Genomic DNA, 42,252 nt, shown 5'->3' on the forward strand with positions numbered 1-42,252 from the left:
GAATGCCAATAAGGAACGCCAATGCGCAACAAACCGCGTTGATCAGCCCCCATCGAAAATACAAACGAGTCTGCCCCGATGCGACCAGCACTAGTCCGCGCAAACTCGCCACGGGTTGAATGAATCCGGCAATCGCCATCCACTGAAAGATGGTCGCTGTTTCACTCCAATTCGGCCCAAGAAGAACATTCACCACATGCTCTGAGGAAACAGCCAGAAGCGCAACCAGCGGCATTGTCACCATGGCCAGCACAGCCGAAATCCTGCGATAATACTGCCGAAAAGGTTCCGGCTGTCCCTGCAGCCGACTCAACCCCGGCATGGCCGCTGCATTCAGCGGATCGCGAATTCGCGAGATCGGAAGCATCAGCAACTGGTATGCCCTGCTATAGAGACCCAATGCGTGCGATCCATAGAACTTGCCGATGAGAAGGCTGTCCAGATTGCGTGCAAAATAGTTCACGACATTGAATCCCGCGAGATGTGCACCGAATTTCATCAAGTCTCGCACATTCACCCAAGGGAAGGGGTGTCCAGGCATCCATCCACTTCCAAGAATAAGCAAGGTACTACTGATCATGTTATTGACCAGGGTTCCAATAACGAGGCTCCAAAAACCTGCTCCCATCAGGGCGCTTCCGATCGCAGAGGCAACCGCCACGACATTGGCGGTGATGTTGATCCAGGTTAACCGGAAGAACAGCATCTGCCGTCGCAAGAGTGCTCGATGCTGACTCGACATTCCGGCTAGCAGGAATGTCAGCGATAACGTCAAGAGAATCGGCTGCAGCTCTGAACGATGGTAGAACCACGCAACCGGGAAGCCGGCAAGTGCTGTCAGGACACTCACCCCCAGCCCAATTCCAGAGTTCACCCAAAACAGCGAAGTTACCTGCCCATGGGTGATGTGCTCTCTTTGAATGATGGCGGCAGACAACCCGAAATCGGAAAACGTGCCGGCAAACGCCGTAATGGCAGTCGCTATCGCCACAAGACCAAAATCCCCTGGTGTCAAAAGCCTCGCCAACACAATGGTTTGTACTGTGCTGAGACCTAGTGCAACCATGCTGTCCAGAAACGTCAAGGTGCCTCCACGCACAGACTGCACCTTGATATCCTTCAAGCCGATCTTCGGAGCGACTTCGTCGCTTGGAGCCAGGCTAGCCATCAGCTAGTGATTGATCCCCGGGCCATGACTGAGCTCGTACTACCGTGAACATGCATCGGTTAGTGCGCTCCCTCCCACCGGAAGAAAGTCATGAGCATGATTTGGAAATCGAGAATGGGGCTCCAGTTCTCGATATAATAGATATCGCACCGGATGCGTTCGTTGAGATCGGTGTCTCCGCGGAAGCCATTCACCGCCGCCCAGCCCGTCATTCCCGGGACGATGTTGTGCCGGGCATTGTAAAAGGGGATTGTCTCTCGGAACTGCTTGATCAACTCCGGGCGCTCCGGACGGGGCCCCACGAGGCTCAGATCGCCCTTGAGGACGTTCCAAAACTGCGGCAACTCATCGACGTTCCATTTGCGCATGAATGTGCCGACCCTGAGTCGGCGATCATCCACCTTGGAAGCCCAGCGTGCTCCGGATTCCTTCTCGGCATCCAGCTTCATGCTGCGGATCTTGATGATTTCAAAATTACGTCCCCGTCGGCCGACCCGCACCTGTCGATAGAAGACAGGACCGGGCGACTCCAGATACACCAGCGCACAAAAGACGGCGATGACAGGCAGGCTGATCGCGCATCCGACCAGCGCGCCGCAGATGTCGACAATGCGCTTCATCGTCGCATTCACCGGATGGTCGAGCGGCAACTTCGTCACCCCGAGGAGAGGCACACTGCTGACCGTGGTAAGCTCAAGGCCGGAGAGCAAAATCTGGAACCCTGAGGGCACCACCATGAACTGCACCATGCTCTTTTCACATTGCCTCGCCAAAGCGAGCACATCCTGCTCGCTGCGCTTTCCGTCCCCGAGAATCACGATGTCAACGACGCCCACCTCCGAAAGCACATTAACCTCGGCGTAACTGCCGAGAGTCTGAACATGTGGCGGTGGCATGAGCGTAAACTTGTTCGTCGGCGGCGGCGCGCACCCTACGACATCGTAGGGATGCCAGGCATCCTTCGCGATAGCGCCTGCGAGATGGGCAACATTCTCCGTCCAGTCGACAAACAGCAGCCTCTGACGGAATGCGGCCGTATATCCCAGGGAACTCAGGAGCCGTTGGACAACAAAGCGCCCGAGGAGCGTGGTAACCATGAGGCTGAGGAAGGAAACCACCACGAAGACGCGGCTTAGGCGTTCGTCAAACTCCAGTACCAAGGCGACCCCAGGATAGGCGATCAGCCAGACCAAAAGCGCTTTTACAACGATGGGAAAGGAACGCCGAAACCGTAGCAATGTCTCTCCCTGGTATGCGCCAAGCGCCAGCAGCAGCGCCAGCAACATCGCCCCGCCAAAGATCATGCTATGTTGGTATCGATGGATGTCGATTTCCTGCTCCGGCACGAAACTGGCAGCAAAAGGGATCTGATCCCAAGGCAGTGAGAATCGGATGAAGAAGGCTCCCACCAAGCCGCCGAGGATGGCCAACACATCCGTCGCGACCAGCCAGAAGCGACAGATTTCCTCAAAGCGATGCCGTTTCTCCTTCGGCACGAATCGGGAGTCGGGACTTCCCTTTTCCTCCCGCGAAGCTGGCTGCAGCACGGTTGTCGTTTCTCCTCCGTTCATTTCCCTCCAGGCACCCTCCTATGCCGAGTTCCGTTGGGCTTTCAGTCTGTCAGCTGCTCGTGTCCGGCCTACGCTGCCGCCCATGGCCGAGGGACTTTCGTCCAGACCAGTTGCAGGAGCTTTCGTCGCGATGACACGCATAGTATTCTCGAGGTTCCAAGGGCGCTCGCTAACGACTAGACACTCTTCTCGCCGTAGACGCTGTTCTTCGAGTACTCGCCTCCGTAGTAGTAATAGTAGTAGCCAGCGCTGCGCCCGCCCACGGGCAAGCGGTTGAAAATGAATCCCGCCAGCTTTGCGCCGGACTTTTGCAACTGCTTGACGGCTCGCAAGGATGCTTTTTTGGGCGTCTTGCCGGCTCTCACGACGAGACAGGCAGTGTCAACACAGGAAGCTATCAGCAAGGCATCGCTCACCGCGTTCACCGGCGCACTATCGACGACCACACGATCGTAAGTCAGGAGAAGTTTTGCGAGCATCTCCCGAAACTCGCTGCCTCCCAGCAATTCCGACGGATTGGGCGCCCTATGGCCGGCGGGAAGGAGAAAGAGATTGTCCTGGTCGGTCTTCCTCACCACCTGGTCGAGAGGTGCTCCGCCACTCAGATAGTCTGTCAGCCCGTCGATATCGCCCGCATCAGGCAGGAGGTCATCCTTCAGCCTCGGACGCCGCAAGTCGGCATCGATGACGACGGTACGAAGCCCCTTCTGAGCTAGAGCATGCGCGAAGTTCAGCGAGGTGAAGCTCTTCCCTTCCTGCGGGATGGCGCTGGCGAAAAGGAACGTCTTCCGATCGTCCTGCTTCCCAAGCAAGGAAATCGACGTACGCAAAGTGCGAATGGCTTCCGCCTGCATCGATGAGGGATCTTCGACAAAGATCAAGGGATGCTTCTTGAGTTGAGCCTCGCGCTCTTTCCGATTCAGGCTGCGCCGCAAGGGCTCCAGCACCTGCTTTTGGGCCAGGTCTTTCGGCAGGGATCCCAAGGTCTTGTCATTCCACGCTTCCGCAACCTGCTCTCCCACCGATTTCGACCGCTGCTCAGGCACAGCAGTAAGTGCAGGGAGTCCCAAATAACTCTCCGCTTCGTCCACCGTGCGCAAGGAGGCGTCCAGCAAATCGATCACGACGACCAATGCGACTCCCAGCCCCAGACCCGCCACAAGCGACACGAGGAGAATGAGCTTGATCCTTGGCTTGGATGGAACGTTGGGCACCATCGGCTCCTCGATCACACGATACGGGGCCTGCTCGATCCCCTGCGTGATGGCAGTTTCCTTCAAGCGTTTCGTTACAGACTCGTACAACGCTCGATCCGACTCGACGTCGCGCTGCAACACATTGTACGGGATCGCGACTTTATTCAGTTCCAGCGCCTTTGCCTCCTGTTCCTGAAGGGCAGCTTCCAGTTTGACCTCAGAGTCCTTCGCCGCCTCATACAGTCGGCTCAACGTCTCGCTCGCCTGTGTCGCCTCGGTCGCGAGCGATTGCCGGAGATTCGCTATTCGCATGGAGGCCGCGATGTACTTCGGATGTTTGGGAAGATAGCGCTCCTTTAGGCCGGCCAGATCACCCTCCGCGTTCAGCAGCTGCTCTCGGATCAAAGCCACTTGCGGCAGGTTGCTGACGCTATTGATCGCGAGCAACGCATCGAGGTTTCCCTTTTCTACCCGCTTGAGTTGATCGATATCTGCCTCCAGTTGCAGTCTCTTGCTCTTGGCCTCGGTAACCTTGCTGTTCAGTTCCCGGAGCTTCTCCACGATGATGTTCTGCCGTTCCTCCAGGGACACGGCCTTGTTGTCCTCCCTATAGGCTTGCAGCTTCCTTTCAGAAGCCTCGAGCTTGACCTTCAGTTTGTCGGCTTCGTCCTGCAGGAATTCATTGGCGACCCGGGACAGAGCCAGCTTTTGGTCAAAGTTCTCACGGAAAAACTCCTTAACAAACGTCGCCGCAATCTTTTGCGCCTTCTCAGGATTCTTGTCCTCCACGACAATCTGGACCAGCCTCGTTCCGCGAATCAACTGGACATCGATTTTTTGCGCCAGCTTATCCACCAGCTCGATTTCCGAATAAGGTGAGCCGTCCTTCCGCGGAGGAGCAAAATCGGGATCTTTGTCGAGTCCCTCCGCCTTTACGACCCGGGCGAGCAGCTTGCGGCTTTTCAAAGCCTCCACCACGGTTTTCAAAAAGTCCGTGGACTGAGGATTTTCCTGAGATACATCCGCGATGTCGACCACCTTTTGGGCAAGCTGTTCCACCTGCAAAAGGGCCCTGGACTCATAGATCTTCGGAAGCCGGAAGGCATAAGCCGCTGCGCCGATCACCACTACCACGGCAACCGCAGCAATCAGCCATGCCTTCGAGCGGAGCAAATTGAACCACCGTTCCGAATCAAAGAGATCGCCATGGGTATCGTCGCGAAACGACAGGTTCACGGCGGGCTTGCTCGTCAGATTCTCGCCATCATCTTTCGGCATACAAAAAGGCCTTTCTTCGGTTTTCGGATTTCAGGCATCCCAGCGTCCTGCTCAAAAGAGGGACTCTCCCACGGTGACCACGTCTCCAGCTTTGAGCATGAAGGAAGCATCATCACCTCCTCGCGCCATGCGTTTGGCATTGAACCGGATCACCCGTTCCTTGCCATCGCTTTCACGGCGTTTCACGGTGATGTTCGCGGGATCGGCAATACGGGTGTACCCTCCTGCCAGCCCGATAGCCTGGAGCAGGCTGACCGATTCGGTTCCCTGCATCTCATACGCCCCAGGTTTCTGCACCTGTCCAAGCACGGTAAACCGCTGCTTCGCATAGGCTCGCACCGTGAGGTTTACCTGGGGACTGACAAGATATCCGTCCTTATAGCGGCTCTTGAGAATGTCGATTGCCTCGCTGATCGTCTTTCCACCGATGGTCACATTTCCTACCAAGGGAAACGTCGCAGTCCCATCGCCAGAGATACGGACAACCGCATCGAGCTCGGGTTCCTGAAATACTCGAAAGTCGAGCAAGTCGTTGGCCGTCAGTTTGTAATTGGACGATTCTTCATTCGTCGCTTGCGCGGAAACCTGTGTCCCCGAGCCCATCACCAAGGCTCCTGCTATCAGTAAACCGATGAGACTTTTCATGGGATGTCTTTACTACTTAACGGTTACAAATACTGCCCACTGCCAAAGCAGCTCTAGAACGCCAGGTTCATCTCCACTCCAACGCGATTGTCGTAAAAGCTGTTGGAGCTGATATTCGAGTCGTTATTGCGATACTCGTAGAAGACACCGGTCTTGACCCAGTCAGCCACATTGTAACTGATCGAAGGACGGGCGAAGATGTAGTTGTCCACGCGATCGGAATCGATATTCGACTCGGTCGCAAAGTAGGTGTCGTTTTCGTATCCGAAGGCGACACCGAGGAAGAACTTCTGAAGCACGCGCTGCTGGATCGAGATCTGCACACCCGTGGCGACGTAGTTCTGACCCTCGAGCGAGTTGGACCCGATCACATCACGATACCCGGTGAGACTGATCAACGTCCCGTCAAACGGTGCGTACTCGAGCCCCAAGGAGAACACCGGCTCGACCTTGAAGTCGGACTCGCCTTCAAATTGACGAAACTCGATACCGGCGCTTGTCTTGAAGGTCAGCTTGCCAGTCGCCTCATAGCGGAGACGGCCACGGAGCTGCTGATAGTACTGCAGCGGACCCTCAGCCACGTCAAGAATGCCGGCCACTCCCTCACCTCCAAGCTTCACCTTGGGCAGGATGCGGTAATCACCTCCCAGCTTCAGTCGATAATCGTACTGGTTGAGGTAGGATTTGAAGATCTGCGTATTCTGCAGGAACTCGGCGTCAAACGTGGTCTTGTCGCTGTAATCGTAATTGAAGCGAATCGCGTTCACGAACAACTGGCGATCCGTAAATGCTCCGACTTCGCGATCCGGGCCAGTCAGGTACTGGTACCGGCTTTCGACCTGACCGGTCAGCTTGTTCCAGCGATACTGCCCGAGAAGAGCCGCCGCCTGGTTAAAGGCATTCTGCTGCGGATTCTGGGTGTAGAAATAACCCGTCCCGTACCACTCCGCGATGAGGAAGTTCTCCTTCAGATTGCGATAGTCGCCCATCTCGAAAGCCAGTCCAGCCGTGACGCTCCAAATCACATCGGCAACACGATTCGTGTTGGAGATGAAGATGTTGTCGTCATAGACCATGGCGGCCCCGGCCTTGGGCCGGATGCGCCAGAGACGTCGCTGGGCCTCGGCCACGGCCTTCCCGTCGATTTCCACCGGCGGGGCGGAAGCGTCAATATCGGCGCCGACTCCGGTCTCGGAATCAGGCACCGCCTCAGGCGTCGGCTGCAAAGGGGCTACAGCCGCAGCTGCCGCCTCACTCCCCAGGTTTTCCCCGGGAATCGTTGGTGCCAACGGATGATAAAGATCCCGCGTCTGGGTGCTCGGGTTGGGATTCATGACAGCACTGGGCTGGGTCGGATTGATCGTTTGTGCAAACGACAGGCTGACAGTACCCGTGACAGCGGCGATCAGCCCGAGGGCCAATCCCGTCGTCAGGATCTGCCCGCGCATGCCCGAGCCGATTCCAGATGCTTTCTCCACCGCAGGCAGAGCCGGGAGAGCGGGATCGCCCTCCGTACGATTGATATGGTTCATCGCTTATTCCCTCGTTTCAACATGTACGCCCTAGAAGGAGGGCGAAGCAGGCGTCGGCGTGGGGGTGGGCGTCGGTACCGGAGTTGGAGTTGCGGACGGCCGAGGAGTCGGCGTCGGTGAAGAATTGGAAGTGAAATTGGACGGGTTGGACGTGATGGAGCCTGATCCAGGCAAGCCTCCCGGCCCCCCTCCGTTGCCACCGGAAACAGCACCTGCGATTGCCGAAGCAATCGCGGATGCGGCGGATGGAACAGCTGCCGCCACGGCAGACTGCACAGCTGTTGCCGCTGATGGCACCGCTGCCGCTACCGATCCGGCAACAGCCGCAGCAGCAGACGGTACTGCCGTCGCCACAGCGCTCGCGATCGAGGCTGCCGCTGAAGGTACAGCCGTCGCCACGGCTCCGGCAACGGACGCAGCAGCTGATGGGACCGCTGTAGCCACGCTGGATGCGATGGACGCAGCCGCCGAAGGATAGGCAGCCGCCAGCGCTGCAGCAATCGCCGCAGCCTGCGAGGGATTCGCCTTTGCCGCCGCAGCCGCAATGGCCGCAGCCTGCGAGGGATTCGCCTTCGCCTGAGCCAAGGCGGCAGTCACCGCCGGACTCTGATTCTGCGCCTGAACGGCGGTCACATTCGCGACCACCAAGATCAAACTCGCCGTTAAAACCTTTATCAATTTGCCCTTTTTCATTCCGTATTTGGTCAAGTTCGCACTCGCTTCTAGTCGCCGTTCCCACGGCGACAAGAGCTCGTATATTACAATTTGGTTACAGTCCCTTTGTCCCTGCGGTGCCCCGTTGTCGTAATAAGCCCTAACAACGTTGCACCAACCAGAAATCTGCGAAATGACTAGCAGCAGATGTGCCAGTGCCAAGAAAAAGTTTTCAAAAAAAAACGCCCGCTCAGGTTTTCAGGCCTGGCGGGCGTGGGTATTGACGAGTGCTCCGCGCTAGACAGCAAGAGCGTCTTTGACGGTGGGAGCCGGGTGCTCCTTACCCTTGCGGCTCTTGCTGCGATCTGTGGCGATAAGACTGTAGATCACCGGGACCACGAAGAGGGTGAACGCCGTTCCGATCAGCATCCCGGTCACCAGTACGATACCGATGCTATTGCGTGCAGCTGCACCCGGGCCGCTGGCGAAAACCAGCGGTGTATGACCTACCACCGTGGCAGCGGTTGTCATCAGGATGGCGCGAAGCCGCGTGACCGAGGCCTGCACGGCCGCGTCGACTCGAGACAACCCGCTCTGTTGCAGGTGATTGGCAAACTCCACGATAAGAATGCCGTTTTTCGCGACGAGACCGACGAGAGTGATCAATCCCACCTGGCTGTAGATGTTGAGCGAGGTGAATCCCAGGAAGGAAAAAACCAGCGCGCCCGACAGCGCGAGCGGGACCGACCCGAAAAGAATAATAAACGGATCGCGGAAGCTCTCAAATTGCGCTGCCAGCACGAGAAAGATGAGGACAAACGACAGCACCATCGTGGTGACGAGTGTATTGCCTTCCTTGCGGAGTTGTCGGGACTCTCCGGCGTAGTCGATGACAAATCCTGCCGGCAGCAGCTTTGCCGCCTCCTCCTCCAGCACGCGGAGGGCCTGGTCCTTCGAAACGCCGGGAGGCAGCGCACCATGGACAGTGGCTGAATTGAGCTGCTGGAACCGCTTGAGCTCGCGTGGCTCCACCGAGTTTTTCAAGGTGGCAAAGGTCGAGAGTTGAACGAGTTTGCCGCCTGGTCCGCTGACATAAATCTCCTTGAGCTGATCGGCAGAAAGTCGTTCGGTGCGTTTGATTTGCGGGATCACCTTGTAGCTGCGGCCCTGCACCTGGAAGCGGTTGACATAGTTGCCGCCGATGAGAGCGGATAAGTCAGCACCGACCTGCTGGAGGTTGAGGCCAAGCGCCGCCACCTTGTCGCGATCGAAGACGATCTCGGTCTGCGGCTGGTCGTATTTCAGATCCGTGTCCGCAAACATGAAGAGGCCGCTCTGAAATGCCTTGGCCACCAGCTTGTTGGCTATATCCAGGAGTTCCTTGGGCTCCGCCGTCGACGCAATGACGATCTCGATCGGAAAGTTGCTTCCGCCCGGCAGCGGCGGCGGCGTCACCGGGATAACCTGCAGCCCTGCGATCGCCCCTGTCTTGGGAAACAACTCCGCCGCGATCTGCTCGGTAGAGCGCTCCCGTTGATTCCATGGCTTTGTCACGAGACCGCCAAATCCCCCGGTCGGCATGTTGATTTGGAACGTATTGGAAACCTCTGGCGCAGACATGAACGCCTTGTTGATCTCGTCGGAGAATAGGGTCACCTGGTCGAGCGTGGCATTGGCCGGCGCGTTAATGATGCCGAAAATGAACCCCTGATCCTCGTTGGGAGCCAGCTCATTGGTCGAGAACATCGCCAGCGGGATGATAAGCAATCCGATAAAGGCGCTGAAAACGATCACGGCCGCACGATAGCCCATCGTCCTTGCCAGGACGGACGAGTACCATTTGCGAATCGCCTCGAAGCGGCGATTCACCCAGCCGGCGTATCCTCGCTCCGCATCGCCCTCGCGAAGCATGCGCGACGACATCATCGGGGAGAGAGTCAATGCCACGATACCCGAGACAATGACCGCGCCCGCCAGGGTAAAGGCAAACTCCCGGAAGAGCGCGCCCGTGAGTCCGCCCTGGATGCCGATCGGCGTATAGACTGCGGCCAGCGTGATGGTCATGGCGATGACCGGGCCGATCAACTCGCGGGCGCCGTTGATGGCTGCCTGAAAGGGAGTCTCGCCCTCCTGAAGGCGTCGCTCGACATTTTCCACCACGACGATGGCGTCGTCGACGACGATACCCACCGCCAGCACGATGGCCAGCAGCGTGAGGAGATTGATCGTAAAGCCAGCAATCATCATCAGGAATACCGCACCGATCAGCGAAATCGGGATGGCGATTACCGGGATGACCACCGAACGCACGGAACCCATGAAAAGGAAGATCACCGCGATGACGATGAGCAGCGTCTCGATGAGCGTCTTGATCACGTCATGGATCGCGCTGTCGATGTAGATCGTCGAGTCGTAGGCCACGTCGGCATGCATGCCGGCAGGAAGGCGGGACTGGATGTCGGGCAGGGCCTCGCGCACGAGGCGCACCACGTCGAGCGTATTGGCCTGGGGTAGCGGCCACACTCCCATGAAGGTTGCCTTTTGACCGGAGAAGCGCACATCCTCCTCGTAGGATTCCGCACCGAGTGAGACGTCAGCCACGTCGCCCAGGCGCACGATGGAGCCGTTTTTCTCACTGATCACGAGATTGCGAAATTCCTCCTCCGAGCGCAGGTCCGTGTTTGCCACGAGATTGACGGCGATCATGCTGCCCTTGGTTTTTCCCACGGCAGAGAGGTAGTTGTTCGCCTGGAGGGCCTGCTGCACTTGCGTACCCGTGATATTGAGGGCGGCAAGCTTGTCGGGCTTGAGCCAGATACGCATGGCAAATGTGCGCGCTCCCAGGATGTCCGCCTTTTGCACGCCCGGGATGGCCGAGAGCTTCGGCTGTACGACTCGGGTGAGGTAGTCAGTGATCTGGTTCTGGTCGAGATCCTTCGAGTAAAAGCTCAGGTAGACTGCGGCAAACTCCGAGTCCTTGGACTCGACCTCGATCACAGGCGCCTCCGCCTCGGGCGGCAGGTCATTGCGCACCTGGGCCACCTTGGCCTGGATCTGCGTGAGCGCGGCATTGGTGTCATAGTTCAGCTTCAGGTGCACGGTGATCGTGCTCACTCCCTGCGCGCTGGAGCTTTCCATGTAGTCGATGCCGTCCGCGCTCGCGATCACACGCTCGAGGGGAGTCGTGATGTAACCGCGGACGAGATCGGCATTTGCGCCGATAAAAGCGGTGGTCACCGTGACGACAGCGATGTCGCTACGCGGGTATTGACGCACGCTCAACGTATTGATCGAGACCAAACCTGCGATCAGGATCAGCAGGTTCACCACGATCGCGAGGATCGGGCGCTTGATAAAGATGTCCGTAAATTTCATAGCCTGTTGGCTGTCGAGATAAGCCGATGGATCAGGAATCCTCGGGCTTGGGCTTTTCGTTGTTGGCGGGCTCGATCGTATTGTTGATCTGGACGTGGGAACCCTGCCGCAGCTTGAAGACACCCGAGGTGACCACCTGCTCGCCCGGCTTCACGCCGCTGAGGATCGACACGCGGTCGCCCTTGGACTCACCCACTTTTACTACCTGCTGGCGCACCCCGGTGTACGACTCGCCCTTTTGATCCTTCATCTGCTCCACGACATAGACCGTGTCGCCGTAGGGAGCGAACTGGACCGCCGTCGCAGGGATCAAAACCCGCTTTTCCATGTTGGGCAGCGGCACCTCGGCGCCGACAAACATGCCGGGACGGAGCAGCCCCTCCGGATTAGCCAACGTCGCTTGCACCAGCACGTTGCGGGTGGCCTCATCGACGACGGAATCGACCGCATTGATCTTGCCGTGGAAGATCTTGTCCTCCAGACCGTCTGCCTTCACGAGCACCTCCTGCCCGGCCTTGATCGAGCCGATTGTCTGCTGGGGGAGGTAGAAGTTTACGTAGATCGGGTCCAGCGACTGCAGGGGAGCCACCTGCGCCCCGCTCTGGAGATACTGGCCGAGATTCACCAGGCGAATACCCAACACACCAGTAAAGGGCGCCCGGATCGTCTTTTTATTGATCAGCGAGGAAACCTCCTGCACTCGCGCCTCGGCCTGGTCGTATTGGGCCTGGGCCGCATCGAAATCCGCCTGCGAACTCACGCGGTTCTGCAGCAGGTTCTTCTGCCGTTGAAGACTCGTCTCTGCCAGTTTCAACTGGGCCTGGGCCGAGCGCAGTTGCGCCTGTTCCTGGCTGACATCGAGCTGCACGAGCAGGTCGCCCTGCTTGACATTCTGACCCGACTCAAAGGCGATTTTCTCCACGATGCCCGGCTGGTCTGTACTCACGACGACACCCTGCACCGCGGAAGTCGAGCCGACCGCGCGAATGGCTGGCACCCACTCCTCCTCTGGCGCCTCGATGGCGGTCACCGCCTCCGGCGGCATTTTCATGTTGGCGTACTTTGCCATCATCCCCTTGATCTGGAGAGCTTTGACCCCTCCCAGCAAGACCCAGACGCCGATACCCGCCGCAACGGCGAGCAAAATCACTATTCCTCTTTTAATCATGGCAGCCATTCCTTGATGCCGACCCACTAGATGGTTCCTCGAACGATTGCCGGGTCTTGCGAAGCAATTCGATGAGTTGTTTACGTTCCTGGGAGGATAAAGTTCCGACTGTTCCAGCCGACCAGCGCATAAATTCCGGCCGCACCTTGGCAAGTAGCTTTTCGCCTGCGGAAGTGATCTTCACATTGGAGGCGCGTCGGTCATTCGGGTCCGACGCTCGCGCTACAAGGCCCGCCTTTTCCAAAGTATCGAGGATGCCCGTGATCGTCGCTCGACTCACGCTCGACTTTTCCGCAATCTCCGATGACCTCATGCTCCCCGTCGGCGAAGCATCAAGGATAAAAAGCAACACCATCCGCGCCTGATTCAGTCCAAACCGCGCGAGAAACGCCGCTTCTGCACGGGCGATCACCTCTCCCGTGTGCAACAGGTTCATATACAACTCGCAAATGGAGGCATCTACACCGGGAATGTCCGCCGCAGCTTCCTGCAGGCATTCATACCGGGGAAGTTCCTTGAGTAGGAAGAGCGACATGGTGGGGAGATTTAATACGATTGATGGTTAAGTCAATGAATAATTAGGCGGCTTATTACTTGGCCCCTAAGATTATTCGAGACACCTGATAGAAGAGAATCGCCCACTCTGAGGTCCGACTGCGACGAGGGAAAAAAGGCAGGACCAGCCTACCCGGAAATGATGCAGGCCACCGCGACGAATGCCACGGTGGCCTGCTGTTCCCCCCAGAACAATTTCCACTATGCCGGGAATTTTCCGGTTCGCAAGAGAAATTTCACAAGAAAATGAAATTTTTGATCAGTGGGCACTACAGCTTGCGGTCCCTGGCCGAGCCTTCCGGATTCTCGGCCCGGCCATGTTCTCTAGCTCGTCGCCATATGATGCCCGGAGCGGCCTCGGCGAACTCAGGTCGCTCGTGGGTCCTCTGTTGCTAAACCGGCGGCATTCCGGATTGAAAACCGGCGCTGAAGCAGGTTCTCACCCAGGCATGGATCGATCTCGGCTACCAGCCGCAGCGCAGCAAGGGTATGACCCGGGCGGTTCACACCCAGGCCATTGTCATTCCCAATCGGGTAATCGGAGAGCCGTAGGGCTTTAGTACAGCTCGACCGGGGAGCGCTTGCCGTCCTCGGCACTACGCTGTCCGGCCTGCTCTTCGCCGAGTGTGGCCACGCGGAGATCCCAGATTTCGGAATCCACGCTACGGAAAGCTGCTTCCGTAAAGGGCGTGGGCGGAGCAAGTCTGGCCTTGAAGGCCGCCATGCGGCCCAGCGCTGCCTCGGTCTCGGAGGCGGGTAGCTCGGCGAGCACTTTCTTCGCCTGAGCAGCCAGCTCGACGCGATGGCAGATCATGAGCATGTCATTTCCGGCGACAATGCCGCGTCGCATTGTCTCGTCAAAGCCGTAGTGATTCAGGATCGCACCCATGTCGAGATCGTCGGTCATGACAAGGCCATTGAAGCCCATATCCTCGCGCAGCAGGCCATTGATCATGGCGGAGGACAGCGAGGCGGGCGGGCCGCCCGCCTCGAGGCCGGAGATCGTGATATGGCCGATCATCATGCTGTCGACCTTATCGGCAAAGGCGCGGAAGACGGCGAGTTCGTACTCCTCCATGAGCTCCCGGGAGCGATCGAGCGAGGGAAGCTCGTGGTGCGGATCGAGCCCGGCTGAGGAATAGCCGGGGAAGTGTTTGCCACAGCTCAAAATGCCCGCCGCACGGAGAGCCTCATTGAAAGCGCCCGCCTTTTCGATCACCTCGGCCACCGTGCGGCCATAGCAGCGACCGCGCAGCGAGTTATCCGCCTCATCGTCGAAGGAGATGTCGAGCACGGGACAGAGATCGAGATTGAAGCCAAAGAGGCGCAGGAGCCGCCCCGTGATGTCGCCGTGCTTGCGTATCAAACCGAGATCGTTGCGATCCCGGAGCTGCTGGGCATTCGGCGGCTCGTTGCCGATGAGCTTGAGACGCGACACCCGGCCACCCTCCTGGTCGATGGTCACGACCGGCTCGACATCGCTGAGGTCACGCAGGTCGTCGATGAGCTTGCGAAGCTGGGTCGGCGTCTGGATGTTGCGCCCGAAGAGAATATATCCCCCGGGCTGGAGGTCCTTGTAAAATCTGGCCGTCTCGGCATCGAGTTCGGTTCCGGGGACTCCGACGAGAAGCAACTGGCCCACATCTTGGGATGGCATATTGCTTTCAAAGATCATAAACTGGCCTCACCTGTCGAATGAATCCCTCCCCGCTCAAGATCGGCCTTTACGGCGGAACGTTTGATCCCATCCACAACGGCCATCTGCTCCTGGCGCGTGATGCCCTGGAGCGCCTGAAGCTGTCGAAGATCGTCTTCATCCCCGCCAACCTCTCCCCGCACAAACTCCGCAAGCCGCCCGCCCCGGCAGATATTCGTTGCGAAATGATCCAGGCCGCCATCGAGGGAGAAAAATACTTCGAGATCGATCGCTGCGAGGTTGAGCGTGAGGGCCCCTCCTATGCGGTCGATACCGCCCGCCTCTACCGGGAGCGCTATCCGGAAGCCAAGCTGCACTACCTCGTCGGTGACGACAATCTGGAGGAGTTGAATACATGGCGCGAAGTCGACCAGCTCAAGGAACTCGTTCAATTCGTGGTCCTTACCCGTGCAGGCGTCCCGTTTCTCTCTGGACTGCCTATCATCTCGCGAAATATCGAACTTTCCTCCACCGAGATTCGTAATCGCGTTGCCCGAGGCAATTCCATCAGGTATATGGTCCCCGTGGCCACCTGTGACGTAATCAAGAAATACCGACTCTACCGCAATGACTGACGGCGAAAAGCTGGCTCGCGCCTGCGCCGCCGCTGCGGCAGACAAGAAGGCCGAGGACATCACCGTCCTCGATATGCAGGGAATCTCGACTTTCACGGACTACTTCGTGATCTGCTCCGGCTCCTCCGAGCCGCAGCTCAAGGCCATCGCCTCGTCGATCCGCGAGCAGTGCCGCGAGAAACTCGACCGCAAACCGGCCTCCGAGGACGGTTTTCCGATCAGCCAGTGGATCGTCCTCGATTACGGCGACGTGATCGTCCACCTCTTCCACAACGACAAGCGCGAGTTTTACGGCCTGGAAAATCTCTGGAGCGACGCCAAGCGCCTGGAGATCGAGGGCATTTAATCAATCCGGCACCTCAATGCAGGTGCCAAGCCTCTTCCCGGCTTCAAACGAAACCGGGAAGACGCGGAAGGGATTTCCTCGCGGATTAAGCGGGGATGCTCAGGGCGATTTTCACGCCACTGAGGACGGCGGCGATGCGGATCGAGTCATTGACTCCCGCCTCGGAAATGCCGTGCTGGACCAGGGTGGCTTCATGCGCCTGGAGGCACATGCCACAGCCAGCGAGCGCGGCGCAGGACATCGACATGAGCTCAAACGTGGCCTTGTCGGTCTTGAGCTGGCTCATTCGCATCATGCGCAGGCGGGGCGGGATGGAATTGTACGACTCCTTTTCCACCAGGTGGCGGAAGCGGTAGTAGACCGTATTCATTCCCATGATCGACGCCGCGGCGCGCGCGTCATCGATGAGTTCCTCGGTCACGGCGTTGGCGCGGCCTTCCTCGACCAAAGCGAGGGTGAGGGCTTCATCACCGAGGAAAAAGGCGGAGGCGAGCACGCAGCCCCAGACCTGGTCCTGGGTGAGATTTTCCGGCCGGAGGATGGCCTGGAGGTTGAGTTTGAGGTCCTTGGCGGCCTCGGGAAGTTTATCGCGGAGCGATTCGAGAGCGGACATGAAAAGAATTGCGCCCGGTCGTTGCCAACCGGGCGCTGTAAAAAATCTCGTTAAACCTTGAGAGTGGCGTCGCCCTTCTTCCAGTTACACGGGCAAAGCTCGTCGGACTGAACGGCGTCGACGACGCGGAGGGCTTCCTCCACGCTGCGGCCCACGGAAAGGTTGTTCACCGTCGCCCACTGGATCACGCCATGCTGGTCGACGAGGAAGCTCGCGCGCAGGCAGACGTTCTCCTTCGGATCGAGGATGCCGAGGTCACCGGCCAACTTCTGGGCGGCGATGAGCGGATACGGCAGGCTCTTCAGGTCGGCATGCGACTGACGCCACGCGAGGTGGGAAAATTCGTTGTCGGTGGAACCGCCGATCAACTGCACGTCGCGGTCCTTGAAGTCGCCATTACGTTTGCCGAACTCCACGAGCTCGGTCGGGCAGACGAAGGTGAAGTCCTTCGGGTAAAACAAAAAGAAGGTCCACTTGCCCTTGTAGGTGGAGTTGTCGATTTCGATGATGTCGTCACTGGTGAGCCCGTTGCATGCCTTGGAATGAAAGGCCGGGAATAGATCTCCTACTGTCAGCATATTGTCTCTGGTCTCTGATTGTTGTGGTTTGGGCCGTTTCCGGCGGCTTGGAATCTAGAATGTTTTGAGGAATTGCAAAGCGATTGTTCGAAAACACCCTCCGCCGCCTTTTGCGATCCACTCTCTATTCCAGCATGGAGGCAAATCGGGTTGCGCGACACGCCGGGTGGGCGTACGCTTTTCGCCGGGAAAGGAGGTATACGACGTATGAACCTCATCGAAGACACTACGATAGTGTGTCCCTTCTGTGGCGAGAGCTTCGCCATCGAAGTTGATACCGAGGAGGGTTCCTATACCACGATCGAAGACTGCGCAGTGTGCTGCCGGCCGCTGGCTCTCACCATCCGGTGTCACCCGGGTGAAGTCGAAACGATCGACGTGGAACCCGGCTAGGCAGATCTTTATTCGCACCAGCGCCGAGTGAATGCCGGGCGGGAATTATCGTCCGGCAGGAAAGTTCCGTGTCGCGATGATGCGGATGCCCTCAAGAGTCAGTTGGGGTTCCACTGCGGCAAAAAGCCCGGTTTGCCCGGCGATCAACCGAGCGTCGCCGCCAGTCGCGATGAGACGCAACCCGCGCTTCACCCCGATCTCTTTCTCGATCTCCACGACGATCTCCTTGATCAATCCCCGGTAACCATAAACCGCACCGGATTGCATCGCCTCCCTGGTGCTGCGGCCAATAGCCCTTCGCGGCTCGCGCAGCTTCACCTTTGGCAGCAACGCCGTGCGACTATGCAGATAGTCGGTCATGGCATTCAACCCCGGGGCGATCACACCTCCGGCGTAGTTTCCCGCCTTGGTCAGGACGTCAAATGTCACCGCGGTGCCGAAATCAACCACGATGGCGGGAGCTCCATGGAGGTACTTGGCCCCCACCGCATTGGCGAGGCGGTCAGCGCCTATGGATTTGGGCTGCGGATAATCGATGCCGATCCCGAGATCAACTCCCGCTCCGACCCAGCAAATCCCATCACCCAGGGCCTTGGCGATCTCGGGATTTTTGGCGGGGACGACGGATGCCACTGCTGCGTGAGAGAACCTCCGATCGCCAATCGCCTCGCGCAAAGTCTCCGCCGTAAGGTCAGGCGTCGGGATCCGCTCGATGCGCCCGATGCGCTCTCGGGTGGAAAAGGCGAGCTTGGTGAAGCTGTTGCTGATGTCGACGAGCAGGAAGTCCCTCTTGCTCATATCACGGGCATGGAGGTCGCCTGCTCTTCATCGACTACTTGCGCCGTCCCTTGTCGCCTCCGCGATTGGAAGCGTCATCCCCGGCTCCAGCGGAATTCGCCAGGTCGGCTTCGTCGTCGGGAAGGAAGGCGCGGAAGCGCTGCTTGTCGATGGCCTTCATGTAGGCTTCGTGCGGCGAAACTGCACCGCTCACGAGTTGCTCCCAGATGGCGTCGTCCATGAACTGCATGCCCTCGCCTTTGCCGCCGACGATGACGTCCTGCAGCTTCTGCGTGGCGCCCTCACGGACAATGGCCGAAACAGCACTGTTGCCCACGAGGATTTCATTCACGGCCACACGACCGCCGCCGTCCTGCTTCTTGAGCAGGAGCTGGGCGACCACGCCGCGTAGCGAGGAGGCAAGCATCGTACGGACCTGCGACTGCTGGTCGGCCGGAAAGACGTCGATCATACGGTCGACAGTCTTGCGGGCGTTGTTCGTGTGCAGCGTGCCAAAGACGAGCAGGCCGGTTTCAGCCGCCGTCAGAGCCAGCGAAATGGTCTCCAGGTCTCGCATTTCACCCACGAGCACGATGTCGGCATCTTCTCGCAGAGCAGCTTTCAATCCCGCCGGGAAGGTAATGGCATGCTCAGGCACCTCGCGCTGGGTGATGATGCTCTTCTTGTTGCGGTGAACGAACTCGATCGGCTCCTCGATCGTCACGACATGGCGCGAGAAGCTGGAGTTGATGTAATCGATCAGCGCTGCCAGCGTGGTGCTCTTGCCGGAGCCTGTCGGCCCCGTGACCAGCACGATGCCGCCGCGCATCTCACCAAAGGTCTTGATGACCTGAGGCACGCCAAGCTCCTCCAGCGACTTGATCTTGGTCGGAATGATACGGAAAACCGCGCCGTAGCCGTTCGTCTGCTTCAGATAGTTGCAGCGGAAACGGCTTTCCTCATCCATCTCGTACGCAAAGTCGAGGTCGCCGGTTTCCTCATAGCGCTGCCAGCGGGCCGGCGAGCAGATCTCGCTCAACATGAAGGCCATTTCCTCGCGCGTAAGCACCTCCTCGCGAATCGGGAGGATTTCGCCATGTCGGCGGATCTTTGGCGGTTCGCCCTCGCCCAGGTGCAAGTCGGAGCCGCCCGCCTGAATGAGAACCTGAAAGAATTGATCGATGTATGCCATGGCTCAGTGAATCCCCAGGACCTGCCGCATGACCTGCTTGTTCTCTGCCCGGTAGTACGCCTCCTCAGAGGTGATGAGCCCCTGCTGGAAGAGCGTGACGATCGCATCGTCCATGAGCTGCATGCCCTGCTTGCGCCCGGTCTGGATCACACCGGGAAGCATGAAGGTCTTGCCCTCGCGGATGAGGTTGCCCACGGCGGGGTTGTTCATCAGGATCTCCATCGCAAGGCAGCGGCCGCGACCGTCGGCGCGGGGCACGAGCTGCTGGCTGATGATGCCGCGCAGCGATTCGCTGACCATGATGCGGATCTGATCCCGCTGGTCTGTAGGGAAAACGTCGAGCACACGGTCCAGCGTACGAGCCGCGTTGCTGGTGTGCAAGGTGCCGAGCACGAGGTGACCGGTCTCGGAGGCGGTGATCGCCAGCGAGATCGTCTCGAGGTCGCGCATTTCACCGACCATGATGACGTCCGGGTCTTCACGGAGGGCGCCGCGCAGGGCGGCGGCAAAGGACTTGGTGTGCGTATGCACTTCACGCTGGGTGACATGACAGCCCTTGGAGCGAATCACATACTCGATCGGGTCCTCCAGAGTGATGATGTGATCATGACGCGCGCCGTTGATTTCTTCCACGAGGGCGGCGAGCGTGGTGCTCTTGCCGGAGCCGACCGACCCGGTGACCAGGACAAGGCCATTCTGGTACTGCGTCAGCAGCTTGAGCTGCTGCGGCAGGCCGAGTTCGTCCATCGAGCGGACGCGGCTGCTGATGATACGAAACGTGAGATCATACCCGAGACGCTGCCGGACGACGCAGGCACGGAACCGGCCAAAGCTGTTGGCGTAGGCAAAATCGACATCGCCGCGCTCGGCGATAATCTGCTTCTGGGCATCCGTGAGAAAGCCCATCGTCAGCCGCTCGGTATCCGCAGCGGTCAATACGGGCGCCTGCTGCCAGATCGCCTCAAGCTGGCCGAAACGTCGCCAGATCGGCTTGGAGTTCACGCTCAGGTGAATATCCGAGGCGTCGGATTCCTTGCCGACCGTCAAATACTGGTCGACGTGGTCCAAGGTGCGGATCTCGTTCACGACTTCAATATGGGAGGAAGACGCGTCTGTTGGGGTGGTCACTTGCGGAATAATGCTTACACCGGTCCCCGAAAAAAGCAGAAAAAGACGATTTTCAAATTTCGTCTGGTTGCGTGCTACTTCACGTATCGCTGGGCCAGCTCACCTGCAAATCTACCTGCGTACTGGAGGATGACAGGTCGGAGATACGGGAAGGCAAATTTGGCCACGGTGATAGCGATCCCCAGCGCACCAGCGCGCCCGGCAGCTTTCTTCGCCTCCGCCGCGACCGGCTCGCCCTTGGACCCGACGAGCTTCGTTACCACACGGGTCTTTTTCTTGGGTCCCGCGATCATCCAGCCGATGGCAGCGGCGGAGCCGAGCCAGGCAAAGGAATGCTTGCGGACGCTCTGTTTGACCTTGGCCTCAAAATCGAGCTCCCGCCGGAGCACGGCAGTATCGCGGCTCAGTTCCTCACGGGAACGTCGCAGTTCGTTCAAAAGGAGCTCCTTGCTCATAGACGGAAAGATTTCAGCGAGGCGAAGTCCTTGCGAAGCTCCTCCTGGGTAGTGGCAAAAACGGGTTTACTGACCTGCCCGCGTATGAACACGTAACACGCAGCCACCCCGCCAACGTGCAGGAGCCCGAGTCCCAAGGTGATCCACAGCCAGCTCACGCCCAGCAGGGCGAGAAGAAAGGCGATGGACAAGAGGAGTAGCAGATAGGCAAAGAGCCCGAGCAAAAGACCGGCTGCCACCGCGATGGCTACCCGCAGATAAACACCTGCCGCCTCCTTGGCCTCGACTCCAGCGAGGGAGGACAAGGCATGAACGTGCCGACCGAGCGACCCGCACAAATGCGTGATCGCGTCGATCAGACCATGGGATTCCCCCCGCCCCTCAGGGGGCGGTACGGCGGCTGTGCTCATCGTGGAGAATGATGCCGATTAACGGCGGAAAAGTACGCCGAGGACAAAGCCAACGCCGAGCGCGATCGCCACCGCGCGAAGCGGGTTCTCACGCACATAGGTCTCCGCGTCACCCTGGAAGCTCTGGGCTTTCGCCTGGGCATCGGACAATGCGGACTGGGCGCGAGACTTGTACTGGCCGGCGATATTCGTGGCCTGGCCGCGGAGTTCGTCGTACTTCGCCTTTCCAGCCTCGGAAATATCGCGGGCGGCGGCGGAGAGATGCTCACGGCCAGTCTCGTAGACCGAGTGGGCGTGTTGTTTGACGGTTTCCGAAACCGCTTTGCTGGCATCCGCCGCGGCGTTCAGTGCAGCCTTGGCATGCTCGGCGCTGCTCTCAAGCTTCTGGTTTGCGACATTCGTCGCTCCTTCTGGCAGGTTGGTCTCAGACATAGTGCGCAATGTTGGGTTACAATTCTCAGTCTCGCACAGTTGCATACCTTGGCAAGCTCACGATGTTGCGGCGCGCCCTGAGTTTCTGCTACGGATTATATCGATGTTGTCCGCAAAATCTTTCGCGCCCGGCCGAGTGGAACTTCTCGGCAATCATACTGACTACAATGGAGGCGTTGTGCTCTCCGCCGCCACTCACCTGGGAATCTCCGCCGACGGGAAAACACGAGACGACGGCAAGGTCGTCCTCACCTCCGACGGCATCGAGGGAGTAAGCTGCGCCGACCTTGCCAGTCTCAAACCCGCCGACAGTTGGTCAGACTATCCCCTCGGTGTCACCAAGGTGCTCAAGGACGCGGGTTACCCCATCCAGGGCTACGAGGCCGACTTTTCCAGTACGCTCCCATTGGGTGCCGGGCTGTCGAGTTCGGCCGCTCTCGAGGTTTGCACCGCACTCCTGCTCTCCCGACTGTTCAAGTTCGAGGTCGACGCGCTTCCCCTCGCCAAGCTCGCACGCAAGGCGGAGAACGAGTTCGTCGGCGTGAGCTGCGGCCTCCTTGATCAGGTGTCCTCGGTCTTTGGAAAAAAAGAGCATGCGATCTTCCTCGATTGTCGCGCAGAATCCGTCGAAACGATCCCATTTCCGCATGGGGTCGGTCTCATCATCATCAACTCTGGCGTGAAACACGCATTGACCGGCGGCGAGTACAATGAGCGCCGAGACCAGTGCTTTGAGGCCGCGCGCATCATGGGCGTGCCTGCCCTGCGCGACGTGACCAGCGAGCAACTCGAGGCTGCCAAGATGCCCGATATCGTAAAACGCCGCGCCCGCCACATCGTCGGAGAAAACGAGCGCGTCTTTGCCGCCCTTGAGTTCCTCCGGGCCGGAGATGCCACCGGCTTTGGCAAGCTCATGAGCGCCTCGCACCAGAGTTCAATCGAGAACTTTGAAAACAGCACCCCGGAGCTGGACGCGATCGTGTCGATCGCCAAGGCCCAGAAGGGCATCTACGGCGCACGCCTCACCGGCGGAGGTTTCGGCGGAGCAGTCGTTGCGCTTGCGGACAACGACGTCTACGACACCGTGGCGCCCATCATCGCCGAGGAGTACAAAAAGGCCACCGGCCATACCGCCGCAACATACCGCTGCGAGATCGGCGACGGCGCCATCCTGCATATCTAGACGCCTCTAGTTCTTGGGCGCACAGCCGACCGCAGGCCGGAGTCTCTTGTGCGCCCAGGGAATCGGGCGATCGTGCAAGGCGATCTTTCCCGAGATAAAGGCCAGATCATCCGCTGACGGTCCCTTGGCCGGGATCGTCAGGAAGGAGGAGCGGTCGGTAAACACGAGCCACACACGGTCGCCTCGCCAGAGACCGAAAATCGCATTCCACGAAATCGTCAGGCGCCGGGCAGGCCCCACCACGGTCAGCGAGTCATCGGTCAATTCATACCTCAGGTCCTGGGAACCGAATGTCTTCAGCCAGGCCATGGTCTCGGCACGGCGGCGCAGGTAATCCACCCAAAACACCCCGGCCAGCGCGGCTACCAGGACGATGATACCAACGCCCGTCCAGTCGTAGGGCGTCCTCACGATCAGGTACCCCGCGGTACCCAGGGCGATCGCCAGCATCAACAGGCCGCTCACCCGGACCTGACGCCACAGGAAAATGCGGATGGCATGGACCGCAAGCGCGGGGGTGAAGGCGGCGTCAAAGCTTCGGGTCATAGTCAAAATGAGAGGCTAATTGTAATCAGCCTTCTGCCAAAGCTTCTTGGCAAAAGAATTTTTCCCGAGGGAGGAAACGATTTTTTCACATTGGACGACTGTTCTTTCTTACTCTTTTCGAGATTTCGTGGCGAAATAGACAATCGCGCTCCAGCGCATCCAAAGATGGGTCTGATATTCGTCGTCAATTGTGGGAGTTCGTCTCTCAAGTTCACCTTGATCAATCCCGAAGACGGGAAAACGGTGGCTAACGGGCTGGCCGAAAGGCTTGGCACGCCCGAGGCTGTCGTCAATATCCGTCAACCGGTAAGGCTGGAGTTTCAAGTGCCGAATGCGACACACGGAGACGCCCTGGACAAGATCCTGAGCCACATCGATGGCGATATCGTGGGCGTCGGTCATCGCATCGTGCATGGCGGGGAGTACTTTACGGAAAGTGTGCTGGTGGATGACAAGGTGGTCGAGTTGATCGGGTCCGCATCCGACCTCGCCCCATTGCACAATCCCGCCCACGTCATGGGCATCGAGGCCGCACGCAAGAAATTTCCCGATCTCCCGCACGTCGTCGTCTTTGACACGGCGTTCCATCAGTCGATGCCCAAGCGGGCCTATCTGTATGCATTGCCTTACGCGATGTATACCAATGAAAAGGTGCGGAAATACGGCTTTCATGGCACCAGTCATCGTTATGTGGCTGGCGAAGCGGCAAAGCTCATGGGTAAACCGCTGGAGGACCTGCACCTCATCACGATGCATCTCGGCAACGGCTCCAGCACCTGCGCCATCCGGGAGGGCAAGAGCTACGACACCTCGATGGGCCTCACCCCGCTGGAGGGGCTGATCATGGGTACGCGCTCGGGAGACGTCGACGCCAACCTCCACGAGTACCTCACCCGCCGCACGGGCTGTACGCTTTCCGAGGTCACGGCGATGGTGAACCGCGAAAGCGGCCTGCTCGGTATCTCCGGCCTCAGCAACGACATGCGAACCCTGGCAGAGGCTGCCGCCAGCGGACACCAACGCGCCGCCCTCGCTATTGACATGTTCTGTTTCCGTCTCGCCAAGCACATCCTCGGTATGAGCGCCTCGCTCGACCGGATCGATGCCCTCATCTTCACGGGCGGCATCGGTGAAAACTCCGCCATCGTACGCGAGAAGACCCTTTCGTATTTGTCCCTGCTCCGTCCGCAGGTCGACAGCGAACTCAACAACCAGCACGGCCGCCCGGCCAATGGACGCATCACCACCGGAGATTCCCCCGTTCTCGCCCTGGTGGTGCCGACGAACGAAGAACTCGTGATCGCCCGGGAGACGGCGCGGTTCGTGCCTGCCCTAGCCTCATAACCCAACCATGCCTCATACCCTCTATCTCGCCCCATGCAGCACCGGCGCGGGAATCACCTCCATCGCTCTCGGGCTCGTTAGCGCGCTCGACAAACGCGGAATCCGAGTTGCCTTCTGCAAGCCCATCGGACAACCCACCAGGGAGGATGAGGGACCTGAGCGCTCCACCCATTTCATCCGGGAAACCACGAATCTCAACCCGGTCGAGCCCATCGCTCTCGAGGATGCCGAGCGCCTGATCTCCGCCGGTCGCATCGACGAGTTGATGGAAAAAGTGGTCGGCAATTTCCACCGGTCCGCCGGAGATGCCGATGTCGTCGTGGTCGAGGGTCTGGTGTATTCGCCAGAGCTTCCCGGTGGCGCGGAGCTCAATCTGCAGCTCGTTCGTACACTTTCGGCCGACGTGATCCTCGTCGGCTCTCTCGCAGGCCTTTCCATGGAGGAATTTGAAGACCGCCTGGAATTCACCGCCAAACAGTACGGCGGCGTGGAATCCGGACCGGTCATCGGCTGCATCCTGAACCGCGTCCCCGAGGCGAAGGCCAAGACCTTCCAGGACGTCGCCTCCTATGTCTCCTCCCGCAGCCGCCGCGTGGGTCGCAGCGAATTTCCCCTCATCGGCGCCGTGCCGGAGAATCCGACGCTCACTCATGTGCGCGCCGTCGACATCGCACGCCACCTCAATGCCGAGGTGCTCTACGCCGGGGAGATCGAGACCCGCCGCGTAAAGAACATCTCGCTCCTGGCCCGTACCGTTCCCAACATGATCCATACGTTCCAGGCCGGAGCGATGCTGATCACGCCGAGCGACCGCTACGATGTCATCACCGCCATCGCCCTGGCCTCCCTCAAGGCCCCCATTGGCGGCCTGATCCTCACCGGCGACCTGGACCTCAATGACGACATGATGAAGTTCTGCGAACCCGGCTGGGAAACGGGTCTGCCGGTCCTGCATGTCCGCAGCAATAGCTACAAGACAGCCACCGAACTCGGCCAGATGAGCAGCGAGGTGCCGCTCGACGACCTCGAGCGCGTCCAGCTCGTGATGGACCACGTGTCGCACTTCGTCGACGCCGACTGGCTCGCCGCCCATGCCGCCCTCCCCGTCGAGTCGCGCATGTCCCCGGCCGCCTTTTGCTACCGCATCACGGAGCGCGCCCGCGAATTCGAGAAGCGCATCGTCCTGCCGGAAGGCACCGAGCCGCGCACGATCCTGGCCGCATCGCTTTGCGCCCAACGGGGCATCGCCAAGTGCGTCCTCCTCGGCCCGCCGGATGAAATCCGCCGCATTGCCGACGCGCAGGAAATCCAGCTTCCCTCGAGCCTCGAACTCGTCGACCCGGCCACGATCCGCGGCAATTACGTCGCGCCGCTGGTCGAGATGCGCAAACACAAGGGCCTCACGCCCAAGGATGCCGCTGAGCTTCTGGAAGACACCGTCTGGCTCGGTACCGTCATGCTCGCCCTCGGCGAGGTGGACGGTCTCGTTTCGGGCGCGGTTCACTCCTCGGCCAACACGATCCGCCCCGCGCTTCAGATCATCAAGACCAAGCCCGAGGCGAAGGCCGTTTCCTCGATCTTCTTCATGTGCCTGCCCGAGCAGGTGCTCGTTTACGGTGACTGCGCGGTGAATCCCGACCCGGACGCCGAGACGCTGGCCGACATCGCGCTCCAGAGCGCCGACTCCGCCGAGCGCTTTGGCATCCCGGCCCGCGTGGCCATGATCAGCTACTCGACTGGACAATCCGGCTCCGGCGTGGATGTCGACAAGGTCCGCGAGGCCACCCGCATCGCGAAGGAAAAGCGTCCCGACCTCCTGCTTGACGGCCCGCTCCAGTACGACGCCGCCGCCATCGAGGACGTCGCTGCCACCAAGGCGCCGAACAGCCCCGTCGCCGGCAAGGCCACCGTGTACGTCTTTCCGGATCTCAACACCGGCAACACCACGTACAAGGCCGTGCAGCGCAGCGCCAATGTCATCAGCATCGGCCCCATGCTCCAGGGCCTCAAGCGCCCGGTCAACGACCTCTCGCGCGGCGCGCTGGTGGAAGACATCGTCTACACCATCGCCATCACCGCCATCCAGGCCGGCCAAAACTAACGAGATTGTCTCCCGCGAGGGACGGCTGGCCAGGCGCCGGTCGTCCCTCGTTTTTTACATAAACTCCAGCTTCGCGAGCTGCTTTTCGGCGAACCATTCTCCCGCGATCGCCACTGCGATCGATGCGATCACGATGGTCGGCAAATGGGCCAAGCCAAACACGAGACACGGTTCCATCGCCTCTCCTATCTTGATCGTGAGCGTAGGAAAGAGACCGACTCCCACCGCAAAGAGTCCCCAGTAGATTCCCTTGCGATGCGGCAGACGAGCGATCAGCGGCAGGACAATCACCCAGACGCTGGCCACGAGTATCATTACCATGGCCATCAAGACCTTGATCTGAATGTTCCCCATCGGTGCGTTGATCGTGACGTTCCCGTTTGGAGCAGTCTTTTCCACGAAGCTGCCCGGGATGTGATCAAGGTAGTATGCCGCCTTCTTGGTCTCACTGTCCCGAGAACTCAGCTGGAGGGAGATCTCCGGCCGGAACGAAGCTGCTGCAACCCACACGACCACGGCCATCAAGATCGTGCTCCAGAATAAAAGTCCCCTGCACCGGAATATGCTGACCCGATCCACCGCACGTGTCAGCAGGAAGTCTGCTCCGAAGGTCGCCCCCTGCTGCTGGGTCCGAGAAATCATCCATCCCCCGCCCATAAAAAACTCCGGCAGGAAAATCATGGCTGCGACTACGAGCGGCATCCAGAGCGCTTGATTGAAGAATATAAATACCGACCAGATGCTTCCGTAGAAATGATTCACTCCGAAGATGGCCTGAGCGCTAAGCGCCAATGGAAGGATCCACATCCAGGGGTTCGCAAAAGCGTGAAGCCGAAACAACGTCCAGAGGTGAGAAGCAGCCTTCATCGCATCGCCCTCACATAAACTCCACCGACCGGAGTAGCCGTTCGGCCAGGAACTGGCCGAACACAGTCGCGACGAGGGCTGCCACGATAACAATCGGAAGATTTGCAAGACCCAGTACCGCAGCGGGTTCCAGCGGCGAGCGAAGTGCGATTGAGAAAAACGGCATGATCGCAACTCCAGCAATAAACACGCCCCAATAAATCCATCGCCTCTGGGGCAACCGGGAAATCAACGGGAGCACGACCAGCCACAATGCCGATACCGCCAGAGTCACCGCTCCCATCAGCGCCTTGAGCTGAAGATTACCCATCGGGGCCTTGATCGTGACATCTCCATTCTGAGCCGTCTTTTCAATGAAACTACCCGGCAGATGCTTAAGATAGTAGTCGGCGTTCTGGACGGCACCTGATCGGCTTGAAAGTTCCAGCGTGAAGCCGGGATGAAAGGCTGCCGCGATGATCCAACTCACGACCGCAAGGCCAATGATGCACCAGAAAAGCGTGCCTCGCGTTCGGAAAACGCAGGAACGATCCACGGCCCGCGTGAGCATGAAATCCGCCCCGAAGGTCTGCACCTGCTGCTGGGTCTGCGCCGTCGTCCATGCCCCCCCGAGGAAGAATTCAGGCAGAAACACCATGGCTGCGAGGATCAAGGGAATCCACGAGAGCTGATTAAAGAAAATCAATGCCGAGTCGAGATCACCGTAGAAGCGATTCATCCCGATGAACCCCTGAAATCCCAAAGCCAGCGGCATCACCCAGATCCACGGATTTGCGAAAGCGTGAAAGCGAAACAACGTCCAGAATTGCGATGGTGTTTTCATAAGATTGCTTCCGCTTGATTACATGAACTCCAGCGAGGCAAGACGCCTCTCAACAAACCATTCCGCGCCCAAGGCGCACAGCAAGGCAACTCCAAGACAAAGGGGCAGATGCCCCAGGCCAAACAGCAAAAAGGGTTCAAACAAGTCCCCGCGGAGGATGCCAAAAAACATCATCGCCATCATACCTCCGAAAGAGAATCCCCAGATAATCCAAAGCCGGAACGGCACCGTCGCCATGAGGGAAACCACCACCAGCCAGAGAGCACCAAAGCCTATTGTCAACGCGACCATGACCGTCTTGATCTGCAAGTTCCCCAACACCGCCTCGATCGTCACATCTCCATCCCGACTGGTTTTCTGGACGAAACTGCCCGGGATATGCTCCAGATAATATTGGCTCTTGGACGAGAAACCCGCGTTAGCGGGAAGCTCAAGGGTGAAGGATGGTCTAAAAGCTGCCACCGAAAGCCAGCTTATCGCTACGCTCAGGATCATTGCCCAATAAAGGAGGCCCCTGCAGCGGAAAACCATCCCGCGATCCACCGCTCGGGTAAAAAGAAAATCCGCACAGTAAAGCATCCTTTGGGTCGAAGCATTTGCCTGAGACCCTGCGTAAAACTCGGGACGAACAACCACAACAGCCAAAGCCACCGGTATCCACAGAGCGAAATTCAAGCCGCTTAACGCCAGATCCAGGTTTCGGTAGAACCAGCTCATTCCAAAAAATCCTTGGAGACCAAGCACAATCGCCATGCCCCAGATCCACGGGCTGGCCATGACGTGAAAGCGAAACAACGTCCAGAATTGCGATGGTGTTTTCATGGGGTCAGTTGCGGGCGATGTCGACGAAGATGTCCTCCAGGGACAGGTCGATGATTTCGTATTGGCACTTCCACGTCGCAGCCAAGGCGGCGGGTTCGCCGGGATGGGCGAGCTTCAGCGTTCCGAGCGCTTCGCCATCGCGCACCCGCCAGCCGAAGGCCTGGGGCGGACGCTCGGGCGCATTGCCAGGAAAACCGAAGAACCGTACCCGCTTCACGGTCTCCTTCAGGGTGTCGAGCGATTCGCTCACCCGCAGCTTTCCCTGGGCAAGGATGCCCACCTCGTCAGCCACACGCTCGACATCGCTCAGGATGTGGGTGGAGAAAAAGACCGTACGACCGCCATCGCGGATCAGGTCGAGGATTTCATCCAGAAACTCACGGCGCGCCACCGGGTCGAGATTGGCGGCAGGTTCGTCAAGGAGTACCAAGGCGGGCCTTGGCGCAAGGGCAAGGATGATGCCGACCAGCCGCTGGTTACCCATGGAAAGCGCGCTGACGCGTTTGTTCACCGGCACCTGAAACCGCGCAATGAGCCCCTCGCAAAGCTCCCGATCCCATTGCGGATACAGCCGGGAGCAAAAGGCCAGAAGGCTCCGCACCTTCATGAGCGGCGGAAGGTTTTGCTTCTCCGAGAGATAGCCGACTCCCTGCCGGTCCTCGGCGGTAAATGCCCAGGGGTCCCTGCCCAGCACGGAAATCTCGCCGGTCTCCGGACGCCCGAGGCCGGCCAGCAGCTTGATCGTCGTGGTCTTGCCTGATCCGTTGCGGCCCAGGAAGCCGTAGATGCTCCCGGCCTTCACAGTGAGATCGAGACGGTCCAGTACGGGAGTCTTCCCGTACGATCGCGTCACGTCGCGGATGGAGATGGCGGTGTCGTTCATGGTTCGTTTGAGGAATTGCGGGGATTGAGCTGCTGAAAATGACGGGCGATAAGCTCCACCACCTCGGCCTCACTGAGGCGCAGGTGGATGGCTTCGGCCACGAGCTGGCGCACAGCGGGATCAAGCGCCTGTCGGCGAGCCGCGAGAGGAAGCGTGTCGACCTTCTGCGCGACAAACGTCCCCATACCACGGCGCGTCTCGACCAGTCCTTCGCGCTCGAGGATCTGGTAGACCTTGGCGACCGTGAGCGGGTTGATCTTCAGATCGGCGGAGAGCTCGCGCACCGAGGGCAACTGCTCGCCCGGCTTCACCTGCCCGCTCGCAATGCGCTCCTTCAGCTGATTGAGCAGCTGAAGATAAAGTGGCACCCCGCTGGAGGGATGGAGCGCGATGAACATGATTTAGTGTTATATATGTGTAATACACTATGGCAAGAGAAATGTGCCGGGAGATTTCCGGATTCCTCTTGTTGAGCCGCTTGCGAAACACGCCGTCGTGGCGTAGATAGAGGGTAGCCATGTTCGCGCAAAAGAACGCGATTGTCCGACTCCTCCAGGACGATGACCCCGAGACTGTACGAATGGTAAAGGAATCCCTCGCCCTTCGCGGTGAGGAAATCCTCGGCGATCTCAGGGACCTCGCTTCTGTCGACAATGCCCGCGTTTCCCGCCATATCCAGGATGTCCTGGAGGAGATCACCAGCCACGGTGCCGATGAGGATTTTTCCCTTCTCTGCCATTTCTTCCAGAATGACAACGATCTGGAGCGAGCCTGCTGGATGCTGGCCAACGCGCTGGAGCCAAACATCGACACCCGCCCCTACGAAACTCGCATCAATAATTGGGGCCGCCAGTTCCTCGTGCGCATCTCGGGTATCGTGAGCAACCGCCAGCGCGTGCAGGCGCTCGCGGAGTTCATGGCTGGCGAACTCTGCTTTCGCGGCAACACGGATCAATACTATTGCGAGCGGAATTCCCTGCTCCCCTGTGTGATCGACTCTCGCATGGGCATACCGATCACGCTCACGATCCTGTACCGCATGGTCGGCGCGCGCGCGGGCATGAAAGTCGAGGGTATCAACCTGCCCGGCCACTTCATCGCTCGACATGGCGAGGTGTATTTTGACCCCTTCCATCGGGGTCGCATCTTGACGAAGGCCGACTGCGAGGAAATTCTGGCCAGGCAAAACCTGAAGCTGCGCCCATCGCATCTGGAACCCGCGACGCCGCGCCAGATCCTGCTCCGGGTTCTCGCCAATCTTCTCTATGTTTACGATCTCCAGGAAGCCACCGACAAACACGCCCGCACGGACGCCTGGATCAAGGCGCTGGCCCGCGAACGATAGCTTCCTGCCTGCCAGGAGGACCACCCGATGAAGGTCGAGGTCCTCAATACCGGCTCCGAACTCCTCCTCGGCAACGTCGTCAACACGCACCTGGCCTACTTTGGCCAGCAGCTCTTCCCGCTCGGCCTTCGTATCGAGCGACAGACGACCGTGCCGGATGGCGATGCCATTCGCGGTGCGCTCGTCGAGTCCTTTCCCCGTTGTGATGTGCTCCTCGTCACGGGCGGCCTTGGCCCCACCACCGACGACATCACGAGGGAGATCACCGCGGAATTGCTCGGTCTTCCACTCACGGAGAGACCGGAAGTCATGGCGGCCATCCATCGCCGACTGGAGCGACGCGGCATCCCCTTCCGAGAACGCATGGGGCGGCAGGCCATGGCTCCGGAGGGAGCGGTCGTCCTGCCCAATGAAAACGGCACCGCCCCAGGTCTTTATCTGCCCGCACGGCAAACCGGCGCGACGACCACTCCGCACCTTTTTCTCCTGCCCGGACCTCCGCGCGAATTGCGGCCGATGTTTGAGGCCTCGGTCCTGCCGATTCTCAATTCGATTCCGGGACTGATCGATCCCTCCACCGAATGCCGCATCTATCACGTCGTCGGCATGGGCGAGAGTGCAGTCGAGGAGGTGATCGGACTGGAGCTCAATGCCCGGGGCGACCTGGAGGTCGGCTATTGCGCGCGGCCCAACGAGGTCGATTTCCGCCTCATCGGCCCTCCGGCCATCCTCGACGAAGTCGAACCCTCCGTCCTCTCCGCGCTCGGACCGCACATCGTCTCTCAGTCCGGCCGCAACCTGGAGGAAGTGGTAATCGAGCTCCTCCGCGCGCAACGCGCCACCGTCGCCACGGCGGAATCCTGCACCGGCGGCCTCGTCGCCAGCCGGCTCACCGATGTTTCCGGCTCCTCCGAGGTCTTCCTGGAGGGCATGGTCACCTACTCCAATGCCGCCAAAACCCGCACGCTCGGTGTTCCCGCCGACCTGATCGCAGCAAATGGCGCGGTGAGTGAACCCGTGGCGCGAGCCATGGCCGAGGGAGCACGCGAGCGGGCAAATACCCGCTTCGCCCTCAGCCTTACCGGTGTGGCCGGCCCCACCGGAGGCACTCCGGAAAAGCCTGTCGGCACTGTCTTTATCGCCTTGGCGGAGGAAGGCCAGCCCACGGTCTGCCTCCACGAAAAGTTTCCCACAGACCGCGAGACCTTCAAGCGCCTCGCCAGCCAGACCGCGTTGGATCTGCTCCGCCGCCGCCTGCTCAAGGACCAGTCAGTTTCCTGAGTCCTGGCTCCAGGAAGTGCAGGAGAAAACACACCGCCAGGACCGCCGTTACCACGTCAAACCGCCGCGGCTTCGCGAAAAGGCCGAGGACCACGAGCGTGATCAGACCGATGCCGATACCTGAGTTGATGCTGAAGCTCAGCGGCATGAAAAGGATGGTCAGCATCGCCGGGGCGGCGATGTCGAAATGGTCGAGCTTGAGCTCCGTCACGCTCTGGAACATCACGAGACCCACCGCAACGAGCGCCGGGGCCACGGCCACTGCCGGGATCATCAGGATCACTGGCGTCACGAAGAGCGCCACCAGAAAACACCCCGCCACGGTGATCGCCGTCAGCCCGGTGCGTCCGCCCGCCTGCACACCCGCCGCACTTTCGATATAGCTCACCACTGTCGACGTACCGAGGAGCGAGCTCAGGATCGCAGCGATGGAATCCGCCACCAGAGCATTTCCCAGCTTTGGGACATTCCCCTTTTCGTCCATGATTCCCGCCCGACGGGTCACACCGATGAGCGTGCCGAGGTTATCGAAGAGATCGACCAGCAGGAGGGTGAGGATGACCGGGATGGCCTTGATATGCTCGGTCAGGACGAAGTCGAAATTCAGATTGAGGAAAAGCGGTTCGATCGAAGCGGGCCAGGAAAAGATCTTCCCAGGCCACTGTGTGATCATTCCTCCCTGCGCGGACGGAACAAACAAGCCCGCCACCGCCAGGAGGAGCATGGAGAGAATGATCGCTCCCGGTACACCCCGTGCGATCATCACGCAGGTCAAAAGCACGCCACCCGCAAAGAGCAGGACGGATGGCGACGACAGGTCGCCGAGCCCGACGAGCGTTGCCTCATTGTAAACCACCAGGCCACCATCCTTCAGCCCGATGAAGGCAATGAAGAGGCCGATCCCCGCCGCGATAGCTACCTTTAGATCGAGGGGGATGGAGGCCAGAATGCGCTGCCGGATGCCGGTGACCGAGAGCAGGAGGAACAAGCAGCCATTGATAAAGACAAGCCCGAGAGCACTCTGCCACGGTATTCCCATGCCCACGCAGATCGTATAGGCGAAGAAGGCGTTGATCCCCATCCCAGGCGCCATGGCAAGGGGAAAATTTGTCATCGCCGCCATCAAAATCGAAGCCATCGCCGCGCCGAGTGCGGTAGCGGTCACCAGGGCGTCACCCGGCATGCCAGCTGCTTTGAGGATGCCCGGGTTTACGGCCAGGATATATGCCATGGCAGCAAATGTCGTCAGGCCGGCCACGAGCTCCCGGCGCACCGTTGTACCGTGCTCCTTCAAACGAAAGACTCGCTCAAACACACCCCGGTGATACTTCACGCCTCCAACCCACACACGACTTTTTGCCCTTAAAATGGAAAAACCAGTTGCACCACCGGGAAAAAACCGGAACGACTGAAGACGATGGACGCGACGAACCTGCTCTGGGTATTCGCCTGCTCTGCACTGGTGATGTGCATGCAGATCGGTTTCTGCATGCTGGAGTCTGGACTCGTCCGGTCGAAGAACACGATCAATGTTGCGCTCAAGAATCTGATCGACTTCGTCATCGCGTCGCTTCTCTTCTGGGCATTCGCGTTCGGCCTGATGTTTGGCACGTCTGCGGGCTGGATAGGCACGACGGGTTTCTTTTTCTCCCCGGCGGAACACGCCAGCAATACCCAGAACGCATTTTTCCTTTTCCAGATGATGTTCTGCGCTACCGCGGCGACCATTGTTTCTGGAGCCGTTGCCGAGCGTATGCGCTTCGGCGGGTATTTGCTCGTGACCATACTGATCTCCGGCCTGCTCTACCCCATAGCCGGCGGCTGGGCATGGAACCCCTCCGGGTGGCTGAAGCAACTGGGATTTGTCGACTTCGCCGGCTCGACGGTCGTGCATAGCATGGGCGGCTGGATGGCTCTGGCGGCGGCAATGGTCATCGGTCCGAGACTCGGCCGGTTCGACAGCAAGCTACCTCTGGCCAATCCGCACAGCTTGGTCACCTCCACGGTGGGCGTACTGGTCCTCTTCGTCGCATGGCTGGGCTTCAATGGCGGGAGCACCCTTGCCCTCGACCATCGAGTCGGGATGATCATCGTCAATACCGTGCTCGCCGGATGCGCGGGTTGCCTGAGCGCGATGGGAGCAGTATGGTATTTCCAAAAGCTCCCGCTCCTGCCCGAGACGCTCAATGGATGCGTGGCAGGTCTCGTCGCCGTAACGGCAGGCTGCCATGCCGTTTCTCCCGGCGAAGCGGTTTTCATCGGGGCAGTGGGAGGCATCATCAGCTATTTCGCCGTTCATCTCCTGGACCACTGGAAAATCGATGACGTGGTGGGAGCGAGCGCGGCTCACGCGATTCCCGGAGTATGGGGGACATTGGCCGTCGCTCTGTTCGGCGACCTTGCAGCGCTCGGCACCGGCCTCAATCGCTCCCAGCAGCTCGGCGTACAATGCCTGGGTGCCGTGGTTTTTTTCCTTTGTGCATTCGGCGTCGGCTGGCTGCTTCTGACCGCCATCAACCGCCTGGTTCCCCTCCGGATCAACGAGGAAGGCGAGCGCATCGGCCTCAACGTCGCTGAGCATGGAGCGAGCACCGAGATCATCGACCTGCTCAGCGAGATGTCGCGTCACAGTACGCGAGGAGACTTCACCTCCCGTCTGGATTTTCAACCCCACACCGAGGTGGGACAGATCGCCGCCGAGTATAACAAGGTGATCGGCAAGGTCAGCGATGAGATGGACATGAGGGAGATATTTGCGCGTCGCCTGGAGCAGGAGCGCGAGGCCCTCGACGCCAGCCAGCGCAAGATCATCAGCAGCATCGAGTATGCCCGGCGTATCCAGGAGTCCATCCTTCCCCGGCCCGAGACACTCGAGCGAATGATCCCGGACCACTTCATCATCTACAGGCCCCGCGACATCGTTTCGGGCGATTTTTACTGGTGTCTCGCCCGGGAAGATTCGTTTTACCTCGCGGTGATCGACTGTACAGGGCACGGAGTGCCAGGGGCGTTCATGTCGATGATGTCGTTTGTGTTGCTCCAGCAGATCGTCATCGAACGCGGCGCAAACGACCCTGCGGATATCCTTTCGCGACTCCACGGCAGGGTCCGGGCCGCGCTAGGGCAAAACTCGCCCACCAATGACAACAAGGACGGCATGGACGCCGCACTCGTGCGCATCGATCCCGACAAGATCGTCTTCGCCGGGGCGGGACTCCCGCTGGTCTGGGTCGATGGATCCAGCGGTACCCCGCTTTATGGTGAGATCCGCGGCGACCGTCACGGGCTGGGAGGGGGGGCTCACTTGCCCGCCAAGATTCAGTACGTCCAGCACAAGGTGCCTCGTACGAAGGATCTTTCGATCTATCTTTTCAGCGATGGCGTCATTCATCAACCCAACCACCTTCGTCGCCCCTTCGACAAATCCGGCCTGCGCAACCTCGTGCTCAGTGTCCACGGCACTCCGATGATGCGGCAGGGTGCCGAGATCGCGGCGCAGCTTGAAGCATTCCGCGGCGGAGCCACCCAGCGGGACGACATCACGCTGGTCGGTGTAAATGTCTCTATCGGAGCATGAAAGCAACCCCCGCCATCGCACCCGCCTCTCGCGTCGTGCTGGAGATCCGCGGTCCGGTTACACAAGCCGAAATCGCTGCCGCGACCACCCGGCTCATGAACTCCCTGGTCGCTCCGCGGCCAGTCACCCACCTCTTGAAAACCATTTTCGTGGAAATGGCGCAAAACGTGCTGAAACACTCACAAAACACCTCAGCCATTCCTGCGATCATCTCCATCACCGACACCGTCGATTCTTTCACGATCCACAGCCGCAATGCCGCATCGCCGGCCGCAGCCAGACAGGTCGCCGAGATCGTCTCGGATACGGATCGACTCAGCCGCACCGGACTCGTAAGGATCCGGCGTGCGGAACTGCATAAGCCACGGCAACCTGGCTGTGCAGGCATCGGACTAATCGAGATCCGGCGTAAAACTGGCTCTCCGGTAGCCTGCACCATCAGCCCGCTTTCCGCCGACGAGTCGATCGTCGAGATCACAGCAATATTGCGCAAACACGACTGCTCATGAGCCCTCTTGAGATTCCAGCCACCGACTATACGCCGCATGTCTTCGAGGATTCGAAAACCGGAGTCATCTGGTTCAAAGGTGAAGCTTACCCAGAAAATGCCAGTGCTTACTTTCAGCCGATCATGGAGTGGATGCGCTCAAGGATTGGGGAAAAGCAGCCTCTGAAGCTGGCCTTTTCCCTCGATTACCTGAATACCAGCTCGACCAAAGCGCTGCTCGACCTCCTCGCCCTTCTCGAGGCGTATCACCAACAGGGCGGCAAGGTGTCCGTCATCTGGTATTATCAGTCAGATCTCGAGGTGATGAAGGAGACCGGGGAGGAACTCCTCCACGATTTCTCGCTTCCCCGCTTGCTAGAACCTCTCGGAAGATTAACCTAAGCCATGGCAGTGCTGGGAAAACGACCGTCATTCAGCCATTCCCGTGAGGAAGCCATGCAGGCTTTGTTCGCGAAGGAGTTGTCTGTCCTCAAGGAAGCCGAGGGAGCCTTTACGCGGCATCCGCCCCCGGAGGAGTTGGAACACTACTGCGAGATGCTTGCCGAGCATTACCGCTCGATGCTCGCCCAGATGATGAAGCTGACCAGCATCAGCGATGCCACCCAGCTCCAGCTCAAACGCACGAAACTTGAGCTCTCCTCCGCTCTTTCCAACGTCGAGCGCCTGAATCGCAATCTCGAGGCGGTCAGCCAGGAAAAAGACGAGATCCTCGCTCTGGCCGCGCACGACCTTCGGTCGCCCTTGTCGGGCATTCGTGGCCTCGCGGATCTCATCGTGGAGGAATCCGCCTCTCAAGCCGGAGAGATTCCCGCCTTTGCGCGGGAGATCGTCAACGTCGCCGACGATACGCTCGAGATGATACGGGACATTCTCGATATTTACCGTCTCGATGGAGGCACCTCGGCCGGCCAGCATACAGAGACCCTTCGTATTTCCGACCTGCTTGCCGAGGCCTCGGATATCTCCCGGGCCAATGCGTTGCGCAAGCGCATTACGATGGTCATCGAATCAGTCAACGCCGACTGCGAGATCCTCCTCGAGAAGGCCCTGGTGGTACGCATCCTGGAGAATCTCATTTCCAATGCGCTGAAATACTCCCCGCACGAGAGCGTGGTCACAGTGCGCATCGATATTGAGGGCAAGTTTCTCCAGATTCACGTGCGCGATCAGGGACCGGGCCTGAGCGAGGCGGATCAGGCAAAACTCTTCAAGAAATTTGCGCGCCTTGCCTCCCGCCCCACCGGCGGCGAGTCCTCGATCGGCCTTGGCCTCGCCATTGTCGACCGCATCGTCCAGCATCTTGGCGGTCGTGTCTGGGTGGAAACCACACCCGGCCAGGGGGCCACCTTCCGCGTCGAGCTACCCGTCACTGTGGCAGGGTAGTCGCCCGCTGCCTTTTCTCCCACCATCCAACGCCGTCCGATCGATCCAGTCGGCGACCACCCATCTTTCCACCATGAGCCAGAATCTCCTCGCCGGGGAAAAGTCTCCCTACCTCCTGCAACATAAGGACAATCCCGTCGCCTGGCGCCCATGGGGCGCAGCCGCGTTTGAGGAAGCCAGGCGCCTCGGGAGGCCCGTCTTCCTCTCGATCGGGTACTCGACCTGCCACTGGTGCCATGTCATGGCACACGAATCGTTTGAAAACACCGAGATCGCAGCGCTGATGAATGAGCTCTTCATCAACATCAAAGTCGACCGGGAGGAACGACCCGATGTCGACCGGCTCTATATGGCCTTCGTGCAAGCCACCACGGGTTCCGGCGGGTGGCCGATGAGCGTATGGCTGACTCCGGAGGGTAAGCCGTTCTTTGGCGGCACCTACTTTCCGCCGGAGAGCCGGTACGGTCGCGCCAGCTTCCCCGATATCCTGCGCCAGATCTCAAAATTATGGTCGGACGAACCGGCCCGCATCGAATCCGAGGCAAATCGCGTCGTCGAGGCTCTGCGTGATATGAACTCCGGCGAGCAGGACCCCGCCTTTCCTGAGAACGATCTACCACTCGCCCGCGCCTACGAGCGTTTTGCCTCCTCCTTCGACGACGAGGAAGGAGGGTTCGGCGGAGCCCCCAAATTCCCGCGTCCATCAGTCCTGAATTTTCTCTTCCGCTATGCTGGACGGGCCGATCTCACCCACGGGCAGCACTCCATTCAGATGGCGCTCTTTACGCTTCGTAAAATGGCGGAGGGAGGTCTGCGCGATCATCTCGGCGGCGGATTCCACCGCTACTCGGTCGATCGATATTGGCATGTCCCTCACTTTGAAAAAATGCTCTATGATCAGGCTCAGCTCATCGTGTCCTACACGGAGGCGTGGCAGATTACGCAAGAGGAGGTTTTTTCCCGGATCGCACGGGAAACGGCCGACTACGTAATCCGTGAGATGCCCCATGCGGAGGGAGGATTTTTCTCCGCTGAGGATGCCGACAGCCTGCTCGCCCACGGCCGGCCCGAGCACGCTGAAGGCGCATTTTATGTCTGGTCCCAGCAGGAGATCCTGGAGGCGCTCGGAGCGGAGGCTGGTGAGGAGTTCTGCCGGCACTACGGTGTGATGGCCGGGGGAAATTCTCCGGACGAAAGCGATCCGCAGGGAGAGTTCGTGGGCAAGAACATCCTCATTCAGCGCGAACCCGGGGACAGCGACACACTTGCCGCCAGCCGGGCGGCATTGTTCCATCTCCGTGCGTCGCGCCCCCGGCCTCATCTCGACGACAAGATCCTCACGGCCTGGAACGGACTCATGATCTCTGCTCTCGCCAAAGCTGGCGCGGCTCTGCAGGAGCCCAGCTATATCGCGGCCGCAGCCAGAGCGGCGCTCTTCATTGAAAATTATCTGACTCGTGACGCCCGCTTGCTTCGAAGCTGGCGTGACGGGGCGAGCGATATCCCTGGTTTTGCCGAGGATTATGCTTTTCTGATCCAAGGTCTCATCGATCTTTACGAGGCGACCTTGGAAGAGAGATGGCTCACCCGCGCTGCCGAGCTCCAGCACATTCAGGACGAGCTCTTCTGGGACGAGCCGGGCGGAAGCTACTTCAGCAGCCCGGCAGGCGATCCGCTCATCGCCGTCCGACTCAAGGAGGACTACGACGGCGCCGAACCCTCGGCAAACTCCATCAGCGCCCTCAACCTTCTGCGCCTGGCGCGAATGATACACGATGACCGCGGTGAGCAGAAAGCACGCCGTATCCTTGCAGCCCACAGAATCCAGATCGCCCAGGCTCCGACCGCCGTTCCACAAATGCTCGTCGCTCTCGACCTGGCGCTCAGCGCTCCTGCGCAGGCTGTGATCGTCGGACGAAAGGGCTCGGCTTCCGTCGATACATGGCTGACTCGTCTCCACGGCAGCTTCGCCCCGAGGAGGTCCATTTTAAGAGCCGGGAAGAATTCCACCCTCACGGAAAAAAATGCAACTCTGGCCGAAATGGCGGCGCGCGAAACGCCCGTTGCAGCACTCTACCTTTGCGAGAATTTCGCCTGCCAGACTCCCATCACAGATCCGGCGGAATGGAAGGGATAGGGGGTAGGTAATACCGGGTGACTTCAGCGGGTGAGAACAAGCAACGGAGCGGGAATCGATTCCATTGGGGTTTCATCCGCAGTCCCATCAGTTTCCTCGGGAGAGAAATGCAGCATCTCAATGGTGCCATCGAAACGCTCAACCATCGCCGTACAACTCTCGACCCAGTCCCCGGTATTGTAGTAGGTGACGCCGTTCACCTCGCGCATTGCTGCAGTATGAATGTGTCCACATAGCACCCCATCGACATCGAAATCCCGCGCGTACCGTACGATGGCCTCTTCGAACTGCCCGATAAAGCTCACGACATTCTTTACCTCCGCCTTCACATAGGCGCTCAGGGACCAATAGCCGAGGCCCATTGCGCGGCGGAAGAAATTCACGACGCCGTTGCATCGCATGAGCAGCGTATATCCCACATCGCCCACATGCGCCAGCCAGCCGAGATTCTGCACGACCGTGTCAAGTTCGTGCCCATGCATCACGAGCAACCGACGGCCATCAGCCGTGGTATGCAGGGCATTCTTCTGGAGACTGATGTTCCCGTATTGCCCAAAGAAGCGAGCAAGAAATTCGTCATGATTTCCCACCACGTAGATAATCTCGGTCCCCTTGCGAGCGCGCCGGAGAAGTTTCTGGATCACATCGTTATGCGCCTGCGGCCAGTAGATGCCGCGACGGAGCGCCCAGATATCGATCAGGTCACCCACGAGATAGAGAGTCTCAAACTCGCTGTCCTTGAGGAACTTGAGTAGTGCGCCCGCTTTGCTGCCCCGGGTACCGAGGTGGACATCGGAAATCCATCCTGTGCGATAGTGGTTCATGTGAAAGGGTAGACTTATTCACAGGATATTCTCCCCAACGGGCGCGCCAACGTCGTTAATGTTACGATTCCTCCTCATGGGAAATCCGCAATCGGACTCGAATGCGTCTACACACCCTGTATATTTGTCGTTGTCGACTCTCCCGCTATGACAGACACCGCCCTATGGTATTGCGTTCGTACCAAGCCCAAGAATGAACGGCTGACCAGCCAACTCCTCCGTATGGAGGTCGGGCTAGCGGTTTTTTGTCCATTTATCCGCTTTGAGCGCGCGAGGCGGACAGGGCGTACGTGGGTAACGGAGGCTATGTTTCCCGGGTATATTTTTGCGCGAATGGATTATTCGACGCAAAGCCGGCACGTCCGATCAATCCGCGGAGTCCTCACAATCGTGGGATTTGGAGATTCTCCGACAGTCGTGCCCGAGGAAATCGTGGAGGATCTGCGGCGCGAGGTTCAGGATGGGGAAACCATTGTCATCCAGCCACAAATCGAAATCGGCGAGGAGGTCAACGTGATTGCCGGTCCCTTCCAGGGATTACGTGCGGTGGTGAGCAGAGTGCTGCCCGCAAGGGAGCGAGTAGCGGTTTTGTTGGAGGTTCTTGGGATGGAGCGCGAGGTGGAGGTTTCGACGAAGGCGGTGCTTCCGGATCAGCCGCATCCGATGTGTAAGGAATAAGAAAAGCCCCCCTGGGATGGGGTGGAGTGCGGCAGTGGGGGGGGGGTAAAAAAAAGCGCCAGGTGCTGGTGGGCGCACTGGCGTATAAAAAAAGGACCCCGCTACGGGCTTTCGCCTATAGCGGGGTTAACTCTGGCAACGACCTACTCTCGCGCAAGCTATACAAGCACTACCATCGGAGCTGTGACGTTTCACTTCCGTGTTCGAGATGGG

The 42,252-nt window shown here is 59.4% G+C and carries 40 protein-coding genes (1 of these 40 cut by a window edge); 14 read left to right on the forward strand and 26 right to left on the reverse strand.

All coding sequences use genetic code 11. The annotated features are described in order from the left end of the window. The 10 genes from TSACC_RS17460 to TSACC_RS17505 form a co-directional block, all read right to left on the reverse strand. Positions 1–1,168, reverse strand: the 5' portion of a protein-coding gene (locus TSACC_RS17460) for an MOP flippase family protein (RefSeq protein WP_075080493.1). Its footprint begins 332 nt before the window's first position; 1,168 of the gene's 1,500 nt are visible here — the first part of the coding sequence; its start codon is at positions 1,166–1,168; the stop codon falls past the left edge of the window. A gap of 59 nt (positions 1,169–1,227) precedes the next feature. Beyond that, positions 1,228–2,739 (reverse strand): sugar transferase, encoded by a 1,512-nt coding sequence (locus TSACC_RS17465; RefSeq protein ID WP_075080494.1) that lies wholly within the window; start codon positions 2,737–2,739, stop codon positions 1,228–1,230. Positions 2,740–2,915: 176 nt separating this feature from the next. Beyond that, positions 2,916–5,213, reverse strand: a complete 2,298-nt coding sequence (locus TSACC_RS17470; RefSeq protein ID WP_075080495.1) for a GumC family protein — start codon at positions 5,211–5,213, stop codon at positions 2,916–2,918. Between the two features lie 51 nt (positions 5,214–5,264). After that, positions 5,265–5,858: a polysaccharide biosynthesis/export family protein gene (locus TSACC_RS17475; RefSeq protein WP_084400570.1), complete on the reverse strand. Its 594-nt coding sequence runs from the start codon at positions 5,856–5,858 to the stop codon at positions 5,265–5,267. 53 nt (positions 5,859–5,911) lie between these two features. Further along, positions 5,912–7,390 (reverse strand): outer membrane beta-barrel protein, encoded by a 1,479-nt coding sequence (locus tag TSACC_RS17480; RefSeq protein ID WP_075080497.1) that lies wholly within the window; start codon positions 7,388–7,390, stop codon positions 5,912–5,914. A 30-nt stretch (positions 7,391–7,420) separates the two neighbouring features. Continuing rightward, on the reverse strand, positions 7,421–8,044 hold the full coding sequence (locus TSACC_RS22570; protein ID WP_269084883.1) for a hypothetical protein: 624 nt from the start codon (positions 8,042–8,044) through the stop codon (positions 7,421–7,423). A 297-nt stretch (positions 8,045–8,341) separates the two neighbouring features. Then, positions 8,342–11,419 (reverse strand): efflux RND transporter permease subunit, encoded by a 3,078-nt coding sequence (locus TSACC_RS17490; protein ID WP_075080499.1) that lies wholly within the window; start codon positions 11,417–11,419, stop codon positions 8,342–8,344. Between the two features lie 31 nt (positions 11,420–11,450). After that, positions 11,451–12,569, reverse strand: coding sequence for an efflux RND transporter periplasmic adaptor subunit (locus tag TSACC_RS17495; protein ID WP_237763992.1), 1,119 nt, complete (start codon positions 12,567–12,569; stop codon positions 11,451–11,453). A gap of 10 nt (positions 12,570–12,579) precedes the next feature. Further along, the gene (locus TSACC_RS17500) at positions 12,580–13,122 is read right to left on the reverse strand and encodes a MarR family winged helix-turn-helix transcriptional regulator (RefSeq protein WP_075080501.1); all 543 of its coding nucleotides are present in this window, start codon (positions 13,120–13,122) and stop codon (positions 12,580–12,582) included. Positions 13,123–13,698: 576 nt separating this feature from the next. Then, entirely contained in the window at positions 13,699–14,799 is a 1,101-nt protein-coding gene (locus tag TSACC_RS17505) for a glycoside hydrolase family 3 N-terminal domain-containing protein (RefSeq protein ID WP_075080806.1), read from the reverse strand. Between the two features lie 38 nt (positions 14,800–14,837). Between TSACC_RS17505 and nadD the strand changes: the two genes are divergently transcribed. After that, complete coding sequence (gene nadD, locus TSACC_RS17510; RefSeq protein WP_075080502.1) at positions 14,838–15,413, forward strand: nicotinate-nucleotide adenylyltransferase; 576 nt, start codon at positions 14,838–14,840, stop codon at positions 15,411–15,413. Further along, entirely contained in the window at positions 15,406–15,759 is a 354-nt protein-coding gene (rsfS, locus tag TSACC_RS17515; RefSeq protein WP_075080503.1) for a ribosome silencing factor, read from the forward strand. The genes nadD and rsfS overlap by 8 nt, the downstream gene beginning before the upstream one ends. Before the next feature lie 85 nt (positions 15,760–15,844). Here rsfS and TSACC_RS17520 read toward each other — a convergent pair whose 3' ends face one another. Next, positions 15,845–16,372, reverse strand: a complete 528-nt coding sequence (locus tag TSACC_RS17520) for a carboxymuconolactone decarboxylase family protein (protein ID WP_075080504.1) — start codon at positions 16,370–16,372, stop codon at positions 15,845–15,847. 50 nt (positions 16,373–16,422) lie between these two features. After that, a complete protein-coding gene (locus TSACC_RS17525) occupies positions 16,423–16,950 on the reverse strand; it encodes a peroxiredoxin (RefSeq protein ID WP_075080505.1) in 528 nt (175 codons plus the stop codon). Positions 16,951–17,157: 207 nt separating this feature from the next. Between TSACC_RS17525 and TSACC_RS17530 the strand changes: the two genes are divergently transcribed. Then, positions 17,158–17,343, forward strand: coding sequence for a zinc ribbon domain-containing protein (locus TSACC_RS17530; protein WP_075080506.1), 186 nt, complete (start codon positions 17,158–17,160; stop codon positions 17,341–17,343). 45 nt (positions 17,344–17,388) lie between these two features. Here the strand turns inward: TSACC_RS17530 and TSACC_RS17535 are convergent, their stop codons facing one another. The 6 genes from TSACC_RS17535 to TSACC_RS17560 all read right to left on the reverse strand — a co-directional run bounded on the left by TSACC_RS17535 (position 17,389) and on the right by TSACC_RS17560 (position 21,737). Further along, positions 17,389–18,141: a type III pantothenate kinase gene (locus TSACC_RS17535; protein ID WP_075080507.1), complete on the reverse strand. Its 753-nt coding sequence runs from the start codon at positions 18,139–18,141 to the stop codon at positions 17,389–17,391. Between the two features lie 34 nt (positions 18,142–18,175). Next, entirely contained in the window at positions 18,176–19,312 is a 1,137-nt protein-coding gene (locus tag TSACC_RS17540; protein WP_075080508.1) for a type IV pilus twitching motility protein PilT, read from the reverse strand. Positions 19,313–19,315: 3 nt separating this feature from the next. After that, positions 19,316–20,440 carry a type IV pilus twitching motility protein PilT gene (locus TSACC_RS17545; RefSeq protein ID WP_237763993.1) on the reverse strand — a complete coding sequence of 375 codons (1,125 nt, stop codon included), beginning with the start codon at positions 20,438–20,440 and terminating at the stop codon, positions 19,316–19,318. 74 nt (positions 20,441–20,514) lie between these two features. Further along, on the reverse strand, positions 20,515–20,895 hold the full coding sequence (locus TSACC_RS17550; RefSeq protein ID WP_075080509.1) for a hypothetical protein: 381 nt from the start codon (positions 20,893–20,895) through the stop codon (positions 20,515–20,517). Beyond that, positions 20,892–21,305, reverse strand: coding sequence for a phage holin family protein (locus TSACC_RS17555; protein ID WP_075080510.1), 414 nt, complete (start codon positions 21,303–21,305; stop codon positions 20,892–20,894). The genes TSACC_RS17550 and TSACC_RS17555 overlap by 4 nt, the downstream gene beginning before the upstream one ends. 18 nt (positions 21,306–21,323) lie before the next feature. Continuing rightward, positions 21,324–21,737: an ElaB/YgaM/YqjD family protein gene (locus TSACC_RS17560; protein ID WP_075080511.1), complete on the reverse strand. Its 414-nt coding sequence runs from the start codon at positions 21,735–21,737 to the stop codon at positions 21,324–21,326. Positions 21,738–21,840: 103 nt separating this feature from the next. On the opposite strand from TSACC_RS17560, the gene galK reads away from it, so the two are divergent. Beyond that, positions 21,841–22,920, forward strand: a complete 1,080-nt coding sequence (galK, locus tag TSACC_RS17565) for a galactokinase (RefSeq protein WP_075080512.1) — start codon at positions 21,841–21,843, stop codon at positions 22,918–22,920. 6 nt (positions 22,921–22,926) lie between these two features. Here galK and TSACC_RS17570 read toward each other — a convergent pair whose 3' ends face one another. Further along, on the reverse strand, positions 22,927–23,466 hold the full coding sequence (locus tag TSACC_RS17570) for a YcxB family protein (RefSeq protein WP_075080513.1): 540 nt from the start codon (positions 23,464–23,466) through the stop codon (positions 22,927–22,929). 165 nt (positions 23,467–23,631) lie between these two features. Between TSACC_RS17570 and TSACC_RS17575 the strand changes: the two genes are divergently transcribed. Beyond that, positions 23,632–24,810 (forward strand): acetate kinase, encoded by a 1,179-nt coding sequence (locus TSACC_RS17575; RefSeq protein ID WP_075080514.1) that lies wholly within the window; start codon positions 23,632–23,634, stop codon positions 24,808–24,810. Between the two features lie 7 nt (positions 24,811–24,817). Then, entirely contained in the window at positions 24,818–26,911 is a 2,094-nt protein-coding gene (gene pta, locus TSACC_RS17580; RefSeq protein WP_075080515.1) for a phosphate acetyltransferase, read from the forward strand. 54 nt (positions 26,912–26,965) lie between these two features. Here the strand turns inward: pta and TSACC_RS17585 are convergent, their stop codons facing one another. Genes TSACC_RS17585 through TSACC_RS17605 form a run of 5 tightly spaced genes read right to left on the reverse strand, consistent with a single transcriptional unit; the run spans position 26,966 to position 30,704 of the window. Beyond that, positions 26,966–27,778, reverse strand: coding sequence for a hypothetical protein (locus tag TSACC_RS17585; RefSeq protein WP_153811503.1), 813 nt, complete (start codon positions 27,776–27,778; stop codon positions 26,966–26,968). Between the two features lie 10 nt (positions 27,779–27,788). Further along, entirely contained in the window at positions 27,789–28,601 is an 813-nt protein-coding gene (locus tag TSACC_RS17590) for a hypothetical protein (RefSeq protein WP_153811504.1), read from the reverse strand. 18 nt (positions 28,602–28,619) lie between these two features. After that, positions 28,620–29,423 (reverse strand): hypothetical protein, encoded by an 804-nt coding sequence (locus tag TSACC_RS17595; protein WP_153811505.1) that lies wholly within the window; start codon positions 29,421–29,423, stop codon positions 28,620–28,622. 4 nt (positions 29,424–29,427) lie between these two features. Next, a complete protein-coding gene (locus TSACC_RS17600; protein WP_075080519.1) occupies positions 29,428–30,306 on the reverse strand; it encodes an ABC transporter ATP-binding protein in 879 nt (292 codons plus the stop codon). Continuing rightward, positions 30,303–30,704, reverse strand: a complete 402-nt coding sequence (locus tag TSACC_RS17605) for a GntR family transcriptional regulator (RefSeq protein WP_075080520.1) — start codon at positions 30,702–30,704, stop codon at positions 30,303–30,305. Before TSACC_RS17605 ends, TSACC_RS17600 begins: the two co-directional genes overlap by 4 nt. A gap of 119 nt (positions 30,705–30,823) precedes the next feature. Between TSACC_RS17605 and TSACC_RS17610 the strand changes: the two genes are divergently transcribed. Beyond that, positions 30,824–31,651, forward strand: coding sequence for a transglutaminase family protein (locus tag TSACC_RS17610; RefSeq protein WP_075080521.1), 828 nt, complete (start codon positions 30,824–30,826; stop codon positions 31,649–31,651). 27 nt (positions 31,652–31,678) lie between these two features. Beyond that, positions 31,679–32,932 (forward strand): CinA family nicotinamide mononucleotide deamidase-related protein, encoded by a 1,254-nt coding sequence (locus TSACC_RS17615; RefSeq protein ID WP_075080522.1) that lies wholly within the window; start codon positions 31,679–31,681, stop codon positions 32,930–32,932. Here the strand turns inward: TSACC_RS17615 and TSACC_RS17620 are convergent. After that, the gene (locus TSACC_RS17620) at positions 32,910–34,247 is read right to left on the reverse strand and encodes an NCS2 family permease (protein ID WP_075080808.1); all 1,338 of its coding nucleotides are present in this window, start codon (positions 34,245–34,247) and stop codon (positions 32,910–32,912) included. The two genes, TSACC_RS17615 and TSACC_RS17620, sit on opposite strands and share 23 nt — an antisense overlap. A gap of 102 nt (positions 34,248–34,349) precedes the next feature. Here TSACC_RS17620 and amt point away from each other — a divergent pair, with 102 nt between their 5' ends. The 5 genes from amt to TSACC_RS17645 all read left to right on the forward strand — a co-directional run bounded on the left by amt (position 34,350) and on the right by TSACC_RS17645 (position 40,537). Then, positions 34,350–36,509, forward strand: a complete 2,160-nt coding sequence (gene amt / locus TSACC_RS17625) for an ammonium transporter (protein ID WP_075080523.1) — start codon at positions 34,350–34,352, stop codon at positions 36,507–36,509. After that, positions 36,506–37,018 carry a DUF6272 family protein gene (locus tag TSACC_RS17630; protein WP_075080524.1) on the forward strand — a complete coding sequence of 171 codons (513 nt, stop codon included), beginning with the start codon at positions 36,506–36,508 and terminating at the stop codon, positions 37,016–37,018. Before amt ends, TSACC_RS17630 begins: the two co-directional genes overlap by 4 nt. Beyond that, positions 37,015–37,398 (forward strand): DUF1987 domain-containing protein, encoded by a 384-nt coding sequence (locus TSACC_RS17635; protein ID WP_075080525.1) that lies wholly within the window; start codon positions 37,015–37,017, stop codon positions 37,396–37,398. Before TSACC_RS17630 ends, TSACC_RS17635 begins: the two co-directional genes overlap by 4 nt. A 3-nt stretch (positions 37,399–37,401) precedes the next feature. Then, positions 37,402–38,400, forward strand: coding sequence for a sensor histidine kinase (locus TSACC_RS17640; RefSeq protein WP_084400574.1), 999 nt, complete (start codon positions 37,402–37,404; stop codon positions 38,398–38,400). Between the two features lie 73 nt (positions 38,401–38,473). Further along, positions 38,474–40,537 carry a thioredoxin domain-containing protein gene (locus TSACC_RS17645; RefSeq protein WP_075080527.1) on the forward strand — a complete coding sequence of 688 codons (2,064 nt, stop codon included), beginning with the start codon at positions 38,474–38,476 and terminating at the stop codon, positions 40,535–40,537. 23 nt (positions 40,538–40,560) lie between these two features. Here TSACC_RS17645 and TSACC_RS17650 read toward each other — a convergent pair whose 3' ends face one another. Continuing rightward, positions 40,561–41,361, reverse strand: a complete 801-nt coding sequence (locus TSACC_RS17650) for a UDP-2,3-diacylglucosamine diphosphatase (protein ID WP_075080528.1) — start codon at positions 41,359–41,361, stop codon at positions 40,561–40,563. A gap of 147 nt (positions 41,362–41,508) precedes the next feature. On the opposite strand from TSACC_RS17650, the gene nusG reads away from it, so the two are divergent. Next, positions 41,509–42,039: a transcription termination/antitermination protein NusG gene (gene nusG / locus TSACC_RS22575; protein ID WP_075080529.1), complete on the forward strand. Its 531-nt coding sequence runs from the start codon at positions 41,509–41,511 to the stop codon at positions 42,037–42,039. Positions 42,040–42,252: the final 213 nt, after the last annotated feature.

Source organism: Terrimicrobium sacchariphilum (assembly GCF_001613545.1).
In the GTDB taxonomy this organism is placed as follows: domain Bacteria; phylum Verrucomicrobiota; class Verrucomicrobiia; order Chthoniobacterales; family Terrimicrobiaceae; genus Terrimicrobium; species Terrimicrobium sacchariphilum.

Excerpts from the sequence above, each read along its gene's own strand:
- TSACC_RS17465 (WP_075080494.1), bottom strand. The coding sequence starts at position 2,739 with ATGAACGGAGGAGAAACGACAACCGTGCTGCAGCCAGCTTCGCGGGAG.
- TSACC_RS17470 (WP_075080495.1), bottom strand. The coding sequence starts at position 5,213 with ATGCCGAAAGATGATGGCGAGAATCTGACGAGCAAGCCCGCCGTGAAC.
- TSACC_RS17475 (WP_084400570.1), bottom strand. The coding sequence starts at position 5,858 with ATGAAAAGTCTCATCGGTTTACTGATAGCAGGAGCCTTGGTGATGGGC.
- TSACC_RS17480 (WP_075080497.1), bottom strand. The coding sequence starts at position 7,390 with ATGAACCATATCAATCGTACGGAGGGCGATCCCGCTCTCCCGGCTCTG.
- TSACC_RS17490 (WP_075080499.1), bottom strand. The coding sequence starts at position 11,419 with ATGAAATTTACGGACATCTTTATCAAGCGCCCGATCCTCGCGATCGTG.
- TSACC_RS17500 (WP_075080501.1), bottom strand. The coding sequence starts at position 13,122 with ATGTCGCTCTTCCTACTCAAGGAACTTCCCCGGTATGAATGCCTGCAG.
- TSACC_RS17505 (WP_075080806.1), bottom strand. The coding sequence starts at position 14,799 with ATGCCATCCCAAGATGTGGGCCAGTTGCTTCTCGTCGGAGTCCCCGGA.
- nadD (WP_075080502.1), top strand. The coding sequence starts at position 14,838 with ATGAATCCCTCCCCGCTCAAGATCGGCCTTTACGGCGGAACGTTTGAT.
- rsfS (WP_075080503.1), top strand. The coding sequence starts at position 15,406 with ATGACTGACGGCGAAAAGCTGGCTCGCGCCTGCGCCGCCGCTGCGGCA.
- TSACC_RS17520 (WP_075080504.1), bottom strand. The coding sequence starts at position 16,372 with ATGTCCGCTCTCGAATCGCTCCGCGATAAACTTCCCGAGGCCGCCAAG.
- TSACC_RS17525 (WP_075080505.1), bottom strand. The coding sequence starts at position 16,950 with ATGCTGACAGTAGGAGATCTATTCCCGGCCTTTCATTCCAAGGCATGC.
- TSACC_RS17530 (WP_075080506.1), top strand. The coding sequence starts at position 17,158 with ATGAACCTCATCGAAGACACTACGATAGTGTGTCCCTTCTGTGGCGAG.
- TSACC_RS17535 (WP_075080507.1), bottom strand. The coding sequence starts at position 18,141 with ATGAGCAAGAGGGACTTCCTGCTCGTCGACATCAGCAACAGCTTCACC.
- TSACC_RS17540 (WP_075080508.1), bottom strand. The coding sequence starts at position 19,312 with ATGGCATACATCGATCAATTCTTTCAGGTTCTCATTCAGGCGGGCGGC.
- TSACC_RS17550 (WP_075080509.1), bottom strand. The coding sequence starts at position 20,895 with ATGAGCAAGGAGCTCCTTTTGAACGAACTGCGACGTTCCCGTGAGGAA.
- TSACC_RS17555 (WP_075080510.1), bottom strand. The coding sequence starts at position 21,305 with ATGAGCACAGCCGCCGTACCGCCCCCTGAGGGGCGGGGGGAATCCCAT.
- TSACC_RS17560 (WP_075080511.1), bottom strand. The coding sequence starts at position 21,737 with ATGTCTGAGACCAACCTGCCAGAAGGAGCGACGAATGTCGCAAACCAG.
- galK (WP_075080512.1), top strand. The coding sequence starts at position 21,841 with ATGTTGTCCGCAAAATCTTTCGCGCCCGGCCGAGTGGAACTTCTCGGC.
- TSACC_RS17570 (WP_075080513.1), bottom strand. The coding sequence starts at position 23,466 with ATGACCCGAAGCTTTGACGCCGCCTTCACCCCCGCGCTTGCGGTCCAT.
- TSACC_RS17575 (WP_075080514.1), top strand. The coding sequence starts at position 23,632 with ATGGGTCTGATATTCGTCGTCAATTGTGGGAGTTCGTCTCTCAAGTTC.
- pta (WP_075080515.1), top strand. The coding sequence starts at position 24,818 with ATGCCTCATACCCTCTATCTCGCCCCATGCAGCACCGGCGCGGGAATC.
- TSACC_RS17585 (WP_153811503.1), bottom strand. The coding sequence starts at position 27,778 with ATGAAGGCTGCTTCTCACCTCTGGACGTTGTTTCGGCTTCACGCTTTT.
- TSACC_RS17590 (WP_153811504.1), bottom strand. The coding sequence starts at position 28,601 with ATGAAAACACCATCGCAATTCTGGACGTTGTTTCGCTTTCACGCTTTC.
- TSACC_RS17595 (WP_153811505.1), bottom strand. The coding sequence starts at position 29,423 with ATGAAAACACCATCGCAATTCTGGACGTTGTTTCGCTTTCACGTCATG.
- TSACC_RS17600 (WP_075080519.1), bottom strand. The coding sequence starts at position 30,306 with ATGAACGACACCGCCATCTCCATCCGCGACGTGACGCGATCGTACGGG.
- TSACC_RS17605 (WP_075080520.1), bottom strand. The coding sequence starts at position 30,704 with ATGTTCATCGCGCTCCATCCCTCCAGCGGGGTGCCACTTTATCTTCAG.
- TSACC_RS17610 (WP_075080521.1), top strand. The coding sequence starts at position 30,824 with ATGTTCGCGCAAAAGAACGCGATTGTCCGACTCCTCCAGGACGATGAC.
- TSACC_RS17615 (WP_075080522.1), top strand. The coding sequence starts at position 31,679 with ATGAAGGTCGAGGTCCTCAATACCGGCTCCGAACTCCTCCTCGGCAAC.
- amt (WP_075080523.1), top strand. The coding sequence starts at position 34,350 with ATGGACGCGACGAACCTGCTCTGGGTATTCGCCTGCTCTGCACTGGTG.
- TSACC_RS17630 (WP_075080524.1), top strand. The coding sequence starts at position 36,506 with ATGAAAGCAACCCCCGCCATCGCACCCGCCTCTCGCGTCGTGCTGGAG.
- TSACC_RS17635 (WP_075080525.1), top strand. The coding sequence starts at position 37,015 with ATGAGCCCTCTTGAGATTCCAGCCACCGACTATACGCCGCATGTCTTC.
- TSACC_RS17640 (WP_084400574.1), top strand. The coding sequence starts at position 37,402 with ATGGCAGTGCTGGGAAAACGACCGTCATTCAGCCATTCCCGTGAGGAA.
- TSACC_RS17645 (WP_075080527.1), top strand. The coding sequence starts at position 38,474 with ATGAGCCAGAATCTCCTCGCCGGGGAAAAGTCTCCCTACCTCCTGCAA.
- TSACC_RS17650 (WP_075080528.1), bottom strand. The coding sequence starts at position 41,361 with ATGAACCACTATCGCACAGGATGGATTTCCGATGTCCACCTCGGTACC.
- nusG (WP_075080529.1), top strand. The coding sequence starts at position 41,509 with ATGACAGACACCGCCCTATGGTATTGCGTTCGTACCAAGCCCAAGAAT.